Below are 57,671 nucleotides of genomic sequence, written 5' to 3'. Positions count from 1 at the left end.
CGACTGCTTCGCAGTCGAACGCAGCCTCGCGGAGCTCGGCAGCTGCTACGGGGGTTATACCCCGCGGCCCTTGCGCAACAGCACGTTCAACTGGTCGACCACTTCTGCCCAGTCGGCGTCCTCGCGGATTTCTTCGCGCAGGAACTGCGCCTGGCTTTTAGTCCAGAAAAACGCGTCGGCCAGGTGCAGTTCCGGTTTGAGCGGCGAATGAGTGGCGATGAATTTATCGATGCTCTCGGCGTCATGCTCCAGGCCAAGTTGCTTGAACAGGTTGGGCAGGCTGTGGGTCGGTGCTTCCATGGGGACTCTCCTGGTGAAGGGGGTTAATGGCTCAGTTCGCAGATTTGTGCATGGGGCACCATTTTCAGGTACTGCACCATGCTCATGTGCAGCAGGTTGTTGTGGTTGCCGGCTTCAACGTAGATCTCTTTCTGACGAGTCAACAAGGGGTCGATGACCATGTCCAGGCCATAGGATTCGCCCAGGGCCGGCACAGCGCCGCGTTCACAGTCATTGAACAGGTGGGCCAGGGTGCTTTCGCGGGTGACCTGCCATTCGCCACTGCCGCGCACTTTGCTCAGGTCCAGGTGCCGGCTGGCCGGCAATACCGCCATCAAATAGTGCCCGTGATGGTCGTCGAGGATCACTGACTTGGCCACGCGCTCGGCCGGAATACCCGAGACGCGGGCGGTTTCCAGGCTGCTGGCCGAATGTGGGTGAGCCACCACGTCAAATTCACAGTGCGCCTCTTCCAGGCTGCGCTGTACGGTTCTTGCCATACGCATGATGCACCTCGGTGTCCGCAGCCCAGGCTGGCGGACCATGGTTAAACCTTCTGTTGTCACTTCAAAGTCTAGGCCGGCTGTTCAGCGGCGAAGGAAAATCTGCCCACTGGAGCAGTCGACCTGCACTGATCAAATTTCGTTCAACCCCAGGCTCAACTAGACTGTAGACAGGGCCTGCGTATGGCTCGCAGACGGACGACTCTCCCGGAGGGTCAAGTGAACATCGGTGGCTGGTGTGCGGTTGTGGTGTTGTCGGGTGTGAGCGCTTCAGTGTTCGCGGCGGACACGGTCATGCTGCTGGTGACCAACCCGTTCGCGGTCTGGCTGATGATGTTCGGGATCGCCTTTCTGGTGGCCGAAGCCCTGTTGCCCAATTACGGCGTGATCGGCCTGGGCGGCATCCTGATGTTCGTGGTCGGCGCGGTGATGTTGGCCAACAACGACGTGCCGACGCCACTGATCATCGGCCTGGCACTGATCAGCGCCCTGCTGTTGCTGGCCTTGCTGATCCACGCCCTGAAAACCCGTCCGCGGCACACGGTCAGCGGCGATACCGAACTATTTGGCAGCATCACCCAGGTGCTGGCCCTGCAGCCCGGCAGCGTCTACCACGGCTGGGTCCATCTGCAGGGCGAGCGCTGGCAGGTGCGCAGTACGACGCCGCTGCAACCGGGGCAATGGGTCCAGGTGGTGGCGCGCAAGGGGCTGATGCTGGAAGTGGCCGCGACTGACGCGGCGCCGCAGGGAGAATGACCATGGGCCTGCAACTGGGTTTTGCCGCGCTGCTGGTGCTGCTGATTGCATTGGCGGGGTCGACTTTTCGTATCCTGCGTGAGTACGAACGCGGGGTCGTGTTCCAGCTCGGACGCTTCTGGCAAGTCAAGGGGCCGGGGCTGATCCTGCTGATTCCGGTAGTCCAGCAGATGGTCCGCGTGGACCTGCGCACCGTGGTGCTCGATGTGCCCGCGCAAGATGTGATCACCCGTGACAACGTCTCGGTGAAGGTCAACGCGGTCCTGTACTTTCGTGTACTCGACCCACAGAAAGCCATCATTCAAGTCGAAGACTTCCTCATGGCCACCAGCCAACTGGCCCAGACCACCCTGCGCGCGGTGCTCGGCAAACATGAACTGGACGAGTTGCTGGCCGAGCGCGAGCGCCTGAACGTCGACATCCAGCAGGTGCTGGACGCGCAAACCGATGCCTGGGGCATCAAAGTGGCCAATGTCGAGATCAAGCACGTCGACCTCAACGAATCGATGATCCGCGCCATCGCCAAGCAGGCCGAAGCCGAGCGGGAACGCCGGGCCAAGGTGATCCACGCCGAAGGTGAACTGCAAGCCTCGGAAAAACTCATGCAGGCCGCCGAAATGCTCGGCCGGCAGCCGGGCGCCATGCAATTGCGCTACATGCAGACCCTCAGTTCGATTGCCGGGGACAAGAGTTCGACCATTGTCTTCCCGCTACCGATCGAGTTGCTCAAAGGCATGGCGGACTTGTCCTCCAGGGGCTGAGGGCAACCGGCCTTGACTCAGCCATGCCCCTGGCCGGCAGCTTCGACCTGCGCCAGCGGATACACCGACTGCCAGCCGCCGCCCAGCGCCTTGTACAGCCCGACCATGGCCAGTGACACGCTGGTCGCGCTGTCCACCAGTTGTTCCTGGGTCGCCAGCAGCTCGCCCTGCACGGTCAAGACGTTGACGAAGTCCACCACCCCTTCGACGTACTGCTGTTGGGCGGTGCGCAGGGCGATCTGGTTTTGCCGTACCGCTTCGGCGAGGCTGTCGCGGCGCAGTTGGCTGGCGTTGTAGCGGGTCAACTGGTCGTCGATTTCATGCCAGGCGCGCAACACGGTTTGCTGGTAGGCCAGCGCCGCTTCCTGCTGTTGTGCCTCGCGCAACTCAAGCATGCCGCGCAGGCGACCACCATCGAACAGCGGCACGCTGAATTGCGGCCCGATGCCAAACTGGCGTGAGCCCCAGGAGCCGAAATCGCTCAATTGCATGGCCTGGGAGCCGAAGTTGCCGGACAGGGTGATACGAGGGTAAAAATCGCCCTTGGCCACGCCGATGCTGGCCGTGGCAGCGTGCAGGCGGGCCTCGGCCTGGCGGATATCGGGGCGACGCTCGGCGAGTTGCGAGGGCAAGCCGATCGCCACCTGACGCGGGGTCTGCGGCACCGGGCCGTCTTGCGCCAACTCGGCCTGCAGGGCTTGCGGCCGCTCGCCCAGCAACAGGCTCAAGGCGTTGATCAGTTGCGCCTGGCGCTGCTGCAACGCCGGCAGGCGCGCTTCGATGGCGGCCACCTGGGCAGCCGCTTCAGCGACGTCCAGGTCAGTGGCCACGCCGTCGGCCAGGCGCAGTTGCGACAACTTCAAGCTATGCCGGGCGACCTCGAGGTTTTGCTCGGTGACCGCACGGGTGCTCTGCACGCCACGCAACTGGATGTAGTCCTGGGCAATTTGCGCCAACACCGAGAGCAGCACGCCACGGCGATCGTTTTGCGCCACTTCCAGGGTGGCGTCGGCGGCTTCGGTCTGGCGCCGCACGCGGCCCCAGAAGTCCAGCTCCCAGGAGGCGGAGAAACCCGCCTCCCACAAACTGAACGCTGAGTTGCCATTGTGCCCGGACGGGTCGTTCAGCCCTTCGCCGCTGTTGCGTTTACGGGCGTAACCGCCCGTGGCAGCGGTGCTGGGGTACTGCTCGGCCGTGACCACCTGGCGCACCGCCAGGCTTTGTTGCAGGCGACTGCTGGCCAGTTGCAGGTCAAGGTTGTCGGTCAACGCGCGACGGCTGAGGGCGGACAGTTGCGGGTCAGCAAACACCTCCCACCAGCGCTCATCCATTTGCGTGCTCACCGCCTCGCTGGCCGCCGCCTTTTGCGCTTTCGACCACTGCTCGACCTGGGGTGCCTGCGGCCGGACAAAGTCCGGACCCAGGGTGCAGGCGCTCAATGACAGCAGGCCCAGGGCGAGCAACAGGAGTTTGTGGGGAATGCCAGGGCTCATCGCTGCGTCACCTCGCGCACGCTGCTCTGCGAGCTTGTGGTGTCAATGCTGGCTTCCACCGACATGCCGACACGCAACCGCTGGGCCAAAGGCTGGCCCGGGTCGAGGATGATTTTCACCGGAATACGCTGCACCACCTTGGTGAAGTTACCGGTGGCGTTGTCCGGCTTGACGGCGGCAAAGGTCACCCCGGTCGCCGGCGCAATGCTCTCGACCCGCCCGGTCAGGGCTTCGCCGCCCAGGCTGTCGACGTGCACCACGACGTCCTGCCCCGGCTCTACATCCGTCAATTGGGTTTCCTGGAAGTTGCCCAGCACATAGGCCTGCGCCAGCGGCACCACGGCGAGGATCTTGCTGCCCGGGGTGACGTAGGCGCCAACCCGCACTGCGCGCTCGCCGACCATGCCGTCCACGGGGGCGACAATGCGCGTATAGGACAGCTGGAAGCTGGCCATTTCCAGGTCCGCCTGCGCCCGCTTGAGCCCGCCTTCGGCGGCGTCGCGCTGGGCCGTGAGGATCTCCACTTGCTTGCGTTCCGCCGCCAGCACCGCCGTGGCATTGGCCAACCGAGCGCCCGCCTGGTCGATCCGGGTGCGCGCCTGCTGGGCGTTCTGCACGGTGCCGGCGCCGACACCCGCCAAGTGGTTGTAGCGATTCAGTTCATGCTCGGCGAAGGCCTGCTCCGCCTTGGCGGCCACCACCGTGGCCTGGGCCTGGGCGATCACCGACGCCTGGCGCTCAAGGGTCGCCCGGGCGTTTTGCAGTTGCGCCCTGGCCACCAGCGTATCGGCATCGGCGGCTTGGGCGGCGGCGCGAAAGTCGCGGTCATCGATCAGCGCGAGCAATTGCCCGGCCTGGACCCGCTGATTGTCTTCGACCAGCACCTCCTTGATGAATCCGGCCACGCGTGGCGCCACCAGGGTGAAGTCGGCACTGACAAACGCGTCATTGGTGCTCTGCTGCGGCTTCTTGCCGAATACCCCGGGGGCCAGCAGGTAGACCAATACGCCCACCGCCAACACCGCGGTGGTGGCGCCGGTGAGTTTTTGCTTGCTAGAGATCGTCATAAAAACCTTCTGTTTCAGTCAACATTCAAGTGGGTGCGCGCGGCGGATACATCCGCGTCGGCAGCCAGAAAATCAGCAGGATCAGCGCCAGCGCGATCCCGGCCATGCACAGGTACAAGTCCGCAGAAGTCAGCACCACGGCTTGCTGGTGCAGGCGCCGCGCCAGGCTGGCGCTATCGCCACCGACCAGGGGTGAGTTGCCAAGGCGGTCCACCAGCATCGTCGAGTGAAAATGCAGGCGCACCGTGGTCAGGGTTTCCAGCAAGCCGGTGGCGAGCACCGCCGAGAGGCCTTTGACGGTGTTGAACCAGGCCGAGGCGAAGGGGCCTTCCATCGGGCTGATACTGCCGGTCGCGAGCATCAGCAACGGCAGCACCGACATCGGCTGGCCGAAGATCTGCAGCAATTGCAGCAGGTAGAAATCGTCGCGGATCCACACCGAGGTCAACTGCGAACCACCGATGCAGGACAGCGCCAGCATGCCCAGGCCGATGCCCAGCACCCAGCGACAGTCGACCCAGCGCTGGTTGCACAGCGCCGCGACCAAGGGCAGCGCGATCAGTTGCGGGGCGGCCATCAACAGCATCACCGGGGCGGTCTGGATCGGCCGGTAACCCTGGACCTGCGCCAGATAGCTGGAGGGGATGATGATCACCGCCAGCAGCACCACCAACACCCCGGCCAGGGTCAGCAAGGAAAAGCTCAGGTTGCGGATGCCGAGCATCTGCAACTTGAAAAACGGCACCGGCTGCGACCATTCGTTGAACAGGAACAGCACCAGCAACACCACGCCCGCACCCAACAACCAGCAGATCAAGCTCGACTCGAACCAGTCCAGGCGATTGCCTTGCAGGATGCCGATCACCAGCATGCAGATGGCCGCAAATCCCAGCAGCAGGCCACGCCAGTTGAACTGCTTGAAGCGCTCCAGGCGCAGCGGGTCCTGCGGCAAACCGTAGGCCACGGCCGCCATCGCCAGCAGGCTCGGCACGATGATCTGCCAGAAGGTCCAGTGCCAACTCACATACTCAGTCCACAGGCCCGCCAACGGCGTGCCCAGGCCAGGACCGAAGGTGGCCGTCAGGGCATAACCGGCCAGGCCGTAGAGTTTGATGTTGGCCGGCAGGAATCGCAGGGCGACGGTCATCAACATCGGCGGCAATGCGCCACCGGCCAGGCCTTGCACGGTGCGCAGCAGCAGCAGGCTTTCATAGGTGGGCGCGAACGGGATCAGTAACCCCAACAGGGTGAACAGGCCAATTGCACACAAGGTGAAACGACGCAGGGAAAAGGTCACCGAGCACCAGGGGGCGAACGCCATCGCGGCCACGGAGGTCGCGGCGTAGCAGGCGACGAGCCAGGTGCCCTCGTCGTAACCGATCGCCATGGCTCCGCGGATATCGGCCAGGGCGACCTTGGTCACCATTTCATTCAGGCCCGAGACCAGCACGGCCAGCAACACGCCAACCAGGCCGATGATGATGCGCGGCCCGAACGTCGGCGGCGCCACCACCTTGGGGGTGCTGGCCACCTCGATCGGGGCAGGGACAGCGAGGCAAGTCATGGCAGGAACAGCTCCAGATATCAGAAATACCGGAGCAGTTTAGAAAGACCGACAGCTGACGAAAACTGACTTATTGACAGCTTATAAGTGCGTCGGACGCAGCAATGCCATGACCCCTATCACACACTCCTACCCGGGGGGCTGGGCTGCTTGCCAGGTCTCTGCGCAACTGCTCTTGACCATTTCGCGCAACCAACGATGGGCTGGGTCCTTGTCGTAGCGCGGGTGCCAGGCCTGGGTCAGCATCAGCGTCGGCAGCGCGATCGGCAGGGTAAACGAGCGCAGGCGCAATCCCAGGCGCGCGACACTGAGCAACGCTTCCTTGGGTACCGGCAGGATCAGGTCGGAATCGGGCAGCACGAACATCGCCGCGTGGAAGCTCGGTGCGATCAAGGCCACCCGCCGCTCCAGCCCCAGGGCATTGAGGGCGGTATCGATCGGCCCGCGGGCAATACCGCGCCGAGACATGCTGATGTGGGAAAAACTGGCGTAGCGCTCGGCGCTGATCTCACCCTCCAGCAGCGGATGACCTTCGCGCACCAGCCCGACAAAGTGCGTGGTGAACAGGTTCTGCGCTTTCACTTCCGGGGTGCGCGGGCGGGTGTTGCTGATCATCAGGTCGATCCGCCCCTCGCGCAGCGCCTCATCGTCGCCATCGCCTTCAGGCACAAAGCGCAACTCGCAGTGGGGTGCCTGGCGATTCAGTGTATCGATCAAACGCCCACCGTAGACCCCGACGAAAAAGTCGTTGGCACGCACGCTGAACCGCCGACGCAGGGTGCTGAGGTCCACCTCATCGGCCGAGCGGAACAGCAGTGCCGCCTGCTCGACCAGGTCCCGCACCTGGGCCCGCAACTCCAGGGCCTTGGGTGTCGGCACCAGGCCACGCCCCGCACGCACCAGGATCGGGTCGCCGAGCGCTTCGCGAACCCGGGTCAGGGTCCGGCTCATGGCCGCCGGGCTCAGGTTCATCCGTCGCGCGGCTCCCACCACGCTGCCTTCGTCGAGCAAGGCATCGAGGGCGACCAACAGGTTCATGTCCGGTAGCTGCATGCTAAGCACTCATGGCTGATCAGAATTGACTCAGACGCAATGCTAGCAGCCTTTGCTACCCGGGTATGCCAAAGACCTTTTGCAGCTCTTTGGGCAGCACACTGCTGTACATCCTTGCCGGCTGCGCCTCACAGCGACGAACGATGTCGGGCAAGGCATCGATCAACTGGTGATTGAGCGTCATGCCCTTTTGCGAATCGGGCTGGCTGGCGAAGACCGGGAGCAGCAGCGCCGCGCTGGTCTTGGCGAACGTCGGCGCGCTGCTCAAGGGCTGCTTGGGGTAGCTCTTGCGAAACAGCGCCAACTCCTCGTTCAGCGCGCTGCACGGCTGGAACAGCATGTTGTGCACGACTTCCTGCGCATTGAGGAACTGATTCGGCGCAGACGCGGGCGAGAAGATCATGGTGTTCTGCGCGTCGATCACCGCTGGCGCGTCCGCCGTGACCTCCCAGGGCTCGAACCGCCAATGCTCGGCCGCCGCTTTCGCCGCCACAGCAAACGCTTCATGGGTGGCACTGAGGACTTTAACGTCGGTGACGGAACCATCGTTATGAATGTTCAGGCTGATCCGCGCATCCCCCACCACATCGACCAGCTCCGCCGGATACCCGGGTTTGGGCATATAGGCCGTGTCTGTAGACGGAGGGAATGCCGCCAGCGCGTTGAACGAGCACAGCAGGGCTGCACCGAGCAGAAGTAGACGCATGGAAAGTCCTTTTAGAGGCGCCGAAACAGGGGCGACGATTGTCGCGCACCTCCCCGACAAAGGACAACCGTTCTCATCTTCACTCTCGAAATGCCCCCTGGCGATGCATGCCCCAACGCTTGACTGTCACCCGCTCCAGCCATTGTTCGGCCGCTGACTTGGCCGTTGGATGGCAGATTGCCGCCTAGCAGTTCTGCTAGTTCCCAATATGAGATCGGTGCGTAACACTGCAAATGCGTACTCCGCTTGGCCTTATCCACCGCAAAGGTCTACTCATGAGCTCATCCAGCCCTGATCATCAGCAGAACCCTTCCTGGCAACGCACTGTGTTGCTGGCAACCGACAGTAGCCAGTCGATCATCGCTGAAGTCGCAGATGGCAAGACTAACGCCATCGCCTACAGTGCCTACGGCGAGCAGTCCGCGCAGCAGGAGGTGGCGACAGGATTGGGCTTCAACGGTCAACTGCGTGAGGCGCGGATCGGTTGGTATTTGCTGGGCAATGGCTACCGCGCCTACAACCCACGGTTGATGCGCTTTCATAGCCCGGACAGCTGGAGTCCGTTTGGCAGGGGTGGGTTGAATCCGTATATGTATTGTGTGGGAGATCCAGTGAATCGGTCTGATCCGACGGGGCATGTGAGCGGTTTTTGGAGCTTATTCAAGTCCCCCAATTATAGAGTTGGAACACCTCCCTACATCAGCCCTGAAGCCGGTGGTGCAGCTATGCGCTCCATGCTAAAAAATCAACCACTGCCCGAGAAAACACATGATATGTCAGGCTTTTTCGGCGCCTTCGGACTTACTGCCGGCCCCAAGCCAAAGATTAGCTGGGCAAATGATGGGGGTGAAATACATGGCACCAGCCATTCTTCATTTGTTTCGCAAAATCCGGAGCCATTAGTACCTTGGGTAGTGAGCCAGAGGTCGTCGGATTCACCTCCATCGGGTTCATTCGGCACATATCACCAGACCGCTAGCACCATCAGCGGGAGCTCGAGTCATTCGGGGCAGGTATCGAGCCATGGACAGAAGAGCGGGATGAAACTCTGGAGCTCTGATACTTTTGCAGCATCGCAGCAACCTTCAAGCTATTCGACTCACCCTGTAGGAGTGGGAAGCCCGCCTCCACACCAGGGCAATGTACGCAGAGGCGACGTGTCTGGTTCTTCGACTTGGCCTCCATCATTTGCCGGACCTGGTGGTTCGACACATAGCTCGAATAATAGGCCCACCGCTGCGGTAGTTGGAGTTCGTAGGGGTTCAGAGTCACCTCCACCGTTGCCTCCAAGAGCGCCTCCGCCGTTGCCTCCAAGAGCGCCTCCAAGACGTTAAGAAACCAAGAACCGCTCAATCTCGTACGAAATGCACCATAAACCACCTTGACGCTCGGGCGCATTCCAGCTCGGGCGGCGAATAGAGTTTCGCCGCCTTCATCGGATAGCTACAACCGAAAACTACCGCTCGTGCAACGCCTCCGCCCGGGCCTTGATGATCGGCTTGAGCAGGTAGCTGAGGATCGATTTCTTGCCGGTGATGATGTCCACCGAGGCCACCATGCCGGGAATGATCAGCAAGGGCTTTTCATCGGTTCCCAGGTGGCTGCGATCGGTGCGCAGGGTGATCATGTAGTAGGTGTTTTTCTTGTCTTCGTCGGTGATGGTGTCGGCACCGATCTGCTCCAGCTTGGCCTTGAGGCCACCGTAGATGGTGTAGTCATAGGCAGTGAACTTGACGATGGCTTCCTGGCCCGGATGCAGGAACGCGATGTCTTGCGGGCGAATCTTCGCCTCCACCAGCAGGGTGTCGTCCAGTGGGACGATTTCCACCATGTCGCTGCCGGGCTGAATCACCCCACCGATGGTGTTGACCAGCAGTTGCTTGACGATACCCCGCACCGGCGAGGTCACCAGGGTGCGGCTGACACGGTCTTCCAACGCCTTGCCGGTTGCCTGGGCCTTGTTCAGGTCGGTGCGTGCTTCGTTGAGCTGGGTGAGCGCCTCACTGCGGAATTTACCGCGGGTTTCGTCGATCTTGCGTTGTACTTCCTTGATTGCCGACTCGGCACGGGGGATCGCCAGGGTGGTGGCATCCAGTTGGCCGCGGGTTTCGACTTCCGCCCGCTTGAGTCGCAACACTTCCACCGGAGACACCGCGCCCTGCGCCACCAGCGGCTCGGACATGTTGATTTCCTGGCGCTGCAAGCCCAGGGCCTGGCGGTACTGCGCTTGCTTGGAGCTGAATTCACGCAGCTCTTGCTGACGCTGGATCAGTTGTTCCTGCAACCCGCCAATTTCATCGTGCAATTGCTGGCGACGGCTGATGTACAAGGATTCTTCGCTGGCGGCCTGCACTGGCACGGCTTTCATCACGTCATCCGGGAAGGCCAGCGGGCGGTCATCGACCTCGGCGCTCAAGCGCTCCACACGCAGCAGCATGGACAGGCGGTCGGCTTCGGTTTCGCCGACGTTGGACACAAACCGCGTGTCATCCAGGCGAATCAGCGGCGCGCCGGCTTCGACGATCTGCCCTTCGCGAACGAACAACTCGGCAACAATCCCGCCCTCAAGGTTCTGGATTTTCTGCAGCTTGGACGAGGGGATCGCCTTGCCGTCGCCACGGGTGACCTCATCGATCACCGCAAAATTGGCCCAGACCAGCATGAACACGAAGAAGCCGATGATGCCCCAGATGGTCAATCGCACTACACGCGGGGCGTCTTCGATCAGCGCCTTCTTGACCTCTGGCAGCGGTTGCCCATCGAGTGAGTCGGAGCCTTTGAAATAACGACGGATCGAGTCGCGCATACCGGACTTAAGCAACACTGATCTGCCCCTTCTTCAACGCTTCCATGACCACGGCTTTTGGACCATCGGCGAGAATTTGCCCACGATCGATGACCAGCAACCGGTCGACCAGCGACAACAGTGAGGCCCGGTGCGTGACCAGCAACACGGTCTTGTTCTCGATAACGGCTTGCAGGCGTTGTTTCAAGCGTTCTTCACCGGTGTTGTCCATGGCGCTGGTCGGTTCGTCGAGCAGCATGATCGGCGGATTGAGCAGCAGCGCACGGGCCATGGCCACGTTCTGCCGCTGGCCGCCGGAAAGGTTTTGCCCACGCTCGCCGACTTGCAGCTCGTAACCCTGCGGGTGCAGGCGGGCAAATTCGTGCACGCCCGCCAGCTCGGCAGCCTGCAGGACCATTTCGTCTTCCACGTAGCGGGCACCGGAGACCAGGTTATCGCGCAGGGTCCCGGCCAGCAGCTGGATGTCCTGCGGCACGTAGCCAATGTTGTGGCGCAGTTCGCTGACGTCGATCTGGCGAATGTCCACACCGTCGACCAGCAAGGCACCGTCATCCGGCTGGTACAGGCCGACCAGCAGCTTGGCCAGGGAGCTTTTGCCCGAGCCGCTGCGGCCGATGATGCCGATCTTCTCGCCCGGCTTGATCACCAGGTTGATGTTTTTCAACGCCGGGTTCTGTTGCCCCGGGTAGGTGAAGTTCAATTGGCGGCACTCGATAGCGCCTTGCACCACCCGGCGGCTCAGCGGGCGCTCTTCGAAGTTACGCTCTTGGGGCAGCTCCATCATGTGGTCGACCGAACCCATGGTGACCTTCGCCTGTTGATAGCGGGTCAGCAGGCCGGACAGCGAGGCCAACGGGCTAAGTGCCCGGCCACTGAGCATGTAGCAAGCGATCAGGCCGCCCATGCTCAGGTTGCCGGCGATGATCTGGTACACACCGAAGGCAATCATGATCACCCCGGCCAGTTGCTGGATCAGCAAGGTGATGTTGATCGACAACCCGGAGAGCATTTTTACCCGCAGTTCTAGACGGCTGAGGGTGCCGATGGTCTGCTCCCACTGATACTGGCGCTCGCTCTCGGCGTTGTTGACCTTGACTGCGTCCAGGCCGGCGAGGGTTTCGATCAGGCTCGACTGGCGCTCTGCGCCCAGGGCCATGGTGCGTTCCATGGTCGCCTGCAACGGCTTCTGCAAGACATAGCCGATCAACAGGGCGATCGGGAAGGCCAGCATCGGAATCCACACCAGATGCCCACCCAGCAGGGCGATCACCAGGAAAATCAGGAGGGTGAACGGCAGGTCGATCAGGCTGGTGAGTGTCAACGAGGCGAGGAAGTCGCGCAGGCTCTGGAACTCATGGATGTTCTGCGCAAAGCTGCCGACCCGGGCGGGTCGGTATTTCATCGACATGCCGACGATCCGCTCGAACAGTGTGGCGGAGATGATCAGGTCGGTTTTCTTACCTGCCAGGTCCAGGCACAGGCTGCGCAAACTCTTGAGGATCAGGTCGAACATATAGGCGCCGGTAATACCAACCACCAGCACCCACAGGGTCGCTTCAGCCTGGTTGGGCACCACGCGGTCGTAGACGTTCATCACGAACAGCGGCGCGGCCATGGCGATAATGTTGATCAGGAAACTGGCGGCGATGGCGTCGGCGTACAGCCAGCGCGAACGCTTGAGGGTGTCGCGGAACCAGGAACGCGCACGCGGGATCAGGGTGCCGTGGTTCACATCGAATTTATGCTGGGGCTGGGCGAAGAACGCCTGCCCGGTGTAATCGTCCGCGAGCATCTCGCGGCTGACCAGGACTTCGCCACCGTCGCTTTCGCTGAGCAGCAAGCGTGCCTGGTCGTCGCCCTGCCAGCCCAGGAGGACCGCACTGCGATCGTCCTTGAGCAGCAACAGCGCCGGCATGGCAATCGCGGGGATCTTGTCCAGCTTGCGTTGCAGCACCCGCCCTTGCAGGCCGGCACGCGCCGCTGCACGGGGCAGCAGATCGATACTCAGGCGCTGCTTGGGCAATGGCAACCCGGTGGTTAGCATTGCTGCGCTGGCGGGTTTCTGGTGCAGGGCGCATAGCGCCAATAATCCGTCGAGCAACGGATCATCGTGCATCGCGCGTGGATCATGACTGAGATGAACTCGACTGGCTTCTGATTCCACGCTCGGTACTCTTGGCTATCAATTGAACATTAAATAAAGCTCAATTCATGCCAGGTAGCTGGACTTTTGGCTTCACGTCGTTCTGCACGACGGAGGCCATCGGTGCGACCACTCCCTGGCTTTTGAGCAACTCGCCCATGGTCGCCTTGATTCGATACTGAGTAAATAACTGAATGTTCTTGATTTCCGCCAGGCGGCGGGAAGCGCTGAACAATTCGTTTTCACTGTCGAGCAAGTCGAGCAGGGTCCGCTCGCCAAGACTGAACTGCTGCTGGTAGGCACTGCGAACGCTGGTGCTGTAGTCGACATACTTCTGGGCGATCGGCACCTGGGCGTTGGCGTTGTTCAAGGCGTTCCAGGCCAGGCCCAGCTCCTCGTTCAGCACCCGCAGGGCATTGTTGCGGATATCCAGCGCCTGGTTGGACTGATAGGCCTTGGATTCCAGGTCAGCCTTGTTGCTGCCGCCGGCATACAAGTTGAAGCGCATGCGCAACATCGCCTGCCATTCATTGCTGTGACCGTTCATCCCATCCAGGTCGTTGTCGGCGGTGCGGCCCAGCTCGGCATCAAAACGCGGGTAGAACGCCGACTTGGCGGTGTCGTACTGCTTCTCGGCGGCAACGATGTCCGATTCTGCGGAACGCAGGATAGGGCTGTTGTCCAGCATCTGCTGGCGCGCCTCATTAAGGTTGGCCGGCAGCATGGCCATGAACGGCGCAGGACGCTCCAGTTGATCCGGCAGTTGGCCCACGGCGCTCAAGTAATTGGTCTGGGCATCGGCCAGGTTGGTCTGCTCGGTGATCAGGTTGTTGCGTGCTTGGGCCAGGCGCGCCTCTGCCTGGTCACGGTCGGCGGTACGGCCTACGCCGCGCTCGGTGCGCAGCCTGATCTGATCGAAGATGCGTTCGTGATTACGCAGGTTGTCTTCGGCCAGTTGCACGAACTCGCGACGGGTCAGCACATCGAGGTAAACCTGGGCAACGGTCAACGCGGTGCGCTCGGAGGTCCCCAGCAAGGAATAGGCGCGAGAATTGACGGTGGCTTGTTGACGCCCGACTTCGCTGGACGTCGCAAAACCGTCAAAAACCATTTGTTGCAGGCGCAGACTCGACTCGCCACGGCTCAAGGTTTCCCAATCGTTCCTGCCAGTACCCGCGCGGGTGCTCGGGCTGTCGGTACCTTCGCGACCATATCCGCCGAGCAAATCGACCTTGGGCAGGTACCCCCCTTCTGCTGCTCTGAGTTGATAATCAGCAGCCAGGCGATTGTTCACGCCGGCCTGGATTTCCGGGTGGACGTCCAGTGCCTGTTGCATGGCTTGAGGCAGGGTTTGAGCGTTTACAAAACTGGCGGCGAGGGCAAACGGTAGAGCCTTGAACAGGTGCGAAAGCATAAAAGGATTTCCCAGGACTTCATGTCTCAAATCACAGCAAAAAGGAGCTGCTGCGGCGGAAAATGGCAACCGAAATGGCCGTATGTCAGATAGCTCGAAACAGGAACTGGATCACACGCTGCAGGACAGGTCGCCGCGTAAATATCAATGTGACATTACCGGGGCAATTGTTTAGGATGCCCTGCAGAAGGTCAATAGTTTGGCATTAAGTTAATCGCGAAAAGTTATTGCCAAATTATTGACAGAAAAGCGCGTCATTTGTACGTCTATTATTTTTATGTACGTCCAGGCTGAATCGGCAAAATGCCCTTTCAGGTCTATGGAAGCCTACTGAACGGAACACCGGAGAGTCCTTAATGAGCAGTGTTGTTGCCATCGTCAAAAGCATTGTCGGTCAAGTTTTTGCGGTGTCCCCAGGGGGCATCCGCCGTATTTTGATTGAAGGCGATCGGCTGTTCGTAGGTGACCAACTGGACACCGGCCCGGCGGGCGCCGTGACCCTGGAACTGGCTGACGGTCGCATGCTGGACCTGGGCCGCGACAGCCAATGGAGCGGCAGTGCTCCGGACTCCAGTACCGACTTGGCACAAGCCACCGCGCAGGCCGCACCGTCGGTAGAAGAACTGCAGCAAGCCATCGTCGCGGGCGCCGACCCGACCACCGAACTGGAAGCCACCGCAGCCGGCCAAAGCGCCGCAGGTACCGGGGGCGCCGCCGGAGGTGGTCACAGTTTTGTGATGCTGGACGCCACCGCTGGCCGGGTTGACCCGACCATTGGTTTCCCGACAGCGGGCATCAATTCCGCCTTCACCGCCGTGGAAGACACCACCGGCGGCCAGGACAACCGCAGTAACGACAACCTGCTGCGCGGCTCGACCCTGAGCCTGAGCGCCACGCCGACCATCACCGAAGCGGGCGGCGTACTGGTCTACACCGCGAACGTGACCCAGGCGCCGCTGAGCGACCTGACCATCACCCTGTCCAATGGCGCGATCATTGTCATCCCTGCCGGCCAGGTCACTGGCAGCGTCAACGTTCCCCTGGCCCCGAACGACAGCGTCTACACCGACCCGTCGCAAATTACCGTCACCGTAACCGGCACCACCGGTGGCGGCGGCCTGGTACTGACCGTCGACCCGACACCTGCCGTCACCCAGATCACCGACACCATCGACACCACCACGGTCACACTGACCGCGGAGCCGACGATCACTGAAGGCGGCCAGATCACCTACACCGCCACCTTGACCAACCCGGCACAAACGCCGGTGACCGTGACCTTGAGCAACGGCTCGGTCATCACCATCGAAGCCGGTAAATCCACCGGCACCGTGGTGGTCGATACTCCAATCAATGACGTCTACAACAATGGCAGTACTGTCACTACCACCATTACTGGCGCTACCGGTGGCAACTTCGAGAACCTGGTGCCAAGCCCTACTCCGGCTGTCACCACCATTACCGATTCGCCTGACACTACCGGTCTGACCTTGACCGCTACTGGCGGTATTACCGAAGGCGGCCAGATCACTTACACCGCGACCCTGACCAATCCGGCGGGTACGCCGATGACTGTGACCTTGAGCAATGGCTCGGTCATCGTCATCGAGGCGGGTAAAACCAGCGGTACCGCGGTGGTCGATACTCCGGCCAACGATGTGTATGTCAACGGCAGCACCGTTAGCGCGACGATTACCGGCACCACTGGCGGTAACTTCGAGAATCTGGTGCCAGACACTACTCCGGCCGTTACCACCATCAGCGACTCGCCTGATGCCACTGGCCTGACCCTCACCGCCACCGGCGGTATTACCGAAGGCGGTCAGATCACTTACATTGCAACCCTGACCAACCCGGCGGGCACGCCGATGACTGTGACCTTGAGCAATGGCTCGGTCATCGTCATCGAGGCGGGTAAAACCAGCGGTACCGTGGTGGTCGATACCCCAGCGAACGATGTGTATGTCAACGGCAGCACCGTTAGCACGACGATCACGGCTACCACTGGCGGTAACTTTGAGAGCTTGGTGCCTAGCACTACTCCGGCCGTTACCACCATCGCCGATAGCATCGACACCGTTACCGTCACCATTGAAAGCAATGGCGATGTACTGGAAAACGCTGCACCGAAGTTCACCGTCAAGGTTGATCAAGTCCTCAAACAGGACCTGACCGTCACCCTGAGCAACGGCGACACCGTCGTCATCAAAGCCGGCACCAGCAGCACGCCGTACGAGCTGAAAGCCCAAGGCGATGACGTCTACAAAGACGGCGAAACCATCAAACTCGGCGTCACCGACGCTGCAGTCGACGGCAAATCCTTCGAAAACCTGGTACTGGGCAACGAAGCCATCGTTACAGTCGGCGACACCACTTCTGAAGTGGTTGCCACTCTGTCTGTGGATAAAACCACCGTCACCGAAGGCGGCTCCGTCACCTACACCGTGACCCTGACCAACGCCGCTGGCCTGCCGATGAGCAACCACGGCGAGTTGACCTTCAAACTCTCCGACGGCACCACCATCACCGTTCCAGCCAACAGCACCACCGGCACGGCAACCGTGGTCACCAGCAACGACATCTTCACCGGCGGTCAGCCGGCACTGGTTAACAAGCTGGAAAGCGTCTCCGGCGCCGATCAGTTCGAACAGCTGACCCTGGGCAAAGACCAGTTCACCACCACCGTCACCGACCAACCCTCGGGCGAAGGCGACAAGATCACCGTCACCATCGAAAGCAATGGCGACGTGCTGGAAAACGCTGCTCCGAAGTTCACCGTCAAGGTTGATCAAGTCCTCAAACAAGACTTGACCGTCACCCTGAGCAACGGCGACACCGTGGTCATCAAAGCCGGCACCAGCAGCGTGCCGTACGAGCTGAAAGCCCAGGGCGACGACGTCTACAAAGACGGTCAAGTTGTGGAAGTCGGTGTCAGCAATGCCACCGTTGACGGCAAGTCCTTCGAAAACCTGGTGCTGGGCGACAAAGCCCAAGTCTCCATCGGCGACACCCTGTCTGAAGTGGTCGCCACTCTGTCTGTGGATAAAACCACCGTCACCGAAGGCGGTTCCGTCACCTACACCGTGACCCTGACCAACGCTGCCGGTTTGCCGATGAGCAACCACGGCGAGTTGACCTTCAAACTCTCCGACGGCACCACCATCACCGTTCCGGCCAACAGCACCACCGGCACGGCTACCGTGGTCACCAGCAATGACATCTTCACCGGCGGTCAGCCGGCACTGGTCAACAAGCTGGAAAGCGTATCTGGCGCCGATCAGTTCGAGAAACTGACTCTGGGCAAAGACCAGTTCACCACCACCGTCACCGACCAACCCTCGGGCGAAGGCGACAAGATCACCGTCACCATCGAAAGCAATGGCGACGTGCTGGAAAACGCTGCACCGAAGTTCACCGTCAAGGTTGATCAGGTCCTCAAGCAGGACCTGACCGTGACCTTGAGCAATGGCGACACCGTGGTTATCAAAGCCGGCACCAGCAGCGTGCCGTACGAACTGAAAGCCCAAGGCGATGACGTCTACAAAGACGGCGAAACCATCAAACTCGGCGTCACTGACGCTGCAGTAGACGGTAAATCCTTCGAAAACCTGGTCCTCGGCAACGAAGCCATCGTTAAAGTCGGCGACACCACTTCTGAAGTGGTTGCCACCCTATCTGTGGATAAAACCACCGTCACCGAAGGCGGTTCCGTCACCTACACCGTGACCCTGACCAACGCCGCTGGCCTGCCGATGAGCAACCACGGCGAACTGACCTTCAAGCTCTCCGACGGCACCACCATCACCGTTCCAGCCAACAGCACCACCGGCACGGCTACCGTGGTCACCAGCAACGACATCTTCACCGGTGGTCAGCCAGCGCTGGTCAACAAGCTGGAAAGCGTATCTGGCGCCGATCAGTTCGAGAAACTGACTCTGGGCAAAGACCAGTTCACTACCACCGTCACCGACCAACCGTCGGGCGAAGGCGACAAGATCACCGTCACCATCGAAAGCAATGGCGACGTGCTGGAAAACGCTGCACCGAAGTTCACCGTCAAGGTTGACCAGGTCCTCAAGCAGGACCTGACCGTGACCTTGAGCAATGGCGACACCGTGGTTATCAAAGCCGGCACTACCAGCGTTCCATACGAACTGAAAGCCCAGGGCGACGACGTCTACAAAGACGGTCAAGTTGTGGAAGTCGGTGTCAGCAATGCCACCGTTGACGGCAAGTCCTTCGAAAACCTGGTGCTGGGCGACAAGGCCCAAGTCACCATCGGCGACACCCTGTCTGAAGTGGTTGCCACCCTGTCTGTGGATAAAACCACCGTCACCGAAGGCGGTTCCGTCACCTACACCGTGACCCTGACCAACGCCGCTGGCCTGCCGATGAGCAACCACGGCGAACTGACCTTCAAGCTCTCCGACGGCACCACCATCACCGTTCCAGCCAACAGCACCACCGGCACGGCTACCGTGGTCACCAGCAACGACATCTTCACCGGCGGTCAGCCGGCACTGGTTAACAAGCTGGAAAGCGTCTCCGGCGCCGATCAGTTCGAACAGCTGACCCTGGGCAAAGACCAGTTCACCACCACCGTCACCGACCAACCCTCGGGCGAAGGCGACAAGATCACCGTCACCATCGAAAGCAACGGCGACGTGCTGGAAAACGCTGCACCTAAGTTCACCGTCAAGGTTGATCAAGTCCTCAAACAGGACCTGACCGTCACCCTGAGCAACGGCGACACCGTGGTCATCAAGGCCGGCACCAGCAGCACTCCGTACGAGTTGGCGGCGCAAGGTGATGACGTCTACAAAGACGGCGAAACCATCAAACTCGGCGTCACCGACGCTGCAGTCGACGGCAAATCCTTCGAAAACCTGGTACTGGGCAACGAAGCCATCGTTACAGTCGGCGACACCACTTCTGAAGTGGTTGCCACTCTGTCTGTGGATAAAACCACCGTCACCGAAGGCGGCTCCGTCACCTACACCGTGACCCTGACCAACGCCGCTGGCCTGCCGATGAGCAACCACGGCGAGTTGACCTTCAAACTCTCCGACGGCACCACCATCACCGTTCCAGCCAACAGCACCACCGGCACGGCAACCGTGGTCACCAGCAACGACATCTTCACCGGCGGTCAGCCGGCACTGGTTAACAAGCTGGAAAGCGTCTCCGGCGCCGATCAGTTCGAACAGCTGACCCTGGGCAAAGACCAGTTCACCACCACCGTCACCGACCAACCCTCGGGCGAAGGCGACAAGATCACCGTCACCATCGAAAGCAATGGCGACGTGCTGGAAAACGCTGCTCCGAAGTTCACCGTCAAGGTTGATCAAGTCCTCAAACAAGACTTGACCGTCACCCTGAGCAACGGCGACACCGTGGTCATCAAAGCCGGCACCAGCAGCGTGCCGTACGAGCTGAAAGCCCAGGGCGACGACGTCTACAAAGACGGTCAAGTTGTGGAAGTCGGTGTCAGCAATGCCACCGTTGACGGCAAGTCCTTCGAAAACCTGGTGCTGGGCGACAAAGCCCAAGTCTCCATCGGCGACACCCTGTCTGAAGTGGTCGCCACTCTGTCTGTGGATAAAACCACCGTCACCGAAGGCGGTTCCGTCACCTACACCGTGACCCTGACCAACGCTGCCGGTTTGCCGATGAGCAACCACGGCGAGTTGACCTTCAAACTCTCCGACGGCACCACCATCACCGTTCCGGCCAACAGCACCACCGGCACGGCTACCGTGGTCACCAGCAATGACATCTTCACCGGCGGTCAGCCGGCACTGGTCAACAAGCTGGAAAGCGTATCTGGCGCCGATCAGTTCGAGAAACTGACTCTGGGCAAAGACCAGTTCACCACCACCGTCACCGACCAACCCTCGGGCGAAGGCGACAAGATCACCGTCACCATCGAAAGCAATGGCGACGTGCTGGAAAACGCTGCACCGAAGTTCACCGTCAAGGTTGATCAGGTCCTCAAGCAGGACCTGACCGTGACCTTGAGCAATGGCGACACCGTGGTTATCAAAGCCGGCACCAGCAGCGTGCCGTACGAACTGAAAGCCCAAGGCGATGACGTCTACAAAGACGGCGAAACCATCAAACTCGGCGTCACTGACGCTGCAGTAGACGGTAAATCCTTCGAAAACCTGGTCCTCGGCAACGAAGCCATCGTTAAAGTCGGCGACACCACTTCTGAAGTGGTTGCCACCCTATCTGTGGATAAAACCACCGTCACCGAAGGCGGTTCCGTCACCTACACCGTGACCCTGACCAACGCCGCTGGCCTGCCGATGAGCAACCACGGCGAACTGACCTTCAAGCTCTCCGACGGCACCACCATCACCGTTCCAGCCAACAGCACCACCGGCACGGCTACCGTGGTCACCAGCAACGACATCTTCACCGGTGGTCAGCCAGCGCTGGTCAACAAGCTGGAAAGCGTATCTGGCGCCGATCAGTTCGAGAAACTGACTCTGGGCAAAGACCAGTTCACTACCACCGTCACCGACCAACCGTCGGGCGAAGGCGACAAGATCACCGTCACCATCGAAAGCAATGGCGACGTGCTGGAAAACGCTGCACCGAAGTTCACCGTCAAGGTTGACCAGGTCCTCAAGCAGGACCTGACCGTGACCTTGAGCAATGGCGACACCGTGGTTATCAAAGCCGGCACTACCAGCGTTCCATACGAACTGAAAGCCCAGGGCGACGACGTCTACAAAGACGGTCAAGTTGTGGAAGTCGGTGTCAGCAATGCCACCGTTGACGGCAAGTCCTTCGAAAACCTGGTGCTGGGCGACAAGGCCCAAGTCACCATCGGCGACACCCTGTCTGAAGTGGTTGCCACCCTGTCTGTGGATAAAACCACCGTCACCGAAGGCGGTTCCGTCACCTACACCGTGACCCTGACCAACGCCGCTGGCCTGCCGATGAGCAACCACGGCGAACTGACCTTCAAGCTCTCCGACGGCACCACCATCACCGTTCCAGCCAACAGCACCACCGGCACGGCTACCGTGGTCACCAGCAACGACATCTTCACCGGCGGTCAGCCGGCACTGGTTAACAAGCTGGAAAGCGTCTCCGGCGCCGATCAGTTCGAACAGCTGACCCTGGGCAAAGACCAGTTCACCACCACCGTCACCGACCAACCCTCGGGCGAAGGCGACAAGATCACCGTCACCATCGAAAGCAACGGTGACGTACTGGAAAATGCTGCGCCTAAGTTCACCGTCAAGGTTGATCAAGTCCTCAAACAGGACCTGACCGTCACCCTGAGCAACGGCGACACCGTGGTCATCAAGGCCGGCACCAGCAGCACTCCGTACGAGTTGGCGGCGCAAGGTGATGACGTCTACAAAGACGGTCAAGTTGTGGAAGTCGGTATCGACAATGCCACCGTCGACGGCAAATCCTTCGAGAATCTGGTGCTGGGCGACAAAGCCCAAGTCACCATCGGCGACACCCTGTCTGAAGTGGTCGCCACTCTGTCTGTGGATAAAACCACCGTCACCGAAGGCGGTTCCGTCACCTACACCGTGACCCTGACCAACGCCGCTGGCCTGCCGATGAGCAACCACGGCCCGCTGGTCTTCACTCTGTCCGATGGCACCAAAATCACCGTTCCTGCGAATGGGACTTCGGCCAGCGCGACCGTCACTGCCAAAGACGACATCTTCGCTGGCGGCCAGACTCCAATCGTCAACAAGCTGGTTTCGGTTACTGGCGCAGAGAATTTCGAGAAGCTGACCCTGGGCGACACGACGTTGACCACTTCGGTCACTGACGAGCCAGGTACTGACGGCGACAAGATCACCGTCACCATCGAAAGCAACGGCGACGTGCTGGAAAACGCTGCACCTAAGTTCACCGTCAAGGTTGATCAAGTCCTCAAACAGGACCTGACCGTCACCCTGAGCAACGGCGACACCGTGGTGATCAAAGCCGGCACCAGCAGCACGCCGTACGAGCTGAAAGCCCAGGGCGATGACGTCTACAAAGACGGTCAAGTTGTGGAAGTCGGTGTCAGCAATGCCACCGTTGACGGCAAGTCCTTCGAAAACCTGGTACTGGGCGACAAAGCCCAAGTCACCATCGGCGACACCCTGTCTGAAGTGGTCGCCACTCTGTCTGTGGATAAAACCACCGTCATCGAAGGCGGTTCCGTCACCTACACCGTGACCCTGACAAACGCCGCTGGCCTGCCGATGAGCAACCACGGCGAACTGACCTTCAAGCTCTCCGACGGCACCACCATCACCGTTCCGGCCAACAGCACCACCGGCACGGCTACCGTGGTCACCAGCAACGACATCTTCACCGGCGGTCAGCCGGCACTGGTTAACAAGCTGGAAAGCGTCTCCGGCGCCGATCAGTTCGAACAGCTGACCCTGGGCAAAGACCAGTTCACCACCACCGTCACCGACCAACCCTCGGGCGAAGGCGACAAGATCACCGTCACCATCGAAAGCAACGGCGACGTGCTGGAAAACGCTGCACCTAAGTTCACCGTCAAGGTTGATCAAGTCCTCAAACAGGACCTGACCGTCACCCTGAGCAACGGCGACACCGTCGTCATCAAAGCCGGCACCAGCAGCACGCCGTACGAGCTGAAAGCCCAGGGCGATGACGTCTACAAAGACGGCGAAACCATCAAACTCGGCGTCACCGACGCTGCAGTAGACGGCAAATCCTTCGAAAACCTGGTACTGGGCGACAAAGCTCAGGTCACCATCGGCGACACCACTTCTGAAGTGGTCGCCACTCTGTCTGTGGATAAAACCACCGTCACCGAAGGCGGTTCCGTCACCTACACCGTGACCCTGACCAACGCCGCTGGCCTGCCAATGAGCAACCACGGCGAACTGACCTTCAAGCTCTCCGACGGCACCACCATCACCGTTCCAGCCAACAGCACCACCGGCACGGCTACCGTGGTCACCAGCAACGACATCTTCACCGGCGGTCAGCCAGCGCTGGTCAACAAGCTGGAAAGCGTTTCTGGCGCCGATCAGTTCGAGAAACTGACCCTGGGCAAAGACCAGTTCACCACCACCGTCACCGACCAACCCTCGGGCGAAGGCGACAAGATCACCGTCACCATCGAAAGCAACGGCGACGTGCTGGAAAACGCTGCACCTAAGTTCACCGTCAAGGTTGATCAAGTCCTCAAACAGGACCTGACCGTCACCCTGAGCAACGGCGACACCGTCGTCATCAAAGCCGGCACCAGCAGCACGCCGTACGAGCTGAAAGCCCAGGGCGATGACGTCTACAAAGACGGTCAAGTTGTGGAAGTCGGTGTCAGCAATGCCACCGTTGACGGCAAGTCCTTCGAAAACCTGGTGCTGGGCGACAAAGCCCAAGTCACCATCGGCGACACCCTGTCTGAAGTGGTCGCCACTCTGTCTGTGGATAAAACCACCGTCACCGAAGGCGGCTCCGTCACCTACACCGTGACCCTGACCAACGCTGCTGGCTTGCCAATGAGCAGCCACGGCCCGCTGGTCTTCACCCTGTCCGACGGCACCAAAATCACCGTTCCTGCGAATGGGACTTCGGCCAGCGCGACCGTCACCGCCAAAGACGACATCTTCGCTGGCGGCCAGACACCAATCGTCAACAAACTGGTTTCGGTTACTGGCGCAGAGAATTTCGAGAAGCTGACCCTGGGCGACACGACGTTGACCACTTCGGTCACTGACGAGCCAGGTACTGACGGCGACAAGATCACCGTCACCATCGAAAGCAACGGCGACGTGCTGGAAAACGCTGCACCTAAGTTCACCGTCAAGGTCGATCAGGTCCTCAAACAAGACTTGACCGTCACCCTGAGCAACGGCGATACCGTGGTCATCAAAGCCGGCACCAACAGCGTGCCGTACGAACTGAAAGCCCAGGGCGATGACGTCTACAAAGACGGTCAAGTTGTGGAAGTCGCTGTCAGCAATGCCACCGTCGACGGTAAGTCGTTCGAGAACCTGGTGCTGGGCGACAAAGCCCAAGTCACCATCGGCGACACCCTGTCTGAAGTGGTCGCCACTCTGTCTGTGGATAAAACCACCGTCACCGAAGGCGGCTCCGTCACCTACACCGTGACCCTGACCAACGCTGCTGGCTTGCCAATGAGCAGCCACGGCCCGCTGGTCTTCACCCTGTCCGACGGCACCAAAATCACCGTTCCTGCGAATGGGACTTCGGCCAGCGCGACCGTCACCGCCAAAGACGACATCTTCGCTGGCGGCCAGACACCAATCGTCAACAAACTGGTTTCGGTTACTGGCGCAGAGAATTTCGAGAAGCTGACCCTGGGCGACACGACGTTGACCACTTCGGTCACTGACGAGCCAGGTACTGACGGCGACAAGATCACCGTCACCATCGAAAGCAACGGCGACGTGCTGGAAAACGCTGCACCTAAGTTCACCGTCAAGGTCGATCAGGTCCTCAAACAAGACTTGACCGTCACCCTGAGCAACGGCGATACCGTGGTCATCAAAGCCGGCACCAACAGCGTGCCGTACGAACTGAAAGCCCAGGGCGATGACGTCTACAAAGACGGTCAAGTCGTGGAAGTTGGTGTCAGCAATGCCACCGTCGACGGCAAATCCTTCGAGAATCTGGTGCTGGGCGACAAGGCCCAAGTCACCATCGGCGACACCCTGTCTGAAGTGGTTGCCACTCTGTCTGTGGATAAATCCACCGTCACCGAAGGCGGTTCCGTCACCTACACCGTGACCCTGACCAACGCTGCCGGTTTGCCGATGAGCAACCACGGCCCGCTGGTCTTCACCCTGTCCGACGGCACCAAAATCACCGTTCCTGCGAATGGGACTTCGGCCAGCGCAACTGTCACCGCCAAAGACAACATCTTCACCGGTGGCCAGGATGCAATCGTCAACAAGCTGGAATCCGTCTCGGCTAACAACTTCGAGAAGTTGACCCTCGGCAAAGACCAGTTCACCACCACTGTCACTGACGAGCCAGGTACTGACGGCGACAAGATCACCGTCACCATCGAAAGCAACGGTGACGTACTGGAAAATGCTGCGCCTAAGTTCACCGTCAAGGTTGATCAGGAACTGAAACAAGACCTGACCGTAACCTTGAGCAACGGCGCGACCGTGGTGATCAAGGCCGGCACCACCAGCGTTCCATACGAACTGAAAGCCCAAGGCGACGACGTCTACAAAGACGGCGAAACCATCAAGCTCAGCGTCACTGACGCAACGGTTCCGGGCAAGTCGTTCGAGAACCTGGTGCTTGGCGACGAGGCTGTGGTCAAGGTTGGCGACACCCTCACTGAGGTGAAAGCCACCCTGACTGTGGATAAATCCACTGTCGCCGAAGGCGGCGAAGTCACCTACACCGTGACCCTGACCAACGCCGCCGGCATGCCGATGGCCAGCCACGGCGAGTTGACCTTCAGACTCACCGACGGCACCGAGATCAAGATCCCGGCTAACGGCACCAGCGGTACTGCAGTGGTCACCGCCAAAGACAACATCTTCACCGGCGGTCAGGACGCGATCGTCAATAAACTCGAGTCGGTTTCGGCCAACAACTTCGAGAAGCTGACCTTGGGCGATACCACGCTGACTACCAGCGTGACGGACGAACCAGGCTCGGGCGATCCAAAAGATCCGGCCAACGAAGGCGACAAGATCACCGTCACCATCGAAAGCAACGGCGACGTACTGGAAAACGCTGCTCCGAAGTTCACGGTGAAAGTCGATCAGGAACTCAAGCAAGACCTGACCGTGACCCTGAGCAACGGCGCGACCGTGGTGATCAAAGCTGGCACCACCAGCGTTCCATACGAACTGAAAGCCCAGGGCGACGACGTCTACAAAGACGGCGAAACCATCAAACTGAGCGTCACTGACGCAACGGTTCCAGGTCAGTCGTTCGAGAATCTGGTACTCGGCGACGAGGCTGTGGTCAAGGTTGGCGACACCCTCACTGAGGTGAAGGCCACCCTGACGGTGGATAAATCCACCGTCGCCGAAGGTGGTGAAGTCACCTACACCGTGACCCTGACCAACGCCGCCGGCATGCCGATGGCGAGCCATGGTCCTCTGGAGTTCACGCTGACCGATGGCACCGTGGTGAAAATCCCGGCTAACGGCACCAGTGGTACTGCCGTGGTCACCGCCAAAGACAACATATTCACCGGTGGCCAGGACGCGATCGTCAACAAGCTCGAGTCGGTTTCGGCTAACAACTTCGAGAAGCTGACACTGGGCGACACGACATTGACCACTTCGGTCACCGACGAGCCATCGGGCCAAGGCGACAAGATCACCGTCACCATCGAAAGCAACGGTGATGTACTGGAAAATGCTGCGCCTAAGTTCACCGTCAAGGTTGATCAGGAACTGAAACAAGACCTGACCGTGACCCTGAGCAACGGTGCAACCGTGGTGATCAAAGCCGGCACCACCAGCGTTCCATACGAGCTGAAAGCCCAAGGCGATGACGTCTACAAAGACGGCGAAACCATCAAACTGAGCGTCACTGACGCAACGGTTCCGGGCAAGTCGTTCGAAAACCTGGTGCTCGGCGACGAGGCTGTGGTCAAGGTTGGCGACACCCTCACTGAGGTGAAAGCCACCCTGACGGTGGATAAAACCACTGTCGCCGAAGGTGGTGAAGTTACTTACACCGTAACCCTGACCAACGCCGCTGGCATGCCGATGGCGAGCCATGGTCCGCTGGTCTTCACTCTGTCCGACGGCACCAAAATCACCGTTCCTGCGAACGGGACTTCGGCCAGCGCAACTGTCACCGCCAAAGACAACATCTTCACCGGCGGTCAGGACGCGATCGTCAACAAGCTCGAGTCGGTTTCGACTAACAACTTCGAGAAGTTGACCCTCGGCGAAGACCAATACACCACCACCGTTACCGACGAGCCAGGTACTGACGGCGACAAAATCACCGTCACCATCGAAAGCAACGGCGACGTGCTGGAAAACGCTGCGCCGAAGTTCACCGTCAAAGTCGATCAGGAACTGAAACAAGACCTGACCGTGACCCTGAGCAACGGTGCAACCGTGGTGATCAAAGCCGGCACCACCAGCGTTCCATACGAACTGAAAGCGCAAGGCGATGACGTCTACAAAGACGGCGAAACCATCAAGCTCAGCGTCACTGACGCAACGGTTCCAGGTAAATCTTTCGAGAACCTGGTGCTCGGCGACGAAGCTGTGGTCAAGGTGGGTGACACTCTCACCGAGGTGAAAGCCACACTGACTGTGGATAAAACCACTGTCGCCGAAGGCGGTGAAGTTACTTACACCGTGACCCTGACCAATGCTGCTGGCATGCCGATGGCGAGCCATGGCGAATTGACCTTCAAACTCACCGACGGCACCGAGATCAAGATCCCGGCAAACGGCACCACCGGTACTGCCGTGGTCACCGCCAAAGACAACATCTTCACCGGCGGCCAGGATGCGATCGTCAACAAGCTGGAATCCGTCTCGGCTAACAACTTCGAGAAGCTAACACTGGGTGACACGACGTTGACCACTTCGGTCACCGACGAGCCATCGGGCCAAGGCGACAAAATCACCGTCACCATCGAAAGCAACGGCGATGTACTGGAAAACGCTGCTCCGAAGTTCACCGTCAAAGTCGATCAGGAACTCAAGCAAGACCTGACCGTGACCTTGAGCAACGGCGCCGTTGTTGTGATCAAAGCTGGCACCACCAGCGTTCCATACGAGCTGAAAGCCCAGGGCGACGACGTCTACAAAGACGGTCAAATCGTGGAAGTTGGTGTCAGCAATGCCACCGTCGACGGCAAGTCCTTCGAGAACCTGGTACTGGGCGACAAAGCCCAAGTCACCATCGACGACACCCTCACTGAGGTGAAAGCCACCCTGACGGTGGATAAATCCACTGTCGCCGAAGGCGGTGAAGTCACCTACACCGTGACCCTGACCAACGCTGCCGGCATGCCGATGGCGAGCCATGGTCCGCTGGTCTTCACTCTGTCCGACGGCACCAAGATCACCGTTCCTGCGAACGGGACTTCGGCCAGCGCAACTGTCACCGCCAAAGACAACATCTTCACCGGCGGTCAGGACGCGATCGTCAACAAGCTCGAGTCGGTTTCGGCTAACAACTTCGAGAAGCTGACACTGGGCGACACGACGTTGACCACTTCGGTCACTGACGAACCATCGGGCCAAGGCGACAAGATCACTGTCACCATCGAAAGCAATGGCGATGTACTGGAAAACGCTGCGCCGAAGTTCACCGTCAAGGTCGATCAGGAGCTGAAACAAGACCTGACCGTAACCTTGAGCAACGGTGCAACCGTGGTGATCAAAGCCGGCACCACCAGCGTTCCATACGAGCTGAAAGCCCAAGGCGATGACGTCTACAAAGACGGCGAAACCATCAAACTGAGCGTCACTGACGCAACAGTTCCAGGTCAGTCGTTCGAGAATCTGGTGCTCGGCGACGAGGCTGTAGTCAAAGTTGGCGACACCCTCACTGAGGTGAAAGCTACGCTGACTGTGGATAAAACCACTGTCGCCGAGGGCGGTGAAGTTACTTACACCGTGACCCTGACCAACGCTGCCGGCATGCCGATGGCGAGCCACGGCGAGTTGACCTTCAAACTCACCGACGGCACCGAGATCAAGATCCCGGCCAACAGCACCAGTGGCACGGCCGTGGTCACCGCCAAAGACAACATCTTCACCGGTGGTCAGGATGCGATCGTCAACAAACTCGAGTCGGTTTCGGCCAACAACTTCGAGAAGCTGACCCTCGGCAAAGACCAATACACCACTACCGTCACCGACGAGCCAGCGGGCCAAGGCGACAAAATCACCGTCACCATCGAAAGCAATGGCGACGTCCTGGAAAACGCTGCGCCTAAATTCACGGTGAAGGTCGATCAGGAACTGAAACAAGACCTGACCGTAACCTTGAGCAACGGCGCGACCGTGGTGATCAAAGCCGGCACCACCAGCGTGCCGTACGAACTTAAAGCCCAGGGCGACGACGTCTACAAAGACGGCGAAACCATCAAACTCAGCGTCACTGACGCAACGGTTCCGGGCAAGTCGTTCGAAAACCTGGTGCTCGGCGACGAGGCTGTGGTCAAGGTTGGCGACACCCTCACTGAGGTGAAAGCTACCCTGACTGTGGATAAATCCACTGTCGCCGAAGGCGGTGAAGTCACCTACACCGTGACCCTGACCAACGCTGCCGGCATGCCAATGGCCAGCCACGGCGAGTTGACCTTCAAACTCACCGACGGCACCGAGATCAAGATTCCGGCTAACGGCACCAGCGGCACTGCCGTGGTCACCGCCAAAGACAACATCTTCACCGGTGGCCAGGACGCGATCGTCAACAAGCTCGAGTCGGTTTCGGCTAACAACTTCGAGAAGCTGACACTGGGCGACACGACATTGACCACTTCGGTCACCGACGAGCCATCGGGCCAAGGCGACAAAATCACCGTCACCATCGAAAGCAACGGCGATGTACTGGAAAACGCTGCTCCGAAGTTCACCGTCAAAGTCGATCAGGAACTCAAGCAAGACCTGACCGTGACCCTGAGCAACGGCGCGACCGTCGTGATCAAGGCCGGCACCACCAGCGTGCCGTACGAGCTGAAAGCCCAGGGCGATGACGTCTACAAAGACGGCGAAACCATCAAGCTCAGCGTCACTGACGCAACGGTTCCGGGCAAGTCCTTCGAGAACCTGGTGCTCGGCGACGAGGCTGTGGTCAAGGTTGGCGACACCCTCACTGAGGTGAAAGCCACCCTGACTGTGGATAAATCCACCGTCGCCGAAGGCGGTGAAGTCACCTACACCGTGACCCTGACCAACGCTGCCGGCATGCCAATGGCCAGCCACGGCGAGTTGACCTTCAAACTCACCGACGGCACCGAGATCAAGATTCCGGCTAACGGCACCAGCGGCACTGCCGTGGTCACCGCCAAAGACAACATCTTCACCGGTGGCCAGGACGCGATCGTCAACAAGCTCGAGTCGGTTTCGGCTAACAACTTCGAGAAGCTGACACTGGGCGACACGACATTGACCACTTCGGTCACCGACGAGCCATCGGGCCAAGGCGACAAAATCACCGTCACCATCGAAAGCAACGGCGATGTACTGGAAAACGCTGCTCCGAAGTTCACCGTCAAAGTCGATCAGGAACTCAAGCAAGACCTGACCGTGACCCTGAGCAACGGCGCGACCGTCGTGATCAAGGCCGGCACCACCAGCGTTCCGTACGAGCTGAAAGCCCAGGGCGATGACGTCTACAAAGACGGCGAAACCATCAAGCTCAGCGTCACTGACGCAACGGTTCCGGGCAAGTCCTTCGAGAACCTGGTGCTTGGCGACGAGGCTGTGGTCAAGGTTGGCGACACCCTCACTGAGGTGAAAGCCACCCTGACTGTGGATAAATCCACTGTCGCCGAAGGCGGCGAAGTCACTTACACCGTGACCCTGACCAACGCCGCCGGCATGCCAATGGCCAGCCATGGTCCTCTGGAGTTCACGCTGACCGATGGCACCGTGGTGAAAATCCCGGCTAACGGCACCAGCGGCACTGCCGTGGTCACCGCCAAAGACAACATCTTCACCGGCGGCCAGGACGCGATCGTCAACAAACTCGAGTCGGTTTCGGCCAACAACTTCGAGAAGCTGACCTTGGGCGATACCACGCTGACTACCAGCGTGACGGACGAACCAGGCTCGGGCGATCCAAAAGATCCGGCCAACGAAGGCGACAAGATCACCGTCACCATCGAAAGCAATGGCGACGTGCTGGAAAACGCTGCTCCGAAGTTCACAGTGAAAGTCGATCAGGAACTCAAGCAAGACCTGACCGTGACCCTGAGCAACGGCGCGACCGTGGTGATCAAAGCTGGCACCACCAGCGTTCCATACGAACTGAAAGCCCAGGGCGATGACGTCTACAAAGACGGCGAAACCATCAAACTGAGCGTCACTGACGCAACGGTTCCGGGTAAGTCCTTCGAGAACCTGGTGCTCGGCGACGAGGCTGTGGTCAAGGTTGGCGACACCCTCACCGAGGTGAAGGCCACCCTGACTGTGGATAAAACCACTGTCGCCGAAGGCGGTGAAGTTACTTACACCGTGACCCTGACCAACGCTGCCGGCATGCCAATGGCCAGCCATGGTCCTCTGGAGTTCACGCTGACCGATGGCACCGTGGTGAAAATCCCGGCTAACGGCACCAGCGGCACTGCTGTGGTCACCGCCAAAGACAACATCTTCACCGGCGGCCAGGACGCGATCGTCAACAAACTCGAGTCGGTTTCGGCCAACAACTTCGAGAAGCTGACCTTGGGCGATACCACGCTGACTACCAGCGTGACGGACGAACCAGGCTCGGGCGATCCAAAAGATCCGGCCAACGAAGGCGACAAGATCACCGTCACCATCGAAAGCAATGGCGACGTGCTGGAAAACGCTGCTCCGAAGTTCACAGTGAAAGTCGATCAGGAACTCAAGCAAGACCTGACCGTGACCCTGAGCAACGGCGCGACCGTGGTGATCAAGGCCGGCACCACCAGCGTGCCGTACGAACTTAAAGCCCAGGGCGATGACGTCTACAAAGACGGTGAAACCATCAAGCTCAGCGTCACTGACGCAACAGTTCCGGGCAAGTCGTTCGAAAACCTGGTGCTCGGCGACGAGGCTGTGGTCAAGGTTGGCGACACCCTCACCGAGGTGAAGGCCACCCTGACTGTGGATAAAACCACTGTCGCTGAAGGCGGTGAAGTTACTTACACCGTGACCCTGACCAACGCTGCCGGCATGCCAATGGCCAGCCATGGTCCTCTGGAGTTCACGCTGACCGATGGCACCGTGGTGAAAATCCCGGCTAACGGCACCAGCGGCACTGCCGTGGTCACCGCCAAAGACAACATCTTCACCGGTGGCCAGGACGCGATCGTCAACAAGCTCGAGTCGGTTTCGGCTAACAACTTCGAGAAGCTGACACTGGGCGACACGACATTGACCACTTCGGTCACCGACGAGCCATCGGGCCAAGGCGACAAGATCACCGTCACCATCGAAAGCAACGGTGATGTACTGGAAAATGCTGCGCCTAAGTTCACCGTCAAGGTTGATCAGGAACTGAAACAAGACCTGACCGTGACCCTGAGCAACGGTGCAACCGTGGTGATCAAAGCCGGCACCACCAGCGTTCCATACGAGCTGAAAGCCCAAGGCGATGACGTCTACAAAGACGGCGAAACCATCAAACTGAGCGTCACTGACGCAACGGTTCCAGGTAAATCGTTCGAGAACCTGGTGCTCGGCGACGAGGCTGTGGTCAAGGTTGGCGACACCCTCACTGAGGTGAAAGCCACCCTGACTGTGGATAAAACCACTGTCGCCGAGGGCGGTGAAGTCACTTACACCGTAACCCTGACCAACGCCGCTGGCATGCCGATGGCGAGCCATGGTCCGCTGGTCTTCACTCTGTCCGACGGCACCAAAATCACCGTTCCTGCGAACGGGACTTCGGCCAGCGCAACTGTCACCGCCAAAGACAACATCTTCACCGGCGGTCAGGACGCGATCGTCAACAAGCTCGAGTCGGTTTCGACTAACAACTTCGAGAAGTTGACCCTCGGCGAAGACCAATACACCACCACCGTTACCGACGAGCCAGGTACTGACGGCGACAAAATCACCGTCACCATCGAAAGCAACGGCGACGTGCTGGAAAACGCTGCGCCGAAGTTCACCGTCAAAGTCGATCAGGAACTGAAACAAGACCTGACCGTGACCCTGAGCAACGGTGCAACCGTGGTGATCAAAGCCGGCACCACCAGCGTTCCATACGAACTGAAAGCGCAAGGCGATGACGTCTACAAAGACGGCGAAACCATCAAGCTCAGCGTCACTGACGCAACGGTTCCAGGTAAATCTTTCGAGAACCTGGTGCTCGGCGACGAAGCTGTGGTCAAGGTGGGTGACACTCTCACCGAGGTGAAAGCCACACTGACTGTGGATAAAACCACTGTCGCCGAAGGCGGTGAAGTTACTTACACCGTGACCCTGACCAATGCTGCTGGCATGCCGATGGCGAGCCATGGCGAATTGACCTTCAAACTCACCGACGGCACCGAGATCAAGATCCCGGCAAACGGCACCACCGGTACTGCAGTGGTTACCGCCAAAGACAACATCTTCACCGGCGGCCAGGATGCGATCGTCAACAAGCTGGAATCCGTCTCGGCTAACAACTTCGAGAAGCTAACACTGGGTGACACGACGTTGACCACTTCGGTCACCGACGAGCCATCGGGCCAAGGCGACAAAATCACCGTCACCATCGAAAGCAACGGCGATGTACTGGAAAACGCTGCTCCGAAGTTCACCGTCAAAGTCGATCAGGAACTCAAGCAAGACCTGACCGTGACCTTGAGCAACGGTGCAACCGTCGTGATCAAAGCCGGCACCACCAGCGTTCCATACGAGCTGAAAGCCCAAGGCGACGACGTCTACAAAGACGGCGAAACCATCAAGCTCAGCGTCACTGACGCAACGGTTCCGGGCAAGTCGTTCGAAAACCTGGTGCTCGGCGACGAGGCTGTGGTCAAGGTTGGCGACACCCTCACTGAGGTGAAAGCCACCCTGACTGTGGATAAATCCACTGTCGCTGAAGGCGGTGAAGTTACTTACACCGTGACCCTGACCAACGCTGCCGGCATGCCGATGGCGAACCATGGCGAGTTGACCTTCAAACTCACCGACGGCACCGAGATCAAGATTCCGGCTAACGGCACCAGCGGCACTGCCGTGGTCACCGCCAAAGACAACATCTTCACCGGTGGCCAGGACGCGATCGTCAACAAGCTCGAGTCGGTTTCGGCTAACAACTTCGAGAAGCTGACACTGGGCGACACGACATTGACCACTTCGGTCACCGACGAGCCATCGGGCCAAGGCGACAAAATCACCGTCACCATCGAAAGCAACGGCGATGTACTGGAAAACGCTGCTCCGAAGTTCACCGTCAAAGTCGATCAGGAACTCAAGCAAGACCTGACCGTGACCTTGAGCAACGGTGCAACCGTCGTGATCAAAGCCGGCACCACCAGCGTTCCATACGAGCTGAAAGCCCAAGGCGACGACGTCTACAAAGACGGCGAAACCATCAAGCTCAGCGTCACTGACGCAACGGTTCCGGGCAAGTCGTTCGAAAACCTGGTGCTCGGCGACGAGGCTGTGGTCAAGGTTGGCGACACCCTCACTGAGGTGAAAGCCACCCTGACTGTGGATAAATCCACTGTCGCTGAAGGCGGTGAAGTTACTTACACCGTGACCCTGACCAACGCTGCCGGCATGCCGATGGCGAACCATGGCGAGTTGACCTTCAAACTCACCGACGGCACCGAGATCAAGATTCCGGCTAACGGCACCAGCGGCACTGCCGTGGTCACCGCCAAAGACAACATCTTCACCGGTGGCCAGGACGCGATCGTCAACAAGCTCGAGTCGGTTTCGGCTAACAACTTCGAGAAGCTGACACTGGGCGACACGACATTGACCACTTCGGTCACCGACGAGCCATCGGGCCAAGGCGACAAAATCACCGTCACCATCGAAAGCAACGGCGATGTACTGGAAAACGCTGCTCCGAAGTTCACCGTCAAAGTCGATCAGGAACTCAAGCAAGACCTGACCGTGACCCTGAGCAACGGCGCGACCGTCGTGATCAAGGCCGGCACCACCAGCGTTCCGTACGAGCTGAAAGCCCAGGGCGATGACGTCTACAAAGACGGCGAAACCATCAAGCTCAGCGTCACTGACGCAACGGTTCCAGGTAAATCTTTCGAGAACCTGGTGCTCGGCGACGAAGCTGTGGTCAAGGTGGGTGACACTCTCACCGAGGTGAAAGCCACACTGACTGTGGATAAAACCACTGTCGCCGAAGGCGGTGAAGTCACTTACACCGTGACCCTGACCAATGCTGCTGGCATGCCGATGGCGAGCCATGGTCCGCTGGAGTTCACCCTGACCGATGGCACCGTGGTGAAAATCCCGGCTAACGGCACCAGTGGTACGGCTGTAGTCACCGCCAAAGACAACATCTTCACCGGCGGCCAGGACGCGATCATCAACAAGCTGGAATCCGTCTCGGCCAACAACTTCGAGAAGCTGACCCTCGGCGAAGACCAATACACCACCACCGTCACTGACGAGCCAGGTGCTGACGGCGACAAGATCACCGTCACCATCGAAAGCAACGGCGACGTGCTGGAAAACGCTGCGCCGAAGTTCACCATCAAAGTCGATCAGGAACTCAAGCAAGACCTGACCGTAACCCTGAGCAACGGTGCAACCGTGGTGATCAAAGCCGGCACCACCAGCGTTCCATACGAGCTGAAAGCCCAAGGCGATGACGTCTACAAAGACGGCGAAACCATCAAGCTCAGCGTCACTGACGCAACGGTTCCGGGCAAGTCGTTCGAGAACCTGGTGCTTGGCGACGAGGCTGTGGTCAAGGTTGGCGACACCCTCACCGAGGTGAAGGCCACCCTGACTGTGGATAAAACCACTGTCGCTGAAGGCGGTGAAGTTACTTACACCGTGACCCTGACCAACGCTGCCGGCATGCCAATGGCCAGCCATGGTCCTCTGGAGTTCACGCTGACCGATGGCACCGTGGTGAAAATCCCGGCTAACGGCACCACCGGCACTGCCGTGGTCACCGCCAAAGACAACATCTTCACCGGTGGTCAGGATGCGATCGTCAACAAGCTGGAATCCGTCTCGGCTAACAACTTCGAGAAGCTGACCCTCGGCGACACGACGTTGACCACTTCGGTCACCGACGAGCCAGGCTCGGGCGATCCAAAAGACCCAGCTAACGAAGGCGACAAAATCACCGTCACCATCGAAAGCAATGGCGACGTCCTGGAAAACGCTGCGCCTAAATTCACGGTGAAAGTCGATCAGGAACTGAAACAAGACCTGACCGTAACCTTGAGCAACGGCGCGACCGTGGTGATCAAGGCCGGCACCACCAGCGTGCCGTACGAACTTAAAGCCCAGGGCGATGACGTCTACAAAGACGGTGAAACCATCAAGCTCAGCGTCACTGACGCAACAGTTCCGGGCAAGTCGTTCGAAAACCTGGTGCTCGGCGACGAGGCTGTGGTCAAGGTTGGCGACACCCTCACCGAGGTGAAGGCCACCCTGACTGTGGATAAAACCACTGTCGCTGAAGGCGGCGAAGTCACTTACACCGTGACCCTGACCAACGCTGCCGGCATGCCAATGGCCAGCCATGGTCCTCTGGAGTTCACGCTGACCGATGGCACCGTGGTGAAAATCCCGGCTAACGGCACCAGTGGTACGGCTGTGGTCACCGCCAAAGACAACATCTTCACCGGTGGCCAGGATGCGATCGTCAACAAACTCGAGTCGGTCTCGGCTAACAACTTCGAGAAGCTGACACTGGGCGACACGACGTTGACCACTTCGGTCACTGACGAGCCAGGTTCGGGCGATCCAAAAGATCCGGCTAACGAAGGCGACAAGATCACCGTCACCATCGAAAGCAATGGCGACGTCCTGGAAAACGCCGCTCCGAAGTTCACGGTGAAAGTCGATCAGGAGCTGAAACAAGACCTGACCGTGACCTTGAGCAACGGCGCGACCGTGGTGATCAAAGCTGGCACCACCAGCGTGCCGTACGAGCTGAAAGCCCAGGGCGATGACGTCTACAAAGACGGCGAAACCATCAAACTCAGCGTCACTGACGCAACGGTTCCAGGTAAATCTTTCGAGAACCTGGTGCTCGGCGACGAGGCTGTGGTCAAGGTTGGCGACACCCTCACTGAGGTGAAAGCCACCCTGACTGTGGATAAATCCACTGTCGCCGAAGGCGGTGAAGTTACTTACACCGTGACCCTGACCAATGCTGCTGGCATGCCGATGGCCAGCCATGGTCCTCTGGAGTTCACGCTGACCGATGGCACCGTGGTGAAAATCCCGGCTAACGGCACCAGTGGTACTGCCGTGGTCACCGCCAAAGACAACATCTTCACCGGTGGCCAGGACGCGATCGTCAACAAGCTCGAGTCGGTTTCGGCTAACAATTTCGAGAAGCTGACCCTCGGCGACACGACGTTGAGCACTTCGGTCACTGACGAGCCTGGCTCGGGCGATCCAAAAGATCCGACTAACGAAGGCGACAAGATCACCGTCACCATCGAAAGCAATGGCGATGTGCTGGAAAACGCTGCGCCTAAGTTCACCGTCAAGGTCGATCAGGAACTGAAACAAGACCTGACCGTCACCCTGAGCAACGGTGCAACCGTGGTGATCAAAGCCGGCACCACCAGCGTGCCGTACGAGCTGAAAGCCCAGGGCGACGACGTCTACAAAGACGGCGAAACCATCAAACTGAGCGTCACTGACGCAACGGTTCCAGGTCAGTCGTTCGAGAATCTGGTACTCGGCGACGAGGCTGTGGTCAAGGTTGGCGACACCCTCACTGAGGTGAAGGCCACCCTGACGGTGGATAAATCCACCGTCGCCGAAGGTGGTGAAGTCACCTACACCGTGACCCTGACCAACGCCGCCGGCATGCCGATGGCGAGCCATGGTCCTCTGGAGTTCACGCTGACCGATGGCACCGTGGTGAAAATCCCGGCTAACGGCACCAGTGGTACTGCCGTGGTCACCGCCAAAGACAACATCTTCACCGGTGGTCAGGATGCGATCGTCAATAAACTCGAGACCGTCTCGGCTAACAACTTCGAGAAGCTGACCCTCGGCGACACGACGTTGACCACTTCGGTCACCGACGAGCCATCGGGCCAAGGCGACAAGATCACTGTCACCATCGAAAGCAACGGCGACGTGCTGGAAAACGCTGCACCGAAGTTCACGGTGAAAGTGGATCAGGAACTGAAACAAGACCTGACCGTGACCTTGAGCAACGGCGCCGTTGTTGTGATCAAAGCTGGCACCACCAGCGTTCCATACGAGCTGAAAGCCCAGGGCGACGACGTCTACAAAGACGGCGAAACCATCAAACTCAGCGTCACTGACGCAACGGTTCCGGGCAAGTCGTTCGAAAACCTGGTGCTCGGCGACGAGGCTGTGGTCAAGGTTGGCGACACCCTCACTGAGGTGAAAGCCACCCTGACGGTGGATAAAACCACTGTCGCCGAAGGTGGTGAAGTTACTTACACCGTAACCCTGACCAACGCCGCTGGCATGCCGATGGCGAGCCACGGCGAGTTGACCTTCAAACTCACCGACGGCACCGAGATCAAGATCCCGGCCAACAGCACCAGCGGCACTGCCGTGGTCACCGCCAAAGACAACATCTTCACCGGTGGCCAGGACGCGATCGTCAACAAGCTCGAGTCGGTTTCGGCCAACAACTTCGAGAAGCTGACCCTCGGCAAAGACCAATACACCACCACCGTTACTGACGAGCCAGCGGGCCAAGGCGACAAGATCACCGTCACCATCGAAAGCAACGGCGATGTGCTGGAAAACGCTGCGCCTAAGTTCACGGTGAAAGTCGATCAGGAGCTGAAACAAGACCTGACCGTGACCCTGAGCAACGGCGCGACCGTGGTGATCAAGGCTGGCACCACCAGCGTGCCGTACGAGCTGAAAGCCCAAGGCGACGACGTCTACAAAGACGGCGAAACCATCAAGCTGAGCGTCACTGACGCAACGGTTCCAGGCAAGTCCTTCGAGAACCTGGTGCTCGGCGACGAGGCTGTGGTCAAGGTTGGCGACACCCTCACTGAGGTGAAAGCCACCCTGACTGTGGATAAATCCACTGTCGCCGAAGGCGGCCAGATCACCTACACCGTGACCCTGACCAACGCTGCTGGCATGCCGATGGCGAGCCATGGTCCTCTGGAGTTCACGCTGACCGATGGCACCGTGGTGAAAATCCCGGCTAACGGCACCAGTGGTACTGCAGTGGTCACCGCTAAGGACAACATCTTCACCGGCGGCCAGGACGCGATCGTCAACAAACTCGAGTCGGTCTCGGCTAACAACTTCGAGAAGCTGACCCTCGGCAAAGACCAATTCACCACCACCGTCACTGACGAGCCAGATACTGACGGCGACAAGATCACCGTCACCATCGAAAGCAACGGTGACGTACTGGAAAATGCTGCGCCTAAGTTCACCGTCAAGGTTGATCAGGAACTGAAACAAGACCTGACCGTGACCCTGAGCAACGGCGACACCGTCGTCATCAAAGCCGGCACCACCAGCGTTCCATACGAGCTGAAAGCCCAGGGCGACGACGTCTACAAAGACGGTCAAATCGTGGAAGTTGGTGTCAGCAATGCCACCGTCGACGGCAAGTCCTTCGAGAACCTGGTACTGGGCGACAAAGCCCAAGTCACCATCGACGACACCCTCACTGAGGTGAAAGCCACCCTGACGGTGGATAAATCCACTGTCGCCGAAGGCGGTGAAGTCACCTACACCGTGACCCTGACCAACGCTGCCGGCATGCCGATGGCGAGCCATGGTCCGCTGGTCTTCACTCTGTCCGACGGCACCAAGATCACCGTTCCTGCGAACGGGACTTCGGCCAGCGCAACTGTCACCGCCAAAGACAACATCTTCACCGGCGGTCAGGACGCGATCGTCAACAAGCTCGAGTCGGTTTCGGCTAACAACTTCGAGAAGCTGACACTGGGCGACACGACGTTGACCACTTCGGTCACTGACGAACCATCGGGCCAAGGCGACAAGATCACTGTCACCATCGAAAGCAATGGCGATGTACTGGAAAACGCTGCGCCGAAGTTCACCGTCAAGGTCGATCAGGAGCTGAAACAAGACCTGACCGTAACCTTGAGCAACGGTGCAACCGTGGTGATCAAAGCCGGCACCACCAGCGTTCCATACGAGCTGAAAGCCCAAGGCGATGACGTCTACAAAGACGGCGAAACCATCAAACTGAGCGTCACTGACGCAACAGTTCCAGGTCAGTCGTTCGAGAATCTGGTGCTCGGCGACGAGGCTGTAGTCAAAGTTGGCGACACCCTCACTGAGGTGAAAGCTACGCTGACTGTGGATAAAACCACTGTCGCCGAGGGCGGTGAAGTTACTTACACCGTGACCCTGACCAACGCTGCCGGCATGCCGATGGCGAGCCACGGCGAGTTGACCTTCAAACTCACCGACGGCACCGAGATCAAGATCCCGGCCAACAGCACCAGTGGCACGGCCGTGGTCACCGCCAAAGACAACATCTTCACCGGTGGTCAGGATGCGATCGTCAACAAACTCGAGTCGGTTTCGGCCAACAACTTCGAGAAGCTGACCCTCGGCAAAGACCAATACACCACTACCGTCACCGACGAGCCAGCGGGCCAAGGCGACAAGATCACCGTCACCATCGAAAGCAATGGCGATGTACTGGAAAACGCTGCGCCTAAGTTCACGGTGAAAGTCGATCAGGAACTGAAACAAGACCTGACCGTCACCTTGAGCAACGGTGCAACCGTGGTGATCAAAGCCGGCACCACCAGCGTTCCATACGAGCTGAAAGCCCAGGGCGATGACGTCTATAAAGACGGCGAAACCATCAAGCTGAGCGTCACTGACGCAACGGTTCCGGGCAAGTCGTTCGAGAACCTGGTGCTCGGCGGCGAAGCCGTGGTGAAAGTCAGCGACACCCTCACCGAAGTGACGGCCACCCTGAGTGTGGATAAAACCACTGTCGCCGAAGGCGGCCAGATCACCTACACCGTGACCCTGACCAACACCGCTGGCCTGCCAATGGCCAGCCACGGTGAGCTGACCTTCAAACTCAGCGACGGCACCACGGTCAAGATCCCGGCCAATGGCACCACGGGCACTGCAGTGGTCTTTGCCAAGGACGACATCTTCACTGGCGGCCAGGCTCCGATCGTCAACAAGCTGGTTTCGGTCACCGGTAACGAGAACTTCGAGAAGCTGACGCTCAAAGACACCACGTTGACCACCACCGTGACGGATGAACCAAGTGGCCAGGGCGACCTGACCACCGTGGGTATCAGTGGTGTGACTTCGGTGATCGAAGGCCAATCGGCGCATTACACGCTGAACCTGAGCAACACCGCCAAGACCGATGTGACGGTGACCTTGAAGTACACTGGCACCGCGATCGATGGTGTGGATTTCAGCGGTGTAGTGACGGTCACGATTCCGGCCAACAGCAACAATGTCGGGTTCGATATCAGCACCCGCGATGACAAGCTGGTCGAAGGTGCCGAGAACTTCGTGATCACTATCGACAAGGCTACCGGTGGTTCCTTCGAAAACCTGGGGATCAATCCGGACAAGTCCAGCGTGATCACCACCATTGTCGACAACGACCATGCACCTGTGACGGTCGGCGGGGCCGTTACCGGTCTCGAAGACACGACCATGACCCTGACCTGGGACAACTTCAAGGTCACCGACGTCGATAACGACAGCCCGTTGAGCATCACCATCACCCAGGTATCGGGCGCTGGCGAGCTGCTGTTCAACGGGGTCAAGGTCACGGTTGGGCAAACCATCAGCCAGGCGGATATCGCCCTCGGCAAACTGACGTTTGTGCCCGCACGCAACGAGTCGGGTGCCGACGGTTATGGCGGCACCGGGGTGGGCAACAAAGCCGCGGATTACGCGCAGATCAAGTTCAAGCCTACCGATGGCTTCAACCTGGGTAATGAAGCGACCTTGAAGGTCGATATCACTCCGCAGGCCGATGCGCCAACACTGAGCATCGCCGGCACCAACGTGAACTCGACCGGCTTGATCAAGGAAACCTGGACCGGCCTGACTGCGCTGAACACCGGCTTCAATGGTGCAGGCAGCGGTGCACCAACCAACACCCTGAAATCGGTGATCGACGCGGCCGGCAAGCCAAACACCAGCACCACCGTCAGCGACGTGCAGGACGGCAGTGTGACGGCTGGGGTTGCCTCGAAAACCTCCGGCCTGATTTACCTCGAAGCCGGCAAGGTCTACTCCTTCAGCGGTACCGGCGACGACAGCCTGCTGGTGACCATTGGCGGCCAGAACGTGGCCAGCGCCCTGTGGGGCAATGGCGGCACGCTCAACGGCAGCTTCACGCCGACCACCAGCGGTTACTACACCCTGGACATCTACCACCACAACCAGAGCGGCGCGGGCAGCTACGACGTCAACCTCAAGGTGGACAACGGTCCGGTGCTCAACCTGAATAATGCCGGCGTGCCGATCTACACCGGCGTCAACGACCTGATCAATGCCGGTGTCACGGTTTCCGATCTGCACGGCAGCAACGGTGAGGGTTACTACGACGGTTACAAACTCAACACCGGTCCAGAAGGCGGCACCATCAAGCTGTCGGCCATCACCACCGAACTGACCGACAGGGACGGTTCCGAAAGCCTGAGCGTGAAGATCGGCGGGATTCCGGCGGGCTCCGTGCTCAGCGATGGCGCCGGTCATACCTTCACGGCCACCGCGACCAATGGCGAGGCGATTGTCACCGGCTGGAACCTCGGCACGCTGACCATCACCCCGCCGCCGTACCACAGCACCTCGTTCAACTTGACGGTGACGTCGACGTCCACCGAGCAGTTGGGTGGTTCCGCGCCAAGTACTGCGCAGATCCCGGTGACCCTATACCCGGCGACGTACAACCCGATCATGGGCACGACCAAGGATGACAACATCCTGGGGACCGACAGCAATGACATCGTCATTGCCGACATCGGTGGCCTGAACGTGGTCCAGGGCAAGAACTACAACATCGCGTTCATGGTCGACACCTCCGGCAGTATGGACACCTCGATCAAGGCAGCGAAGGAGTCGCTGGCCCTGATGTTCAACACCCTCAAGCAGAGCCTGGGTGCGGACTCCTCGGGGACGGTGAACATCTTCCTGACGACGTTCGACAGCACCGTGAGCAAGACACTGTCGGTCAACCTCAATGACCAGGGCGCGCTGGAGCAACTGCAGGGCATGGTCAGGTCGATGCAGTCGGGCGGCGGCACCAACTACGAGGACGTGTTCAAGACCACGGCCAACTGGTTCCAGAGCGATCAGGCTACGGGTAACAAAGGCGCCACCAACCTGACGTACTTCATCACCGACGGTCAGCCCAACTACTACCAGAGTGGCGAGCAGACCAACCCGGTGGTAGCGGACTTCTACTACAGCACCACCAAAAACGACGGCAAGCTGGACGACTACTTGAACGTCAACAACTACAAACTGGGCGATACCGCGTATATCACCCTGGGCGGTGTGAGCCGCCAGTTGATCAACAGTAACGGCCAGGTCCTCAAATGGACGGAATACGAGCCGGGCAAGTGGTACAACTCCAATACCCTCGGCACGATCCGTGCGCAGGGTGACGGTACGTATGAGATCTCCTACACCGATGACAGGAATGGCACGACCAGTAACTCCAACAGCAGCTTCCTGTTGCTCAGTGGCCTGTCGCAGGTCGAGGCGATCGGCCTGAACAAGACCATCAAGCCGGCCGACCTGATTCCGTACGACACCGATGACAAGCCGCAAACCAACATCGATCCGAAGGACCTGGCCAATGCCATCCTCGGCCACTCCGAGGCGACCCTGCCGGGTGCCGACAAGGTCGATGGCGGTGATGGCAACGACATCATCTTCGGCGACCTGGTGAGCTTCAACGGCATTGCCGGCGAGGGTTACCAGGCCATGCAGGCCTTCGTTGGCCAGCAAACCGGGGTGGACGTCAGCAAGGTCACTGCCAGCAATGTGCACCAGTACGTCACCGAGCACTACAACGAGTTCGATGTGTCCGGGGCGCGTGACGGTATCGATAACCTGCTGGGCGGTGCCGGCAACGACATCATCTTCGGCCAGGGCGGCGACGATGTGCTCGACGGCGGCAAGGGCAATGACATCCTGCTGGGTGGCACCGGCAAGGACACGCTGCTCGGCGGTGAAGGCAACGACATCCTGTTGGGCGGTTCGGGCAATGACATCCTGACCGGCGGCTCGGGTGCCGACACCTTCGTCTGGAGGTCTGGTGATACCGGCAATGACGTGATCAAGGACTTCAAGGCCAGCGAAGGTGACCGCATCGATCTGCGTGACCTGTTGCAGGGCGAGAGCGCCAGCACCATCGACAACTTCCTGAAAATCACCACGGTGGAAGGGGTATCGACGTTGCAGGTCAGTTCCGAAGGCAAGCTTAATGCCGCAGGTGGCATCGCCAACGCCGACGTGACGATCAAACTGGAAGGCAACAACTGGTCCGGTCAGAGCGTCAACTCGCTGGTGGTCGGCCTCGACCCAACCATCAAGATCGACCACAACAACAGTTGACCGGGTACCTGCCGACCGCTCATACGGGAGGTCGGCAGGCTTGTTCGAGTGACCGCCGGGGTGACGACTTGAGCGTTGCCCCGCATACTCACCTGCGTTGGCCTATGCTGCTGACAGCACGACGCTGGTTCATTCATGAGGGATTGTCGATGTTCTACGTGCAACGTGATGCACAGGGCCTGCTGGTGCGCGTAGAGGCTGCGCCCTACGCCGAGGCAACGGAAACGCTGCCCGCCGACCACCACGAGATCCAGGCCTGGTACGCCAACGAGGTGGTGGAAACCAGCCTCAAACAGCTTAAACAGAGTGACCTGGAGATGATCCGGGTACTCGACGACCTGATTCAGGTGCTGACCAGCAAAGGGGTGATTCGCGTCACCGACCTGCCGCCGGCCGCACAAGCCAAGCTGATGGACCGGACCCAGGCACGTGAAGCCCTGGGTGGGTTGAGCCATCTGATCAACGAAGATGAAAGCGGGCTGATCTGAGCCCCGGAGCGCACCCGGTCGACGGGTACGCTCATCCTCATTACTACTGCCAGGGTTTCGGTTCGCCGAACAACTGGCCCTGCACCCCGTACAGACCCATCTCGCGAATCACCCGCAACTCTCCTTCGGTCTCCACCCGCTCGGCAATCAGCGGCAGGTCGATGCTGTGGGCGGCGCGCTGGATGGCTTCGATGAACAGGCGCTTGTCACTTTCCTGATCGATGGCGCGGATGTAGCTGCCATCGATTTTCAGGTAGGCCAGGCCCAGGCGCGACAGATTGCCGATCATGCTGAACCGTCCACCGAAACGCTGCAGGCTGAGGGAGAACCCCAGCTCGCGCAGACGCTGGGTCAGTTGTTCGAGCACGGCTTGGTCAGGGAGTTGCTCCTCACCGATTTCCAGGGTCAGGCGTGGCCCCAGGTCCGAATGCTGGCGCAGGATCTCGAAGACCTTGTTCAGCGCCTGCGGATCGGCCAGGGTCGCGGCGGACAGATTGAGCGCCAGCGATTGCTGATGGCTGGCCATCTGCGTCAACACGCCCTCGAGCATCAGGCGGTCAAGCCGTGACATCCAGCCAAAACGCTCCAGCCACGGCAGGAAGCGCCCGGCGGGAATGGTCTGGCCCTGCTCGTCGAGCAGACGCGACAGGACTTTGTAATGCAGCACCAGGTCGGTGTCCTGGCTGGCCACCACCGGCTGGAAGTACAGCTGGAAGCGCTGTTGCTCGAGTGCCTGGTCCAGCAGCCGGTGCCAGGCATGATGGTCTTCGCCAACGGTCGCGGCCACGTTGTGCTCCAGGCACGCCCAGTTCGACTCGCCCTCGCCTTCCGCTTGCAACAGTGCCTGGTCGGCCAGGCTCAACACCGCCTGCGGCGTGTCGCCGTGGACGAACGGCGCCAGGCCGATCGCCGCCACCGTTGGCACGTCAGTCGCGCCGGTGGCATGCAGGCTGGCCAACGCACTGTCCAGGCTCTGTGCCAGTTGCTGCGCCTCTTCGCGGACCAGTCCTGGCGCCAGCACTGCAAATTCGCCGCCACGGATCCGGGTGACCAGGTTCTGGGTTTCCGGGTACCGCGCACATTCACGCGATAACTGTTGGCCGACGGCCTGCAGCAACTGGTCGGTACGTTGCCCGCCCAAGCGCTGGTTGAGGCCCGCCAGGTCCTTGACCCGCAGCAGCAACAGATAACCGGTGCTCGCCTGTTCGGCATTGCTCACCCGGGCATTCAACTGCATCTCGAAATAGCGCCGGTTGGCCAAGCCCGTGAGGGTGTCCTGATAGGATTGCGCGCGCAGTTTCTCGCTGCGCTCGGCCTGCTCCTGGAACAGCGCCTTGAGCTTTTCGACCATCTGGTTCATCGCCTGCACCACACGCCGTAACTCAGGTGTGCGCGGCAGCTCCGGCAGGCTGAGGAACTCGCGCCGGGCAATCGCATGGGACTGCTTGACCATGTAGTCCAGCGGCTTGAGCTGGCGGCGCAGCAACAACGCCCCCAACACCGCGCTGACCGCGCCACACACCAGCAACCAGCCAAGGCTGCCCAGGGCGCTCTGCCAGAGTTTGGCCACGGCGAACATCGGATGGCTGATCACCTCGACCCTGGCCGCCTGTTCCCAGCCGCGGCTGACCAAGGCATCGCCACCGGCTGGCTCCAGGCCGATCAGGTTGACGAACCACTGCGGTACCTTGCTCACGTCGGGTGCACCGCTGCGCTCGACGATGGCGCTGTCGGTCTTTAGGTCCACCACACGAATGCTCGCGTAATAGCCGCTGTCAAAGATCGAGCTGACCAGCAGCTCGACCATCGCCGGGTCGTCGATGTTCGGGGTCAGCGACAACGCCAGCGCCGTGGCCGCGTCCTGGGCGTGGGAGCGCAGTTGATTGACGTACTGGGTCCGCGAACTTTCCAGGCTGACCATGAAGCTGCCGGTGAAGGCGACCACCAGGAACAGGCAGATAGCAAGCAACAACTGTTTGAACAATGACATCTGAACGCGTGCTCCTAGTGGGTCGTCTCGGCCGGAAATCCCTCGGCCTGCATTTTTTTCAACACATCCTGCCAACGGGACAGGCGCTTGGTATCGCCGACTTTCTGGTTACCCTTGGCACCCGGTAGCCACAAGCCCTGCGCATTGAAGGAGTAGACCGGCAACAGGTCGGTACGCTGGCTGGCGGGCGCAATGGCGTCGACCAGGCTGTCGAGCACCAATGGCATCGCGTCCGGGCTGGCATAGTAGGTCAAGACCATGTGCGCGCGGTTCTGGCGCAGGGCCTTGACGTAGGTGATACGCAACTTGTCGCTGGAAACCCCAAGATGGCGCAGGCTGAAGTATTTGGCGATCGCATAGTCTTCGCAATCTCCGGCGCCCTTCCATAAGCCTTCGACGGGAGTTTCCCAATAATCGACCTGACGCCACAGGTCGATGTCTTCCACGTAACGCATCTGCTTGTTGAAGAATAGATTGACCACTTTGAGCTGCTCGAGCTCCGGCACTTGCTGCTGTGTGGCCAGCAGGTGCTGCCAGGCATCGATCCGCTGCTTGCCCTCGCCTAGCGGCCCGTACAGGGCCTCTGCCCGCCGACTGATCAGCGAGAAGTCCCAATCGGCCTGCAGGGCACCGAGCATGACACTGCCGATCAGCAGTGCCGAGCACAGCCAACGCCAGGTCAAAGTGAGTGCGCAACGTGCCAGCAATGCAGTGATTCCGGGAGGGCGGTGGGGAAATCGATGATGGTGCAGCCTGGATCGGTAAAAGACAATGGCACGATGCAATCACTGCGCGCAGGCTAAACTTCAAGGACCGACCAAGATCACAGCGCCGCGTTTGCCATCCGCTCATCCGGCACCTATGCCTGTGGCGTTAAACGCTCGAAAAAGGCATTGTCTCGCCCGTTTGACAAGCTGGCACCCAGTCACTAGTGTGCATTGGATCCAATATTTACTTCTACTGTCGGAGGGCATTGTCGTGGCACAGAAGCCCAACCCACTCAGCACCATTACCGTCAGCGGCCCTATCCCCGCTCACCTGGCTCGTGCGGTGATCGAAGAGACCCTGCGCTCGGCGATTCTCGACGGGCGCCTGCCCTGCGGCACCGCACTGCGCCAGCAAGACCTGGCCGACCTGTTCGGCGTCAGCCGCATGCCGGTACGCGAAGCGCTGCGCCAGCTCGAAGCGCAATCGCTGCTGCATGTCGTCGCCCACAAAGGCGCAGTCGTGGCGCCCCTGATCGAAGGTGACGCCGCCGAGACTTATGCGCTGCGCATCCTGCTGGAGTGCGAGGCCCTGCGCCTGTCGATTCCGCTGCTCGATGAAGCGGATTTCGCCGAGGCAGCGAGCCACATCGACCACCTGGAAACCGAGACCGATTACGCCGAAATCGGCCGGCTCAATCGCCTGTTCCATATGGCCCTGTACCGCAAGGCGCCCAACCGTCGGTTGCTGACCCTGATCGAGAACGGCTTGTGGGAAGAAGAACGCTTCCTGCGCTTCAACCTGGGGTCCATGGGGCTGGGCAAGCTCACCCAGGAAGATCACCGCGAACTGCTGCGCATCGCCCAAGCCGGGGACATCGCCCTGGGCGTGGCCAAACTGACGCACCACCTCAATCGCGCGGTGGACGTCATCACCCGCTATCTGAACAGCGTCGAGTCCCAGGGCAAGACCTCAGCGAACTGATACTCGCAGGTGCACAGGAGAAAAAAAACGCGATGAGCCCAGCCGGGCTCATCGCGTTTTTGCCAGTGCTACGAGGCTTCAGATCTTGAAGCTGTCCACCAACTGCTTCAGGCGATTGGCCTGCAGCGACAGGGCATCGCAATCCTTCAAGGTTTCATTGAGGTTGGCCACACCTTGCTGGTTCAGCAGGTTGATCTGGTTGATGTCAACGTTGAGAGTCTCCACCACGGCGGTCTGCTCTTCCGTCGCGGCCGCCACCGACTGGTTCATGCCGTCGATCTCGGTGATGCGCTGGGTCACGCTGACCAGTCGCGCACCCGCCTGATTCGCCACTTCGACACTTTCTTCGCTGGAGAGCTGGCTGGCGTTCATGGTCGATACCGCCTCACGCGAGCCGACTTGCAGCGAGGTGATCATCTTGTGGATCTCTTCGGCCGACTCCTGGGTGCGGTGAGCCAGGTTGCGCACTTCGTCCGCCACCACGGCAAACCCGCGCCCGGCTTCACCGGCACGCGCCGCTTCGATTGCGGCGTTGAGCGCCAGCAGGTTGGTCTGCTGGGAGATGCCCTTGATCACATCGAGAATGTGCCCGATGTTATCGGTGCTGGCGTTGAGGGTTTCGATCTGGGTGCAGGACAGACTGATTTTCTGCGACAGCTCGGTCATCGCCAGAATGGTCTGCTCCACCACTTGGCGCCCGTCGTCGGCCTGCTCGCTGGCGCCGCTGGCGTGTTGCGAAGCGTCCGCCGCGTTGCGGGCGATTTCCTGGGTGGCTGCGCCCAGTTCATTGATGGCCGCGGCGACGCTGTTGGTGCGTGCACTTTGCTCATCGGAACCGACGATCGAGGCATTGGAGGACGCCATCACTCGTTGCGACAAGTCGTGCACCTGGCGGGTGGCCGACGAAACTTCGCTGATGGAGGCATGAATGCGCTCCACGAACTGGTTGAAGGCCCCGCCCAGCTCACCGAATTCATCCTTGCTTTCCACGGCCAGGCGGCGAGTCAGGTCGCCCTCACCCTGGGCAATGTCCTGCATGGCGCGGCCCATGGTGGTCAGTGGGCGCATCAGCACTTGGATCAACAGGCTCAGCAGCACGGCAATGGCGGTCACAGCGACGAACATGGCGATCAAGGCCGAGGTGCGGAACTTGCCCAGGGCGGCGTAGGCCTTGTCCCGGTCGATCGACAGGCCTATGTACCACTGCGCGTTCGGCAGACCGTTGACCGGGGTAAAGGACAGGATGCGTTCCTGCTGGTTGAGCAGCACGTCCTGGTTGCCCGCACCGACACGCACGTTAGCGCCTGGGTAGATGTCCTTGAGGTTTTTCATCACCTGGTCTTTGTCCGGGCTGACGATTACCTGGCCGTCGGCGCTGACCAGGAACGCATGGCCGATGCCGCCGAAGTCCACCGAGTTGATGATGTTGACCAGGGTCGCCAGGCTCAAGTCGCCGCCCACCACACCCAGCAGTTCGCCATGCTTCTTGACCGGCATGGCGATGGTCACCACCAGCCCGCCAACTGCAGCCATGTAGGGCGGGGTCAGCATGGTTTGGTCAGCCGCGACCGCCTGTTTGTACCAGGGGCGCTGGCGCGGGTCGTAGCCCTCGGGCATTTTCGCGTCAGGGCGCTGGGTAAACACTCCGTTTGCCTGGCCGACGTAGGTGAACTGGAAGTTCGAGGTGAAGGCCGGCTGGTCGACCAGGCCCGGGAAGTCGGCGTTGGCGCCTTGGTGCGCGACGTTCTGCGCCAGGTTCTCCAGGACCAGGATCCGCCCACTGAGCCAGTTCTGCACGCTGCTGGCGGTCAGGGCCCCTGCTTGCTGGACCGAGGTGTCGAGGTTTTGCTGGATGGTGTTGCGCTGCAGGTAGTCGTTATACAAAGTGAACAAGGCGAACGCCAGGACCACGACGCCCGAAGCGGCCAACAGGATTTTATGGCTGAACTTGAGATTCATGTCAGGGGACTTCTCATGCGAAAGAGTAGGGATGCGTTCCGGGTGCAACATTCCATGTGACGCCATAGGCCGCTCTGTGGCCGCTCTACTTTGGTGCACGCATGTCTCCCCCACTCTTTCGGCACCAAGTCGGGAAAACTTAGGCTTTTGTGCAGAACCCGGGACAATCTCTGCAAAAACCCGGTGAATGGCGGGCTAGAGCACTTTCATTGAGGTTTATCGAGGGCGCAGAGCGGCGGCAGTTGCAAAAATTACAGGCCTTGATGACAATGCGACTAATTATCATTTGTGACGTCCAGGCTGTCGCGTTCATGCCCTCTCCTGAGTCAGCGGTACAGGTGCTCTACAGCAACCACCATGGTTGGCTCAATACGTGGCTGCGCAGCCGCCTGGGCAATGCCGCCGATGCGGCGGATCTGGCCCAGGACACGTTCGTGCGCCTGTTGCAGCGTACCGAGCGACTCGAACTCAAGGCCCCCCGCGCCTTCTTGCGGACCATTGCCCGTGGCCTGGTGATCGATCACTGGCGCCGTGCGGAGATCGAGCGCGCCTACCTGGAAAGCATCGCCCACCTACCCGAAGCCGAAGCGCCGAGTGCCGAAGCGCGAGCCTTGGTGCTCGAGTTGCTGGAGCGCATAACGCGGATGCTCGAAGGCCTCAAGCCGAAGGTGCGCAAGGCGTTTGTGTTGGCCCAATGCGAGGGACTGCCCCATAAGCAGATCGCCGAGCAGATGGGGTTGTCCTTGCGGTCGGTGGAGCGGTACGTCGCCGATGCGCTCTATCACTGCTACGTGCTGCGTTATGAGGGCCAGGCGGGTGAGTAATCTGCGCGACCACGGCGAACCCCACCAGCAGGTGGTCAAGCAGGCCATCAGTTGGCTGCTGCGCCTGCGCAATAACGCCAGCAACCCCAAGCTCCAGGCGCAATGTGAGCGGTGGCGCACGGCACACCCGGAACACGAACTGGCCTGGCAGCGGGTGCAGTCGCTGCAACTAGAGTTGAGCGCCAACCTGCGGGCGGTGCCGGGTGCCCAGGTCGCGCTGCACACCCTGGAACAGAGTGCGCAACGCCTGGACCGTCGCCAGGCCCTGAAGCTGCTTGGCGGCGCGCTGTTGCTGGGCTCTGCCGCGTGGCTCGGTCGGGAGCAGATGGGCGGGTTGCAGTGGAACGCCGATTTCGCCACCGCCACGGGCGAGCGCCGCGGCTTCCAGTTGCCAGACGGCACTCGCCTGCGCCTGAACACCGACAGCGCCGCCAACCTGGATTTCACCGCCGGGCAACGCCTGATCAAGCTGGCACGTGGCGAAATCATGGTGACCTGCGGCAGCAGCCTGACGCCGACCCCGGGCCAGCCGTTGCGGGTGCAAAGCGAGCACGGTCTGTTCGAGGCGAGCACCGCACGTTTTATCGTGCGCCAGGAGCGCGACTGCACCCGGCTCAGCGTCACCAGTGGCAGTGTCGCAGTGCTTGCACCGCAAGCGGCGGACGGGGCGCCGATGCGGGTCCAGGCAGGGCAAAGCTACCTGATCACCCCTGCCCTGGCAGCACCTGCCCCGCCTCTGGCGATGGACCCCGGCGCCTGGGTGGATGGCTTGATCGTCACTCGCAACATGCGCCTGGCGGATTTCCTCAAGGAAGTGAGCCGCTACCGCCGTGGGCATCTTGCCTGCGCCTCGCAGATCGCCGACTTGCGTCTGTCTGGGGTGTTCCGCTTGGAGGATACCGACAAGCTGCTGGCCATCGTGGCGCAGACGCTCCCCGTCCAGGTGCGCTATCGCACACGCTGGTGGGTGACCGTGGAGCGCCAGGTGTGATTTTTGGCGGGTTTTCCAGCGTAGTCCGGCTTAGACAGTAAGCACTTCAATCTGCCTTGAGCGACTCCCACGGAAACCCATGATGACTGTTCGCACCCACCGTTCCCTGCCCTGCCCCTGCGCCCCTGACTCACCGTCCGCCAGCTTGCTGCGCCAAGCCATCCGCGCCGCGCTGTTCTCCACCGCACTGGGGGTGAGCGCACTGCCGTTGCTCGCCCATGGCGCGGATGCCAGCGTGGCCAGTGCCAGCCGTAGCTATGACATCGCCGCCGGCCCCTTGAGCGAGGTGCTGAATCAGTTCGCGCGCCAGGCCGGCATCACCCTGTCGACCACTCCCGAACTCACCCAGGGCCAGCAATCGCCTGGGGTGCAGGGCGACTACTCGGCAGATCAGGCCTTGAGCCACGTGCTCAACGGTTCGGGCCTACAGGCGGTCAGCCAGGACGGCAGCAGTTACGTCCTGCGGCCGCAAGCCGAAGACGCAGCACTGAATCTGCCAACCACCGACATCAAGGGGTTTGCCCTGGGTAACGCACTGGGCAGCATGGAAGGCTACAACGCCACTCACAGTCAGGTTGCCACCAAGACCAGCACTGCCCTGCTGGAAACCTCGCAAAGCGTGTCGGTGGTCACTCGCCAGCAAATGGACGACCAGGGTGCGCAAACCGTATCCCAGACCATGCGCTACACCCCGGGCGTGCTGACCAACCCCTATGGTGCCACCCATCGCTACGACTACGTGGCCATGCGCGGCTTCAACGATGGCTCGGTGGACAACATCTACCTCGATGGCTTGAAGTCCATGGGGGACAGCGGCACTTACAGCAGCATGCAGATCGACCCGTACTTCCTGGAGCGCGTGGACATCCTCAAAGGGCCTTCCTCGGTGCTTTATGGGCGCAGTTCGCCCGGCGGCCTGGTGGCGCTCACCAGCAAGAAGCCGCTGTACGAGGCCTATCATCAGGTTCAAGCCACGGTCGGCACGCAGGGCCAACAAGGTATGGGTTTTGACTTCAGTGGCCCTGTAGACGACGACAAGCGCATTGCCTATCGCCTGACCGGCCTTGCCGACAAATCCGACACGCAATTCGATCACAACAAGGAAAAGCGCTTCGCCCTGGCACCGACCTTGAGCATCGACTTCACCGACGACACCTCACTGACCCTGCAGGCCTACCTGCAGCACGATCCCGATGGCGGCTATCACAGCGGTATGCCGGCCGATGGCGCACTGCATCAGCGCAATGGCCAGCGCATCTCGGAGCACTTCTTTGAAGGCGAACCGGGAGTCGATGGCTACCAGCGCGACCAGCAGTCTTTCGGCTACCAGTTCGAACACCGCTTCAATGATGTTTTCACCGCGCGGCAGAACTTCCGTTACCTGGACTCCAAGGTCAAACTCGACCAGATCTATGGGTATGGCTGGACCACCCCTACCAGCAATGAGCTGAACCGCTACTACACCGGTGGCGACGAAAAGCTGCATTCGTTCATCGTCGATAACATGCTCCAGGCCGAGTTCCTCACCGGCGACAGCAAGCACACGGTGTTGATGGGCGCTGACTACCAGCGGCGCAAGACGGTGGTCGACTGGACCAGTGGTTCGGTGGCACCGATCAACGCCTTCGACCCGGTGTACGGCAACGCCGAGATCACCTACTACGATCCATTGAGCTACCTGCGTCGCCTGGAGCAGACCGGCGTTTACCTGCAGGACCTGATCGAGATGGACCAGTGGCGGTTCTCCCTGGGCCTGCGTCAGGACTGGGTAGAAACCTCGGAAGAAAACCGCCTGGCCGAGTTCAATCGCCCGGAAGGCACCGAGGTCAACGACAAACGCACCAAGCTGACCGGACGCGCCGGGGCGCTGTATCTGTTTGATAACGGCATTGCGCCGTACATCAGCTACTCCGAGTCGTTCAATCCGAACTCCTACGCAGACAGTGCGGGCAACCCCTTGGCACCGACCGATGGCACCCAATGGGAAGTGGGCTTGAAGTACCAGCCACCCGGGACGGACAACCTGTTCACTGCATCGCTGTTCCGCATTGACCAGGAGAACCTGGCGACCAAGCTGCCCCAGGAAAACTTCTATCGTGCAGTCGGGGCCGTTCGCTCCCAGGGCCTGGAGCTGGAAGCACACACCCAGGTGACCGACAACCTGAAAGTGCTCGGCAGCTACACCTTTACCGACATCGAGTACTCCAAATCGATGATCAGCACCCTGAGCACCGACACCGATGTGATCGAAAACAAGGGCAACTCGCCGACTCAGGCACCACGCCATATGGCCTCGCTGTGGGCGGACTACCTGTTCGATAGCGCAGCACTCGATGGCCTGCGCCTGGGCGGTGGCGTGCGATATGTCGGCTACAGTTGGGCGGATGCCGAGAACACCATGAAGGTGCCTGCGTACACGCTGTTTGATGCTTCGATCGGCTACGACCTGGGCAAGGTGGGCCTGAAGGGGGTCGATGTGCGCCTGAATGCCAACAACCTGACTGACGAATCCTACATTGCGTCCTGTGCCAGCCTGAGCTTCTGCTACATGGGCGAGGAACGTAACGTGGCGGCCACGGTGAGCTACCAGTTCTAACTGCGGGTCATTCCAACAAAGCCAGCGCCTGGTCTCAACCGCTGGCTTTGTTGTCTCTGCAGCAAGCTATGGGCCCTGCAGAGGCTTTGGTTACCCCTGAAACGACAAAACCCCTGTCTGCAATGCAGACAGGGGTTTCGGAATTCAATCTTGACGATGACCTACTCTCACATGGGGAAACCCCACACTACCATCGGCGATGCATCGTTTCACTGCTGAGTTCGGGATGGGATCAGGTGGTTCCAATGCTCTATGGTCGTCAAGAAATTCTGTGTACCGGTCCGTTGCGCTAGCAGCGTGCCGATGAAATTCATGGACTTCTACAAAAACAAAACCCCTACCTGCATACGCAGATAGGGGTTTCGGAATTTAATCTTGACGATGACCTACTCTCACATGGGGAAACCCCACACTACCATCGGCGATGCATCGTTTCACTGCTGAGTTCGGGATGGGATCAGGTGGTTCCAATGCTCTATGGTCGTCAAGAAATTCGGGTACTGAGTCGTGGCCAGATGACCTCGCTTCAGCAAATTGGGTATGTGATAGCTTTCGGTGTTGTGTGTTGCTTTGAGCAGATTCGAACTTTCGGTTCGTTTCGTCTTCACACACCGCAATCTGATGCTCCTCTTTGTTTCAAAATCAGGAGTAGTCAAATTGCTTGGGTGTTATATGGTCAAGCCTCACGGGCAATTAGTATTGGTTAGCTCAACGCCTCACAGCGCTTACACACCCAACCTATCAACGTCGTAGTCTTCGACGGCCCTTCAGGGGACTCAAGGTCCCAGTGAGATCTCATCTTGAGGCTAGTTTCCCGCTTAGATGCTTTCAGCGGTTATCTATTCCGAACATAGCTACCCGGCAATGCCACTGGCGTGACAACCGGAACACCAGAGGTTCGTCCACTCCGGTCCTCTCGTACTAGGAGCAGCCCCTCTCAAATCTCAAACGTCCACGGCAGATAGGGACCGAACTGTCTCACGACGTTCTAAACCCAGCTCGCGTACCACTTTAAATGGCGAACAGCCATACCCTTGGGACCGGCTTCAGCCCCAGGATGTGATGAGCCGACATCGAGGTGCCAAACACCGCCGTCGATATGAACTCTTGGGCGGTATCAGCCTGTTATCCCCGGAGTACCTTTTATCCGTTGAGCGATGGCCCTTCCATACAGAACCACCGGATCACTAAGACCTACTTTCGTACCTGCTCGACGTGTCTGTCTCGCAGTCAAGCGCGCTTTTGCCTTTATACTCTACGACCGATTTCCGACCGGTCTGAGCGCACCTTCGTACTCCTCCGTTACTCTTTAGGAGGAGACCGCCCCAGTCAAACTACCCACCATACACTGTCCTCGATCCGGATAACGGACCTGAGTTAGAACCTCAAAGTTGCCAGGGTGGTATTTCAAGGTTGGCTCCACGCAGACTGGCGTCCACGCTTCAAAGCCTCCCACCTATCCTACACAAGCAAATTCAAAGTCCAGTGCAAAGCTATAGTAAAGGTTCACGGGGTCTTTCCGTCTAGCCGCGGATACACTGCATCTTCACAGCGATTTCAATTTCACTGAGTCTCGGGTGGAGACAGCGCCGCCATCGTTACGCCATTCGTGCAGGTCGGAACTTACCCGACAAGGAATTTCGCTACCTTAGGACCGTTATAGTTACGGCCGCCGTTTACCGGGGCTTCGATCAAGAGCTTCGCGTTAGCTAACCCCATCAATTAACCTTCCGGCACCGGGCAGGCGTCACACCCTATACGTCCACTTTCGTGTTTGCAGAGTGCTGTGTTTTTAATAAACAGTCGCAGCGGCCTGGTATCTTCGACCGGCGTGGGCTTACGGAGCAAGTCCTTCACCCTCACCGGCGCACCTTCTCCCGAAGTTACGGTGCCATTTTGCCTAGTTCCTTCACCCGAGTTCTCTCAAGCGCCTTGGTATTCTCTACCCAACCACCTGTGTCGGTTTGGGGTACGGTTCCTGGTTACCTGAAGCTTAGAAGCTTTTCTTGGAAGCATGGCATCAACCACTTCGTGTTCTAAAAGAACACTCGTCATCAGCTCTCGGCCTTAGAATCCCGGATTTACCTAAGATTCCAGCCTACCACCTTAAACTTGGACAACCAACGCCAAGCTGGCCTAGCCTTCTCCGTCCCTCCATCGCAATAACCAGAAGTACAGGAATATTAACCTGTTTTCCATCGACTACGCTTTTCAG

At 59.8% G+C, this 57,671-nt stretch carries 22 protein-coding genes, 3 rRNA genes and 1 pseudogene (1 of these 26 only partly in view); 9 read left to right on the top strand and 17 right to left on the bottom strand.

Going from position 1 to position 57,671, the window contains the following annotated elements:
* Positions 1-54 precede the first annotated feature (54 nt).
* Both QMK50_RS14670 and QMK50_RS14665 read right to left on the bottom strand, forming a co-directional pair.
* Positions 55-300, bottom strand: a complete 246-nt coding sequence (locus tag QMK50_RS14670; protein ID WP_095170842.1) for a DUF2789 domain-containing protein — start codon at positions 298-300, stop codon at positions 55-57.
* Between the two features lie 23 nt (positions 301-323).
* Positions 324-785, bottom strand: coding sequence for an aminoacyl-tRNA deacylase (locus tag QMK50_RS14665; RefSeq protein ID WP_095170840.1), 462 nt, complete (start codon positions 783-785; stop codon positions 324-326).
* Between the two features lie 180 nt (positions 786-965).
* On the opposite strand from QMK50_RS14665, the gene QMK50_RS14660 reads away from it, so the two are divergent.
* Both QMK50_RS14660 and QMK50_RS14655 read left to right on the top strand, forming a co-directional pair.
* Positions 966-1,538, top strand: a complete 573-nt coding sequence (locus QMK50_RS14660) for an NfeD family protein (protein ID WP_095170839.1) — start codon at positions 966-968, stop codon at positions 1,536-1,538.
* A 2-nt stretch (positions 1,539-1,540) separates the two neighbouring features.
* Positions 1,541-2,299, top strand: coding sequence for a slipin family protein (locus tag QMK50_RS14655; RefSeq protein ID WP_159993048.1), 759 nt, complete (start codon positions 1,541-1,543; stop codon positions 2,297-2,299).
* Between the two features lie 17 nt (positions 2,300-2,316).
* On the opposite strand, the gene QMK50_RS14650 is transcribed toward QMK50_RS14655, so the two are convergent.
* The 5 genes from QMK50_RS14650 to QMK50_RS14630 all read right to left on the bottom strand — a co-directional run bounded on the left by QMK50_RS14650 (position 2,317) and on the right by QMK50_RS14630 (position 8,182).
* On the bottom strand, positions 2,317-3,792 hold the full coding sequence (locus QMK50_RS14650) for an efflux transporter outer membrane subunit (protein WP_320333371.1): 1,476 nt from the start codon (positions 3,790-3,792) through the stop codon (positions 2,317-2,319).
* Complete coding sequence (locus tag QMK50_RS14645; RefSeq protein ID WP_320333370.1) at positions 3,789-4,859, bottom strand: HlyD family secretion protein; 1,071 nt, start codon at positions 4,857-4,859, stop codon at positions 3,789-3,791. Before QMK50_RS14645 ends, QMK50_RS14650 begins: the two co-directional genes overlap by 4 nt.
* Before the next feature lie 25 nt (positions 4,860-4,884).
* Positions 4,885-6,423, bottom strand: coding sequence for an MFS transporter (locus tag QMK50_RS14640; protein ID WP_320333369.1), 1,539 nt, complete (start codon positions 6,421-6,423; stop codon positions 4,885-4,887).
* Between the two features lie 129 nt (positions 6,424-6,552).
* Positions 6,553-7,476, bottom strand: a complete 924-nt coding sequence (locus QMK50_RS14635; RefSeq protein ID WP_095170830.1) for a LysR family transcriptional regulator — start codon at positions 7,474-7,476, stop codon at positions 6,553-6,555.
* Between the two features lie 55 nt (positions 7,477-7,531).
* A complete protein-coding gene (locus QMK50_RS14630; RefSeq protein ID WP_320333368.1) occupies positions 7,532-8,182 on the bottom strand; it encodes a TonB family protein in 651 nt (216 codons plus the stop codon).
* Between the two features lie 233 nt (positions 8,183-8,415).
* Here QMK50_RS14630 and QMK50_RS27370 point away from each other — a divergent pair, with 233 nt between their 5' ends.
* Entirely contained in the window at positions 8,416-9,516 is a 1,101-nt protein-coding gene (locus QMK50_RS27370; protein WP_413787297.1) for an RHS repeat-associated core domain-containing protein, read from the top strand.
* 122 nt (positions 9,517-9,638) lie between these two features.
* On the opposite strand, the gene QMK50_RS14625 is transcribed toward QMK50_RS27370, so the two are convergent.
* Genes QMK50_RS14625 through QMK50_RS14615 form a run of 3 tightly spaced genes read right to left on the bottom strand, consistent with a single transcriptional unit; the run spans position 9,639 to position 14,545 of the window.
* Positions 9,639-11,006, bottom strand: coding sequence for an HlyD family type I secretion periplasmic adaptor subunit (locus QMK50_RS14625; protein ID WP_095170826.1), 1,368 nt, complete (start codon positions 11,004-11,006; stop codon positions 9,639-9,641).
* Positions 10,996-13,152 carry a type I secretion system permease/ATPase gene (locus tag QMK50_RS14620; RefSeq protein ID WP_095170824.1) on the bottom strand — a complete coding sequence of 719 codons (2,157 nt, stop codon included), beginning with the start codon at positions 13,150-13,152 and terminating at the stop codon, positions 10,996-10,998. The genes QMK50_RS14625 and QMK50_RS14620 overlap by 11 nt, the downstream gene beginning before the upstream one ends.
* A gap of 40 nt (positions 13,153-13,192) precedes the next feature.
* The gene (locus tag QMK50_RS14615; protein WP_095170822.1) at positions 13,193-14,545 is read right to left on the bottom strand and encodes a TolC family outer membrane protein; all 1,353 of its coding nucleotides are present in this window, start codon (positions 14,543-14,545) and stop codon (positions 13,193-13,195) included.
* A 356-nt stretch (positions 14,546-14,901) separates the two neighbouring features.
* Here QMK50_RS14615 and QMK50_RS14610 point away from each other — a divergent pair, with 356 nt between their 5' ends.
* Both QMK50_RS14610 and QMK50_RS14605 read left to right on the top strand, forming a co-directional pair.
* Complete coding sequence (locus tag QMK50_RS14610) at positions 14,902-44,919, top strand: retention module-containing protein (protein ID WP_320333367.1); 30,018 nt, start codon at positions 14,902-14,904, stop codon at positions 44,917-44,919.
* Positions 44,920-45,068: 149 nt separating this feature from the next.
* Entirely contained in the window at positions 45,069-45,407 is a 339-nt protein-coding gene (locus QMK50_RS14605) for a tryptophan synthase subunit beta (protein WP_095172001.1), read from the top strand.
* 43 nt (positions 45,408-45,450) lie between these two features.
* Here the strand turns inward: QMK50_RS14605 and lapD are convergent, their stop codons facing one another.
* Both lapD and lapG read right to left on the bottom strand, forming a co-directional pair.
* Positions 45,451-47,397: a cyclic di-GMP receptor LapD gene (lapD, locus tag QMK50_RS14600; RefSeq protein ID WP_320333366.1), complete on the bottom strand. Its 1,947-nt coding sequence runs from the start codon at positions 47,395-47,397 to the stop codon at positions 45,451-45,453.
* A 14-nt stretch (positions 47,398-47,411) separates the two neighbouring features.
* Positions 47,412-48,104 carry a cysteine protease LapG gene (gene lapG / locus QMK50_RS14595; RefSeq protein WP_095172004.1) on the bottom strand — a complete coding sequence of 231 codons (693 nt, stop codon included), beginning with the start codon at positions 48,102-48,104 and terminating at the stop codon, positions 47,412-47,414.
* Positions 48,105-48,375: 271 nt separating this feature from the next.
* On the opposite strand from lapG, the gene QMK50_RS14590 reads away from it, so the two are divergent.
* The gene (locus tag QMK50_RS14590) at positions 48,376-49,086 is read left to right on the top strand and encodes a GntR family transcriptional regulator (RefSeq protein WP_095172006.1); all 711 of its coding nucleotides are present in this window, start codon (positions 48,376-48,378) and stop codon (positions 49,084-49,086) included.
* Between the two features lie 78 nt (positions 49,087-49,164).
* Here QMK50_RS14590 and QMK50_RS27365 read toward each other — a convergent pair whose 3' ends face one another.
* Both QMK50_RS27365 and QMK50_RS27360 read right to left on the bottom strand, forming a co-directional pair.
* Positions 49,165-49,950 (bottom strand): methyl-accepting chemotaxis protein, encoded by a 786-nt coding sequence (locus QMK50_RS27365; protein WP_371917616.1) that lies wholly within the window; start codon positions 49,948-49,950, stop codon positions 49,165-49,167.
* 69 nt (positions 49,951-50,019) lie between these two features.
* Positions 50,020-51,045, bottom strand: a pseudogene (locus tag QMK50_RS27360) (cache domain-containing protein); the annotation flags it as partial.
* 311 nt (positions 51,046-51,356) lie between these two features.
* Between QMK50_RS27360 and QMK50_RS14580 the strand changes: the two are divergent.
* From QMK50_RS14580 to QMK50_RS14570, 3 genes are all read left to right on the top strand, one after another.
* On the top strand, positions 51,357-51,869 hold the full coding sequence (locus QMK50_RS14580; protein WP_095172010.1) for a sigma-70 family RNA polymerase sigma factor: 513 nt from the start codon (positions 51,357-51,359) through the stop codon (positions 51,867-51,869).
* Positions 51,862-52,860, top strand: a complete 999-nt coding sequence (locus QMK50_RS14575; protein ID WP_320333365.1) for a FecR family protein — start codon at positions 51,862-51,864, stop codon at positions 52,858-52,860. Before QMK50_RS14580 ends, QMK50_RS14575 begins: the two co-directional genes overlap by 8 nt.
* A gap of 82 nt (positions 52,861-52,942) precedes the next feature.
* Positions 52,943-55,456, top strand: a complete 2,514-nt coding sequence (locus QMK50_RS14570; RefSeq protein ID WP_320333364.1) for a TonB-dependent siderophore receptor — start codon at positions 52,943-52,945, stop codon at positions 55,454-55,456.
* 148 nt (positions 55,457-55,604) lie between these two features.
* Here the strand turns inward: QMK50_RS14570 and rrf (QMK50_RS14565) are convergent.
* The 3 genes from rrf (QMK50_RS14565) to QMK50_RS14555 form a co-directional block, all read right to left on the bottom strand.
* Positions 55,605-55,720 (bottom strand): 5S ribosomal RNA (gene rrf, locus QMK50_RS14565).
* A gap of 109 nt (positions 55,721-55,829) precedes the next feature.
* Positions 55,830-55,945, bottom strand: a 5S ribosomal RNA gene (gene rrf, locus QMK50_RS14560).
* A 183-nt stretch (positions 55,946-56,128) separates the two neighbouring features.
* Positions 56,129-57,671 (bottom strand): 23S ribosomal RNA (locus QMK50_RS14555) (it continues 1,348 nt past the right edge of the window).

The sequence above is a fragment of the Pseudomonas sp. P5_152 genome, from assembly GCF_033989915.1.
Lineage (GTDB): Bacteria > Pseudomonadota > Gammaproteobacteria > Pseudomonadales > Pseudomonadaceae > Aquipseudomonas.
The sequence above is the reverse complement of the archived record's forward strand: the minus strand, read 5'-3'. Positions and strand labels throughout refer to the sequence as shown.

Coding starts and splice junctions, on each gene's coding strand:
- QMK50_RS27365 (WP_371917616.1), bottom strand. CDS start 49,950: ATGGCGTCCTCCAATGCCTCGATCGTCGGTTCCGATGAGCAAAGTGCA.
- QMK50_RS14665 (WP_095170840.1), bottom strand. CDS start 785: ATGCGTATGGCAAGAACCGTACAGCGCAGCCTGGAAGAGGCGCACTGT.
- QMK50_RS14655 (WP_159993048.1), top strand. CDS start 1,541: ATGGGCCTGCAACTGGGTTTTGCCGCGCTGCTGGTGCTGCTGATTGCA.
- QMK50_RS14660 (WP_095170839.1), top strand. CDS start 966: ATGGCTCGCAGACGGACGACTCTCCCGGAGGGTCAAGTGAACATCGGT.
- QMK50_RS14645 (WP_320333370.1), bottom strand. CDS start 4,859: ATGACGATCTCTAGCAAGCAAAAACTCACCGGCGCCACCACCGCGGTG.
- QMK50_RS14635 (WP_095170830.1), bottom strand. CDS start 7,476: ATGCAGCTACCGGACATGAACCTGTTGGTCGCCCTCGATGCCTTGCTC.
- QMK50_RS14640 (WP_320333369.1), bottom strand. CDS start 6,423: ATGACTTGCCTCGCTGTCCCTGCCCCGATCGAGGTGGCCAGCACCCCC.
- QMK50_RS14605 (WP_095172001.1), top strand. CDS start 45,069: ATGTTCTACGTGCAACGTGATGCACAGGGCCTGCTGGTGCGCGTAGAG.
- QMK50_RS14610 (WP_320333367.1), top strand. CDS start 14,902: ATGAGCAGTGTTGTTGCCATCGTCAAAAGCATTGTCGGTCAAGTTTTT.
- QMK50_RS27370 (WP_413787297.1), top strand. CDS start 8,416: ATGCGTACTCCGCTTGGCCTTATCCACCGCAAAGGTCTACTCATGAGC.
- QMK50_RS14580 (WP_095172010.1), top strand. CDS start 51,357: ATGCCCTCTCCTGAGTCAGCGGTACAGGTGCTCTACAGCAACCACCAT.
- QMK50_RS14570 (WP_320333364.1), top strand. CDS start 52,943: ATGACTGTTCGCACCCACCGTTCCCTGCCCTGCCCCTGCGCCCCTGAC.
- QMK50_RS14615 (WP_095170822.1), bottom strand. CDS start 14,545: ATGCTTTCGCACCTGTTCAAGGCTCTACCGTTTGCCCTCGCCGCCAGT.
- QMK50_RS14650 (WP_320333371.1), bottom strand. CDS start 3,792: ATGAGCCCTGGCATTCCCCACAAACTCCTGTTGCTCGCCCTGGGCCTG.
- lapD (WP_320333366.1), bottom strand. CDS start 47,397: ATGTCATTGTTCAAACAGTTGTTGCTTGCTATCTGCCTGTTCCTGGTG.
- QMK50_RS14670 (WP_095170842.1), bottom strand. CDS start 300: ATGGAAGCACCGACCCACAGCCTGCCCAACCTGTTCAAGCAACTTGGC.
- QMK50_RS14630 (WP_320333368.1), bottom strand. CDS start 8,182: ATGCGTCTACTTCTGCTCGGTGCAGCCCTGCTGTGCTCGTTCAACGCG.